General features: G+C 70.7%; 54 protein-coding genes and 2 tRNA genes (2 of these 56 only partly in view). 32 read left to right on the forward strand and 24 right to left on the reverse strand.

Going from position 1 to position 56998, the window contains the following annotated elements; all coding sequences use genetic code 11:
• Positions 1-421 carry the final stretch of an RHS repeat domain-containing protein gene (locus I4Q55_RS08120; RefSeq protein ID WP_206785384.1) on the forward strand. 2687 nt of this gene lie to the left of the window's left edge, so 421 of the gene's 3108 nt are visible here — the last part of the coding sequence; the start codon falls outside the window, past its left edge; its stop codon occupies positions 419-421.
• On the opposite strand, the gene sigJ is transcribed toward I4Q55_RS08120, so the two are convergent.
• Complete coding sequence (gene sigJ / locus I4Q55_RS08125; RefSeq protein WP_206785385.1) at positions 381-1271, reverse strand: RNA polymerase sigma factor SigJ; 891 nt, start codon at positions 1269-1271, stop codon at positions 381-383. The genes I4Q55_RS08120 and sigJ overlap by 41 nt on opposite strands.
• 152 nt (positions 1272-1423) lie before the next feature.
• Here sigJ and I4Q55_RS08130 point away from each other — a divergent pair, with 152 nt between their 5' ends.
• Positions 1424-4201 carry an alpha-L-fucosidase gene (locus I4Q55_RS08130; protein WP_206785386.1) on the forward strand — a complete coding sequence of 926 codons (2778 nt, stop codon included), beginning with the start codon at positions 1424-1426 and terminating at the stop codon, positions 4199-4201.
• Here I4Q55_RS08130 and I4Q55_RS08135 read toward each other — a convergent pair.
• Both I4Q55_RS08135 and I4Q55_RS08140 read right to left on the reverse strand, forming a co-directional pair.
• Positions 4190-4819 (reverse strand): hypothetical protein, encoded by a 630-nt coding sequence (locus I4Q55_RS08135; RefSeq protein ID WP_206785387.1) that lies wholly within the window; start codon positions 4817-4819, stop codon positions 4190-4192. The genes I4Q55_RS08130 and I4Q55_RS08135 overlap by 12 nt on opposite strands.
• A gap of 113 nt (positions 4820-4932) precedes the next feature.
• Complete coding sequence (locus I4Q55_RS08140; protein ID WP_242545486.1) at positions 4933-6066, reverse strand: peptidase S8; 1134 nt, start codon at positions 6064-6066, stop codon at positions 4933-4935.
• A gap of 167 nt (positions 6067-6233) precedes the next feature.
• Between I4Q55_RS08140 and I4Q55_RS08145 the strand changes: the two genes are divergently transcribed.
• The gene (locus I4Q55_RS08145) at positions 6234-8555 is read left to right on the forward strand and encodes a chitobiase/beta-hexosaminidase C-terminal domain-containing protein (RefSeq protein ID WP_206785388.1); all 2322 of its coding nucleotides are present in this window, start codon (positions 6234-6236) and stop codon (positions 8553-8555) included.
• Positions 8556-8560: 5 nt separating this feature from the next.
• Here the strand turns inward: I4Q55_RS08145 and I4Q55_RS08150 are convergent, their stop codons facing one another.
• Complete coding sequence (locus tag I4Q55_RS08150) at positions 8561-9601, reverse strand: erythromycin esterase family protein (RefSeq protein ID WP_206785389.1); 1041 nt, start codon at positions 9599-9601, stop codon at positions 8561-8563.
• Between the two features lie 17 nt (positions 9602-9618).
• Here I4Q55_RS08150 and I4Q55_RS08155 point away from each other — a divergent pair, with 17 nt between their 5' ends.
• Complete coding sequence (locus I4Q55_RS08155) at positions 9619-10320, forward strand: TioE family transcriptional regulator (protein ID WP_242545488.1); 702 nt, start codon at positions 9619-9621, stop codon at positions 10318-10320.
• Here I4Q55_RS08155 and I4Q55_RS08160 read toward each other — a convergent pair.
• Both I4Q55_RS08160 and I4Q55_RS08165 read right to left on the reverse strand, forming a co-directional pair.
• Positions 10309-11151, reverse strand: a complete 843-nt coding sequence (locus I4Q55_RS08160) for an ion transporter (protein ID WP_206785390.1) — start codon at positions 11149-11151, stop codon at positions 10309-10311. The two genes, I4Q55_RS08155 and I4Q55_RS08160, sit on opposite strands and share 12 nt — an antisense overlap.
• Positions 11152-11178: 27 nt before the next feature.
• Positions 11179-12201, reverse strand: a complete 1023-nt coding sequence (locus tag I4Q55_RS08165; protein WP_206785391.1) for a hypothetical protein — start codon at positions 12199-12201, stop codon at positions 11179-11181.
• A 351-nt stretch (positions 12202-12552) separates the two neighbouring features.
• Here I4Q55_RS08165 and I4Q55_RS08170 point away from each other — a divergent pair, with 351 nt between their 5' ends.
• From I4Q55_RS08170 to I4Q55_RS08185, 4 genes are all read left to right on the forward strand, one after another.
• Positions 12553-14751, forward strand: a complete 2199-nt coding sequence (locus tag I4Q55_RS08170; RefSeq protein ID WP_206785392.1) for a helix-turn-helix domain-containing protein — start codon at positions 12553-12555, stop codon at positions 14749-14751.
• 162 nt (positions 14752-14913) lie between these two features.
• Positions 14914-15150 (forward strand): hypothetical protein, encoded by a 237-nt coding sequence (locus tag I4Q55_RS08175; protein WP_206785393.1) that lies wholly within the window; start codon positions 14914-14916, stop codon positions 15148-15150.
• Between the two features lie 29 nt (positions 15151-15179).
• A complete protein-coding gene (locus tag I4Q55_RS08180) occupies positions 15180-15434 on the forward strand; it encodes a hypothetical protein (protein ID WP_206785394.1) in 255 nt (84 codons plus the stop codon).
• 151 nt (positions 15435-15585) lie between these two features.
• Positions 15586-15750 (forward strand): hypothetical protein, encoded by a 165-nt coding sequence (locus tag I4Q55_RS08185; RefSeq protein ID WP_206785395.1) that lies wholly within the window; start codon positions 15586-15588, stop codon positions 15748-15750.
• On the opposite strand, the gene I4Q55_RS50940 is transcribed toward I4Q55_RS08185, so the two are convergent.
• From I4Q55_RS50940 to I4Q55_RS08215, 7 genes are all read right to left on the reverse strand, one after another.
• Positions 15740-16153: a TetR family transcriptional regulator gene (locus I4Q55_RS50940; protein ID WP_374194453.1), complete on the reverse strand. Its 414-nt coding sequence runs from the start codon at positions 16151-16153 to the stop codon at positions 15740-15742. The two genes, I4Q55_RS08185 and I4Q55_RS50940, sit on opposite strands and share 11 nt — an antisense overlap.
• A 60-nt stretch (positions 16154-16213) precedes the next feature.
• Positions 16214-16456, reverse strand: a complete 243-nt coding sequence (locus I4Q55_RS49045; protein ID WP_242545490.1) for a hypothetical protein — start codon at positions 16454-16456, stop codon at positions 16214-16216.
• A gap of 17 nt (positions 16457-16473) precedes the next feature.
• Complete coding sequence (locus I4Q55_RS08195; RefSeq protein WP_242545491.1) at positions 16474-17157, reverse strand: alpha/beta fold hydrolase; 684 nt, start codon at positions 17155-17157, stop codon at positions 16474-16476.
• A gap of 77 nt (positions 17158-17234) precedes the next feature.
• Positions 17235-17306, reverse strand: a tRNA-Glu gene (locus I4Q55_RS08200).
• Between the two features lie 526 nt (positions 17307-17832).
• The gene (locus tag I4Q55_RS08205; protein WP_206785396.1) at positions 17833-22698 is read right to left on the reverse strand and encodes a DNA repair ATPase; all 4866 of its coding nucleotides are present in this window, start codon (positions 22696-22698) and stop codon (positions 17833-17835) included.
• Positions 22695-24704, reverse strand: a complete 2010-nt coding sequence (locus I4Q55_RS08210; RefSeq protein ID WP_206785397.1) for a flotillin family protein — start codon at positions 24702-24704, stop codon at positions 22695-22697. Before I4Q55_RS08210 ends, I4Q55_RS08205 begins: the two co-directional genes overlap by 4 nt.
• 5 nt (positions 24705-24709) lie before the next feature.
• Complete coding sequence (locus tag I4Q55_RS08215) at positions 24710-25267, reverse strand: hypothetical protein (RefSeq protein ID WP_206785398.1); 558 nt, start codon at positions 25265-25267, stop codon at positions 24710-24712.
• A gap of 213 nt (positions 25268-25480) precedes the next feature.
• Here I4Q55_RS08215 and I4Q55_RS08220 point away from each other — a divergent pair, with 213 nt between their 5' ends.
• Positions 25481-26647, forward strand: a complete 1167-nt coding sequence (locus I4Q55_RS08220) for a Fic family protein (RefSeq protein WP_206785399.1) — start codon at positions 25481-25483, stop codon at positions 26645-26647.
• A gap of 29 nt (positions 26648-26676) precedes the next feature.
• Here I4Q55_RS08220 and I4Q55_RS08225 read toward each other — a convergent pair.
• From I4Q55_RS08225 to I4Q55_RS08240, 4 genes are all read right to left on the reverse strand, one after another.
• Positions 26677-26749 (reverse strand) — tRNA-Thr (locus tag I4Q55_RS08225).
• 43 nt (positions 26750-26792) lie between these two features.
• A complete protein-coding gene (locus tag I4Q55_RS08230; RefSeq protein ID WP_206785400.1) occupies positions 26793-27683 on the reverse strand; it encodes an ABC transporter permease in 891 nt (296 codons plus the stop codon).
• A complete protein-coding gene (locus tag I4Q55_RS08235) occupies positions 27680-28510 on the reverse strand; it encodes an ABC transporter ATP-binding protein (RefSeq protein WP_307793155.1) in 831 nt (276 codons plus the stop codon). The genes I4Q55_RS08230 and I4Q55_RS08235 overlap by 4 nt, the downstream gene beginning before the upstream one ends.
• Positions 28511-28520: 10 nt before the next feature.
• Positions 28521-28898 (reverse strand): GntR family transcriptional regulator, encoded by a 378-nt coding sequence (locus I4Q55_RS08240; RefSeq protein ID WP_206785401.1) that lies wholly within the window; start codon positions 28896-28898, stop codon positions 28521-28523.
• 201 nt (positions 28899-29099) lie between these two features.
• On the opposite strand from I4Q55_RS08240, the gene I4Q55_RS08245 reads away from it, so the two are divergent.
• From I4Q55_RS08245 to I4Q55_RS08270, 6 genes are all read left to right on the forward strand, one after another.
• The gene (locus I4Q55_RS08245; protein WP_206785506.1) at positions 29100-30599 is read left to right on the forward strand and encodes a threonine/serine exporter ThrE family protein; all 1500 of its coding nucleotides are present in this window, start codon (positions 29100-29102) and stop codon (positions 30597-30599) included.
• Between the two features lie 82 nt (positions 30600-30681).
• A complete protein-coding gene (locus I4Q55_RS08250; protein WP_206785402.1) occupies positions 30682-32124 on the forward strand; it encodes a trehalose-6-phosphate synthase in 1443 nt (480 codons plus the stop codon).
• A gap of 123 nt (positions 32125-32247) precedes the next feature.
• Entirely contained in the window at positions 32248-34782 is a 2535-nt protein-coding gene (gene otsB / locus I4Q55_RS08255) for a trehalose-phosphatase (protein WP_206785403.1), read from the forward strand.
• An 87-nt stretch (positions 34783-34869) separates the two neighbouring features.
• Positions 34870-35397 carry a hypothetical protein gene (locus I4Q55_RS08260; protein ID WP_206785404.1) on the forward strand — a complete coding sequence of 176 codons (528 nt, stop codon included), beginning with the start codon at positions 34870-34872 and terminating at the stop codon, positions 35395-35397.
• A gap of 90 nt (positions 35398-35487) precedes the next feature.
• A complete protein-coding gene (locus I4Q55_RS08265; RefSeq protein ID WP_206785405.1) occupies positions 35488-36060 on the forward strand; it encodes a helix-turn-helix transcriptional regulator in 573 nt (190 codons plus the stop codon).
• Between the two features lie 40 nt (positions 36061-36100).
• A complete protein-coding gene (locus tag I4Q55_RS08270) occupies positions 36101-37363 on the forward strand; it encodes a S9 family peptidase (protein WP_206785507.1) in 1263 nt (420 codons plus the stop codon).
• A 20-nt stretch (positions 37364-37383) separates the two neighbouring features.
• Here I4Q55_RS08270 and I4Q55_RS08275 read toward each other — a convergent pair whose 3' ends face one another.
• Entirely contained in the window at positions 37384-37872 is a 489-nt protein-coding gene (locus I4Q55_RS08275) for a GNAT family N-acetyltransferase (protein ID WP_206785406.1), read from the reverse strand.
• Between the two features lie 136 nt (positions 37873-38008).
• On the opposite strand from I4Q55_RS08275, the gene I4Q55_RS08280 reads away from it, so the two are divergent.
• Positions 38009-38398 carry a YafY family protein gene (locus tag I4Q55_RS08280; RefSeq protein WP_206785407.1) on the forward strand — a complete coding sequence of 130 codons (390 nt, stop codon included), beginning with the start codon at positions 38009-38011 and terminating at the stop codon, positions 38396-38398.
• Here the strand turns inward: I4Q55_RS08280 and I4Q55_RS08285 are convergent.
• Positions 38395-38988, reverse strand: a complete 594-nt coding sequence (locus I4Q55_RS08285) for a C39 family peptidase (protein WP_206785408.1) — start codon at positions 38986-38988, stop codon at positions 38395-38397. The two genes, I4Q55_RS08280 and I4Q55_RS08285, sit on opposite strands and share 4 nt — an antisense overlap.
• Positions 38989-39205: 217 nt before the next feature.
• Between I4Q55_RS08285 and I4Q55_RS08290 the strand changes: the two genes are divergently transcribed.
• Positions 39206-39799 carry an RNA polymerase sigma factor gene (locus I4Q55_RS08290; RefSeq protein WP_206785409.1) on the forward strand — a complete coding sequence of 198 codons (594 nt, stop codon included), beginning with the start codon at positions 39206-39208 and terminating at the stop codon, positions 39797-39799.
• Positions 39792-40898, forward strand: a complete 1107-nt coding sequence (locus tag I4Q55_RS08295; protein ID WP_206785410.1) for a hypothetical protein — start codon at positions 39792-39794, stop codon at positions 40896-40898. The genes I4Q55_RS08290 and I4Q55_RS08295 overlap by 8 nt, the downstream gene beginning before the upstream one ends.
• On the opposite strand, the gene radA is transcribed toward I4Q55_RS08295, so the two are convergent.
• Together radA and I4Q55_RS08305 are read right to left on the reverse strand one after the other, a co-directional pair.
• Positions 40899-42257 (reverse strand): DNA repair protein RadA, encoded by a 1359-nt coding sequence (gene radA / locus I4Q55_RS08300; protein WP_206785411.1) that lies wholly within the window; start codon positions 42255-42257, stop codon positions 40899-40901.
• Positions 42258-42296: 39 nt separating this feature from the next.
• Complete coding sequence (locus tag I4Q55_RS08305; protein WP_206785412.1) at positions 42297-42986, reverse strand: hypothetical protein; 690 nt, start codon at positions 42984-42986, stop codon at positions 42297-42299.
• A gap of 286 nt (positions 42987-43272) precedes the next feature.
• Here I4Q55_RS08305 and I4Q55_RS08310 point away from each other — a divergent pair, with 286 nt between their 5' ends.
• The 14 genes from I4Q55_RS08310 (at position 43273) to I4Q55_RS08375 (ending at position 54753) form a co-directional block, all read left to right on the forward strand.
• On the forward strand, positions 43273-43764 hold the full coding sequence (locus I4Q55_RS08310; RefSeq protein WP_004559016.1) for a CarD family transcriptional regulator: 492 nt from the start codon (positions 43273-43275) through the stop codon (positions 43762-43764).
• A 58-nt stretch (positions 43765-43822) separates the two neighbouring features.
• Positions 43823-44449, forward strand: coding sequence for a 2-C-methyl-D-erythritol 4-phosphate cytidylyltransferase (locus I4Q55_RS08315; RefSeq protein ID WP_206785413.1), 627 nt, complete (start codon positions 43823-43825; stop codon positions 44447-44449).
• Complete coding sequence (gene ispF, locus I4Q55_RS08320; RefSeq protein ID WP_206785414.1) at positions 44446-44913, forward strand: 2-C-methyl-D-erythritol 2,4-cyclodiphosphate synthase; 468 nt, start codon at positions 44446-44448, stop codon at positions 44911-44913. The genes I4Q55_RS08315 and ispF overlap by 4 nt, the downstream gene beginning before the upstream one ends.
• Positions 44914-45076: 163 nt before the next feature.
• Positions 45077-45472, forward strand: a complete 396-nt coding sequence (locus I4Q55_RS08325) for a PPOX class F420-dependent oxidoreductase (protein WP_206785415.1) — start codon at positions 45077-45079, stop codon at positions 45470-45472.
• A 9-nt stretch (positions 45473-45481) separates the two neighbouring features.
• Positions 45482-45877 carry a PPOX class F420-dependent oxidoreductase gene (locus I4Q55_RS08330; protein ID WP_206785416.1) on the forward strand — a complete coding sequence of 132 codons (396 nt, stop codon included), beginning with the start codon at positions 45482-45484 and terminating at the stop codon, positions 45875-45877.
• 56 nt (positions 45878-45933) lie between these two features.
• Complete coding sequence (locus I4Q55_RS08335; protein ID WP_206785417.1) at positions 45934-46620, forward strand: HAD family hydrolase; 687 nt, start codon at positions 45934-45936, stop codon at positions 46618-46620.
• Positions 46621-46662: 42 nt separating this feature from the next.
• The gene (cysS, locus tag I4Q55_RS08340) at positions 46663-48051 is read left to right on the forward strand and encodes a cysteine--tRNA ligase (RefSeq protein WP_206785418.1); all 1389 of its coding nucleotides are present in this window, start codon (positions 46663-46665) and stop codon (positions 48049-48051) included.
• Between the two features lie 29 nt (positions 48052-48080).
• Positions 48081-49037 (forward strand): 23S rRNA (guanosine(2251)-2'-O)-methyltransferase RlmB, encoded by a 957-nt coding sequence (gene rlmB, locus I4Q55_RS08345; RefSeq protein WP_206785419.1) that lies wholly within the window; start codon positions 48081-48083, stop codon positions 49035-49037.
• A 53-nt stretch (positions 49038-49090) separates the two neighbouring features.
• Positions 49091-50524: an MBOAT family protein gene (locus tag I4Q55_RS08350; protein ID WP_206785420.1), complete on the forward strand. Its 1434-nt coding sequence runs from the start codon at positions 49091-49093 to the stop codon at positions 50522-50524.
• 384 nt (positions 50525-50908) lie between these two features.
• Positions 50909-51514: a histidine phosphatase family protein gene (locus I4Q55_RS08355; protein WP_206785421.1), complete on the forward strand. Its 606-nt coding sequence runs from the start codon at positions 50909-50911 to the stop codon at positions 51512-51514.
• 74 nt (positions 51515-51588) lie between these two features.
• A complete protein-coding gene (locus I4Q55_RS08360) occupies positions 51589-52170 on the forward strand; it encodes a transglutaminase family protein (RefSeq protein ID WP_206785422.1) in 582 nt (193 codons plus the stop codon).
• A 183-nt stretch (positions 52171-52353) separates the two neighbouring features.
• A complete protein-coding gene (locus I4Q55_RS08365; protein WP_206785423.1) occupies positions 52354-53367 on the forward strand; it encodes a hypothetical protein in 1014 nt (337 codons plus the stop codon).
• Positions 53368-53369: 2 nt separating this feature from the next.
• Positions 53370-54008, forward strand: a complete 639-nt coding sequence (locus tag I4Q55_RS08370; protein ID WP_206785424.1) for a hypothetical protein — start codon at positions 53370-53372, stop codon at positions 54006-54008.
• A gap of 73 nt (positions 54009-54081) precedes the next feature.
• Positions 54082-54753, forward strand: a complete 672-nt coding sequence (locus tag I4Q55_RS08375; protein WP_206785425.1) for an HD domain-containing protein — start codon at positions 54082-54084, stop codon at positions 54751-54753.
• A gap of 28 nt (positions 54754-54781) precedes the next feature.
• On the opposite strand, the gene I4Q55_RS08380 is transcribed toward I4Q55_RS08375, so the two are convergent.
• The 3 genes from I4Q55_RS08380 to I4Q55_RS08390 form a co-directional block, all read right to left on the reverse strand.
• Positions 54782-55270: a DUF4265 domain-containing protein gene (locus tag I4Q55_RS08380; protein ID WP_206785426.1), complete on the reverse strand. Its 489-nt coding sequence runs from the start codon at positions 55268-55270 to the stop codon at positions 54782-54784.
• An 86-nt stretch (positions 55271-55356) separates the two neighbouring features.
• Positions 55357-56007: a class II aldolase/adducin family protein gene (locus I4Q55_RS08385; protein WP_206785427.1), complete on the reverse strand. Its 651-nt coding sequence runs from the start codon at positions 56005-56007 to the stop codon at positions 55357-55359.
• A gap of 109 nt (positions 56008-56116) precedes the next feature.
• Positions 56117-56998, reverse strand: the 3' portion of a protein-coding gene (locus I4Q55_RS08390; protein WP_206785428.1) for a hypothetical protein. It continues 15 nt past the right edge of the window; 882 of the gene's 897 nt are visible here — the last part of the coding sequence; the start codon falls outside the window, past its right edge; the stop codon is at positions 56117-56119.

A 56998-nucleotide genomic window follows, 5' to 3' on the forward strand; every position in this document is an offset into this window, starting at 1 on the left:
GGCCGACGGGCGGCACGTGCTCACCGGGCCGGGCGGGCTGGTGCGCGACATCGAGCCCGGGCCGGCGCCGGAGACGTTGTCCGGCAGCGAGATCCGGGACGCGTTCGGCCGGCTGCGCGGGGTGCACGGCGACGGTGTCAACGCGCTGTACAGCTACGACCACACCGGCCGCCGCGTCCGCACCCTGGTCACCAACGGCTCGCGCATCCGCGAGGTGCTGTCCCCGGACGACCGGTACGCCATCGAGGACGGCGAGCTGGTGGTCGTGATCGCGGACGCGGTGCGGCGGTACGCGGACGGCCGCACCCGCTACCTGCACTTCGCCGACACGGGCGGGCTCGCCCTGGTGACGGACGAGTCCGGCGCGGTCGTCGACGACGTCAGTCTTGCCGGTCCAGCACGGCCAGGTCCAGCCGGCTGAGGCGGTCCGGGTCGGCGACGATGTCGATCTCGACGATCCGGCCGCCCGCGACCGTGAAGCCCAGCACCGAAAACGGACGGCCCTCGCGGGTGGCCACCACGCCCGCCGCGCCGTTGACCAGGGCGCGGTGGACCACGCCGCCGCCGGCGTTGAGGCGCGAGAACGTGAGCGCCTGGTTCGCCACCGCCGCCGCGCCGCGGACCTCGACCGAGCCGCCCCGGGCCGAGCCGTGGTCGGCGCGCAGCACGACGTCGGAGTCCAGCACCGAGACCAGCGCGTCGAAGTCACCACGGCGGGCGGCCGCCAGGAAGGCGTCGACGACTTCGCGCTGGCGGGCGCGATCGGGGTCCGGCGCGACCGGGGCGCCCTGGACCCGCCGCCGGGCGCGGCTGGCCAGCTGCCGGGTCGCCGGCTCGGACCGGCCGACGATCGCGGCGATCTCGTCGAACGGCATCGCGAACATGTCCCGCAGCACGAAGGCCAGCCGCTCGGCCGGGATGAGCGTGTCGAGCACGACCAGTAGCGCGAGGCCGACGGAGTCCGCGATCAGCGCCTCGTGCTCGGGGCCACCGTCCTCGCGGCTGACGATCGGGTCGGGCACCAGGGTTTCCCACGGCTCTTCGCGCCGGGCCTTGCGGGAGCGCAGCATGTCGAGGCAGACCCGGCCGACGACGGTGGTGAGCCACCCACCGAGGTTCTCGACGGCCGCGGAGTCGCTGCGGCTGAGCTTCAGCCACGCCTCCTGGACGGCGTCCTCGGCCTCGGCCAGCGAACCCAGCATCCGGTAGGCGACGGACCGCAGGTGGTCGCGGTGGGTTTCGAAGCTGCGGGCCAGCAGGTCCTCGTTCACTGTTCGTCCTTTCGCGGTGCGATCACCACCTTGACGGACGCGGGCGCAGGTTTGTGATAGATCAGACGATTGTGTGCCGATGAGCGGCATCATCCCTTGACGTACGATATATGACCAACCAATCATCGGATCTCTCCGAACGAGGAGGTCCCTTGAGAATCCGACTGCCTGCCTGCCTCGCCGCCGCCGTCGCGCTGGTGGCGAGCCTGGTCAGCCCCGCGTACGCCGAGCTGTACCACCCGCGCCAGGACTGGCTGCGGGCCTCGACGGCCGGGCTTTTCCTGCACTGGGGCATGTTCACCGCGCCGCGGCACACCGACTGCGCTGCCTGGGAACGCGACGTCACCGGCGGCGGCTGGACGCCGGGCTACTGGATCGACGAGGCGAAGAAGCTGGGCGCGTCCTACGTCGTCCTCACCACCTTCCACAGCCGGCTGGGCTACGCGCGGCCGTGGCCGTCGACGATCCCCGGCAGCTGCTCGACGCAGCGCGACTTCCTCGGCGAGCTGATCGCCGCCGGCCGGGCCGAGGGCGTGCGGGTCATGCTCTACATGACCGACGATCCGCAGTGGCACAACGAAACCGGGCACGAGTCCCTCGACTCGGCCGCCTACTCGGCGTACAAGGGCAAGCCGGTCGACCTGACCACCCGCCCGGGCTTCGGCGAGTACAGCTACGACCTGTTCGACGAGGTCATGGACCGCTACGCCGGCCTCGCCGGGTTCTGGATCGACAACGACAACGAATACTGGGAGCAGCACGGGCTCTACGAGCGCGTCCGCGAGAAGCGGCCGTCCTGGTTGCTGAGCAACAACAACGAGGACACGCCGATCATGGACACGGTCAGCAACGAGCAGAAGACCGGCATGACGCCGTCGTACGACTACCCGCAGGCGGTCTACACGCCGATGCCGCGGCTCACCGAGGCGGACTACAAGCTGCCGACCAGCGGCGACTGGTGGTACAGCGGCGGCGACCAGGCCGTCGACTTCCGGCTCTCCACCGGCCGCTACATCACGAACGCGGGCTCGTCGATCAAGTCGCTGATGGCCGAAACCGCGATGCTCAACGGCAGGTTCCCGCCGCAGCAGGAGGCGTTCAACAACTTCATGGCGTCCTGGCGGCAGCCGATCCGGGAATCGCTCGAAGGCACCGAGGGCGGCGGGTACATGTACGGCGGGCTGCAGCCGGGCTTCTGGAACGACGGCGCGCACGGCGTGATCACCGTGAAACCGGGGGCGCAGTACGTGCACGTCCTGACGCGGCCGTCGACGAACCTGGTCCGCCTGCGGGACAACGGCTACCGCGTCACCGGCGTGTCCGACCTGCGGACCGGCAAGCCGATGCGGTTCGCCCAGTCCGGCGGCTATCTGTCCATCCTGGACATCCGCGACTGGGACGCCTACGACACGGTGTTCAAAGTGGACACGGCTGGACAGCAGTACTTCTACGACAAGAGCACCATCAAAGCTTCGGCACCAAGCCTCGTCGACGGCAGTTACCTGACCTACTGGGACGCGGGTGGGCAGCTGCCGGTGTCCGTGACGCTGGACCTGGGCCGGAAGCGGCCGGCGGCCTACCTGGCGGTGCACGAACGCGAGTCGTCCCCGACGTACGCGCGGGAGTCCTTCGGCCGCGCGGAGGACTCCGCACGCATCAAGGACTACCGCGTCCACGCCGGCGACGACGGCAAGACCTGGCGCACGGTCCGCACCGGCGCCCTGCCCAGCGCCCGCGGCGTCCAGTTCATCGACGTCGGCGAGGTGCACGCGCGGTACCTGAAGCTCGAGGTGCTGAACACGTGGTCCGGCCCGCAGGCCAAGCCGTACTACCGGCAGCTCGCGCTCGACGAGATCGACGTCGCCTACGGCTACCCCGACCCGCGCGGCGAAGTGCCGCTGGAAGCCGAGTCGTGGCGCAACGGCTTCGAAGGCAAGGCGACGCCGGTGTGGTGCGAGGCGTGCTCGGGCACGAACGCGGTGACCGGCCTCGACCGCGGCGCGGTCGTCTTCCGCGACGTCCAGGCCACGGGTCCCGCGCGGCTGCAGCTGGACACGACGGGACCGGGCACGCTCTCGGTGAGTGTCAACGGTGCGGCCCCGATCACGGTCGCCGCGCCGGGGGCGATCCCGGTACCGCTGAACGCCGGCGCCAACACGATCAGGGTCTCCGGGACGGCGGACCTCGACCGGATCGCCGTGGCGCCGATGCCACCCGAGTCGTACACCCCGAAGACGACGTTGACCGTGCAACCCGCCGGCATCCAATGGGTTTCGCCCGGTCAGCAGTCTCTGCAGATCATCGCGTCGCTGCGGCTGGACGTCGACGACCCGATCGACCAGGTGTCGCTGGCGCCGGTGGTCCCGGCGGGCTGGACGCTCACCGGCGGCGCCGTCACCGCGTCCCGTCTGGGGCTCGGGCAGGTCCTGAACGGCTCCTGGACGGTGACCGCGCCGGCGGCCCAGGACGTGAGCATCCCGGTGACGGCCTCCTTCCGGACGCTCGGGCGCGCGAAGTCCGTCAGCAAGCCGGTGCCGGTCCGGCTCCGGCCGGCGGACCGGGTGTTCATGCGCGAGGCGGAGGACTCGGCGAACGACGTCGGCGACGCCGGCGTCACGAACTGCTCGCCGTGCTCGGGCGGCCAGAAGGTGCGCAACATCGGGCCGGGCGCGGCGGTGACCTTCCCCGGTGTGGTTGTTCCCGCGGCCGGGCAGTACACGCTGTACCTGGACTTCACCGTCAACGGCGACCGGTCGTACTTCGTGTCGGTGAACGGCGGCGCGCCGGTGGAGGTGAAGGTCAGCGGCGCCGGGAACAACACCCCGTACACCACTTCGGTCCCGGTGACGCTGACCGCGGGCGCCAATACGCTCCGGATCGGCAACGACCGGGCGGGCGCCCCGGATCTGGACCGGGTTTCACTGTGTTAGCTCCCGCAGCACCCGGGCCGGGTCGAGCTCGACGGCCGGCCACGTGCCCGGGTGCCGGCCCGGCTCGCTCCACGCCACGGCGACCCAGAGGTCGGCGTAGTCACCACGCGCGACGCGGGGCAGCCGCCAGGTGAGCCGGCCGCCGGTCCGTTCGACGGCGTCCCCGCCGAGCAGCCGCGACCAGTACGGCGGCACGTGCTGCCCGGCCCGCGAGTACCGCCGCAGCAGTTCGGCGCCGGGACCGCCGACGCTCACGACGGCGTCGGCGGTCTCGGCGCTGAAGGCGCTTTCCCAGGTGCGGTCCTCTTCGGGCGCCCCCGCCAGCTCGGCCTCGACGACGAACTCGCCGACGTCCTCCCTGGCCAGCACCCGGAAGAGGACGGCTTCCCGGGTGACCCCGCCCGGCCCGGACGCGGTGCGGCCGGACAGCACGTCGAGCCGCGCGGACTCGGACCGCCACCGGCACAGCCGCGCCCCGGAGCGGAGCCCCCAGGTCAGCTCTGGTCTCGCGGGCACGACCCAGCCCGCGAGGTGGACGGCGAACCGCACGTCCCCGAGCGGGGTGCCGACGTCGAGCGCGCGCGGAGCCGTCCGCACCAGGACTTCGGTGTCCAACATGGACACATCCTCACCCCGGGCGCGGACCGGCGAAAACGCGCCGCCCGAACGTCACCCGACCGGGGCCCCGGCCCGCGAGGGGACACTTTCACGTGGAAGTACCCCCTCGGGGGTCAGAAGGCGAAGGTGGCGTCGGGGGTGCCCAGTCCGGTCGGCCCGTCGTACCCGGTGCCTGCCGTGCAGAGGTACGCCCCGCCGCAGCTGCCGTTCGAGCCCGACGTCACGTCGTTGAGCCCGCCGGCGTGCGCGTACGGGTACGAGCCCGACGTCACCGAGTTCCCGGCCAGCGCGTACACGCTCGCGACCACCGGCGACGACAGGCTCGTGCCGCCGACCTGCACCCAGCCGTCCGCGCCCTGGGCGAGCCCCAGCGACAGCAGGGTGTCGCACCACGAGGAGCTGCCGCAGCTGTTGCAGGTGTCGTACACCCCGAGGCCGGTGGCCGGGTCCGCGACCGCCGAGACGTCCGCCACCGTCCGCTTCGCGCACGCGGTGTCGTGCTGCCAGGACGGCTTCGCCTCCAGCGTGGAACACCCGCTGCCGCTGCCCTTCCACGCCGTTTCGGTCCAGCCGCGGGTGGTGGTCGTGGCCTTCTTCAACGTCGTCCCGCCGACCGCCGTGACGTACGGCGACGACGCCGGCCAGCTGACACCGTAGCCGGAGTCGCCCGAGGACGCCGTGACCGCGACGCCCGGGTGGTTGAGGTGCGCGTCCGCGGCGAGGACCGTCGAGTCCTCGGCGCCGCCGTAGCTGTTGGAGATCGCCACCACGCCCGGCGTCGCCGCGGCCGTGTCGACCGCCGTCATCAGCGGATCCGTGTCCGGGCAGGTCGCCGACACCGCGTCGAGGTCGAGGCCGATCTCCATCGCCCAGCCGTAGCCGGGCGCGGGCAGCGGGCTCGCCGCGCCGTTCTGGTTGACCTTCTTGAAGCAGCCGTTGGCCGTCGTGCACGGCGAAAGCCCGCGCGCGGTCCGGAACCGCGCCAGGTCGGCCTCGGCGGTGGGCGCGTCCTGAGCGTCCACAATGGCCACTGTCCGGCCGTTCGCGTGCAGCCCGCCGAGGTGGTAGGCGGCCTGGAGCTCGGCCGGCCCGTAGCCGACCGGGGTCGAGACGACCAGCGGGCCCGCCCCCTTGGGCGACCGGATCGCCTTGCCGAGGCAGTGGAACTTGCCGGAGGTGGCACAGCCGCGGAGACACCATGGCCTACTCCTCGGCAGGAGAAGAGGTGTGACAGCGGATCGTCGCATGTCACCCGGCCGTGGTCACCCATCGACGGCGGAATGAGTGCCAACCTGCCGACATTGGTCCAGACAAAAGTTACCAAAAAGTGACTGTGGACCTCGCTGGACGGGAGCTACTTTGTTGTGACTCGCAACAAATGCTCGTGGATCCCCAACGGCGGAGGTGTCACGGCGTGAACCGGACCTTGGACAAGCTTCGACGACGCGGCCCGGCGCTCGCGCTCGTCGCCTCGGCGGTGCTGGTGGCGGCCGGGCTGAGTGCCCCGGCCGCGCTGGCCGCGGACGACTACACCCAGAGCGTCAGCCAGCCCAGCGCCAGTCAGGTGCAGATCAGCTTCACCCCGGCCACCCCGGCGCTGTACGTGGACGTCCACTACACCGGCGTCCCGGGCCTCGGCCAGCAGAACGTCCGGATGACCAACGGCTCGGGCACCTGGCGGACCACCGTCAACGGCCTGAGCAGCGGAAACGTCCTCGACTACTGGTTCACCTACGAGAAGAACGGCCCGCAGTACGACACTCCGCACTTCAGCTACACGGTCGGCGGTGGCACGACGACGGTCGCCGCGCCGACGTTCAGCCCACCCGGCGGCACCTACGCCAGCGCGCAGACGGTGACGATCGGCAGCGCCACCTCCGGCGCGACCATCCGGTACACAGTGGACGGCTCGACGCCCACCGCGTCCTCGCCGCTCTACAGTGGACCGATCAGCGTCCCGAACTCCCGCACGGTCAACGCGATCGCGCTCAAGGCCGGCATGACGACGTCGGCGGTGTCGAGCGCGATCTACACGATCGGCACCCAGGCGGGCTGCCCGGCGCAATCCGACAGCCCCAACTTCGGGCCGAACGTGCGGATCTTCGACCCGAGCATGTCCGCGGCGACCATCCAGGCGCAGCTGGACACCGACTTCAACAACCAGAAGGACACGCTCACCGCGCAGTTCGCCGAGCGCCGCGTCGCCCACCTCTTCAAGCCGGGCACCTACGGCGTGCACGACAACGTCGGCTTCTACACCTCGGTGGCGGGCCTCGGCCAGAACCCGGGTGACGTCGTCATCAACGGCGACATCACCGTGGACGCCTTCAACGCCTCCGACAACGGCGTCGCGCTGCAGAACTTCTGGCGCTCGGCGGAGAACATGGCCGTCAACCCCTCCAGCGGCAACGACCGCTGGGCGGTGGCCCAGGCGGCGCCGTTCCGCCGGATGGACATCCGCGGCGGGCTGCAGCTGTACCCGGCGAGCTACGGCTTCGCCAGCGGCGGCTACATCGCCGACACGAAGGTGTCCGGCCAGGCCGCGTCGGTGTCGCAGCAGCAGTGGTACACCCGCGACTCCGCCCTCGGCAGCTGGAACGGCGGCGTCTGGAACATGGTCTTCTCCGGCACCAGCGGCGCGCCGGCGACCACGTTCCCGAACCCGCCCGAGACCACGCTGGCCACCACGCCGGTCTCCCGCGACGTTCCCTACCTCTACGTCGACGGCACCGGCAAGTACCGCGTGTTCCTGCCGTCCCTGCGCACGAACGCGTCCGGCCCGAGCTGGGCGAACGGCAGCACGCCGGGTTCGTCGCTGCCGATGAGCCAGTTCTACGTCGTCAAGGCCGGCGACACGGCCGCGTCGATCAACAACGCCCTTTCCGCCGGCTGCAACCTGTTCTTCACCCCGGGCATCTATCACCTGAACCAGACGCTCAACGTGACCCGCGCCAACACGACCATCCTCGGCATCGGCTACCCGACACTGGTGCCCGACAACGGCGTCAACGCCATGCAGGTGTCCGATGTGGACGGCGTCCGGCTCAAGGGCCTGCTCTTCGACGCCGGCACGACGAACTCGCAGGCGCTGCTCACGGTCGGCCAGGCCGGCTCGTCGGCGAACCACGCGGCGAACCCGACGACGGTCCAGGACGTCTTCTTCCGGATCGGCGGCCAGATCGCGGGCAAGGCGACGAACAGCCTGATCGTCAACAGCGCCGACACGATCATCGACCACATCTGGGCGTGGCGGGCCGACCACGGCAACGCGGGCACCTACGGCTGGAATGTCAACACGGCCGACACCGGGCTCGTCGTCAACGGCGCGAACGTACTGGCCACCGGCCTGTTCGTCGAGCACTACCAGAAGTACCAGGTGATCTGGAACGGCCAGGGCGGCCGGACGATCTTCTTCCAGAACGAGATGCCCTACGACGTGCCGGACCAGGCGTCGTGGAACGCGCCGTCGGGTGTCGCCGGGTATGCCGCGTACAAGGTCGGGGCGAACGTGACGTCCCATGAGGCCTGGGGCCTGGGGAGTTACTGCTTCTTCGACACGAACCCGGCGGTGTCCAGCTACCACGCGTTCGAGGTGCCGGACACCAGCGGCGTCCGGTTCCACAGCCTGCTGACGGTGTCGCTCAACTACCGCGGCACGATCACGCACGTCATCAACGACACCGGCGGCGTCACGCCGTCGGGCACAGTGCCGGTCAACGTGGTCAGCTACCCGTAAGCCGGCTACCCGGCAGCTCCCGCACCCGGCTCGGTGCGGGGGCTGCCGGACCCTATGGCTATGTGCCACACTGCTGTGGCACTTTCGCATAGGGTGTCGTCGAGGCCGAAATAACCGCGGTCCGGCCTGGTGTCGGCGCGCTTGCGACCGGCCGGGACGCCGGCCAGTCTCCACGTCTTCGTCCCGCGCTGCAGCACGCCTTCGTAGGTGTCCGGCGCCGGCTCGCCGAGGCCGATGGCCTCGCTGCGGCCGAGGCTCCCGGCGATGAAGGCGTACCGGTCGCCGAGCAGGGCGCCGACGATCGCGCCCGCGCCGGACCCCGTGCGTTGCAAGTGGACGTTGTGCGAGAACACCAGCGTCGGACCGCGGCGAGCCTCGATGGCGCGGATGTCCAGGAGGTTCTCGGCCATGAGCACCGCGCGTACGCCCGCGAGGCGGGAAATCCGCGTGTCCCGGTCGCCGGGTTGCGCCGAAGCCGCGTGGTAGCGCAGCAGGCCGCGTCCGGCCATGGCGTGCACTTTGGCCCGCTCCCAGGCCGCGTCCAGGCGGGGTGCGGCGGCATGGAGGGCGACGAGCAGGTCGTCGGCGAGCACCCGCAGCTCGCGGGCCTCGGGTGACGCGCCGGGCGACTGCGCCGGGTCGAGGATCGCCTCGGACCGGCTCCACCGCTCGTCGTCGCCGGCCAGTGCCGCGATGTCGACGTCGAGACCCAGGTAGTCGCGGGCGTGTTCGAGGTAGGTGCGCGGGCTGGGCGCGCTGAAGATCTCCGTCGGGGCATCGAAGCCGTGGAAGGCCAGCGGCTCGTCGGCGGTCTCGTTGTACTCGCGCAGCCACTTCAGCAGCTGCTGGTTGGCCGCCACTTCGCCCAGGTTGTGCGAGAAGCCGCCGTCGAGCGCGGCCACGCGGTCGGTCTCCAGCGCGATCGACCGGAAGCCGTGCTCGGCGAGCCGGGCGAAGAGGTCGTTGCGGAGCCACGCGCAGGCCGGTTCGAAGTGGGTGGGCTCGCCCAGCCCGAGCAGTTCGGCGGTGAAGTCGGTGATGTCCATGTGGTTGAATCGTATCCTTGAAGACCCGATTGAGACCTGCCGATCTCGCGCGCGAGCACGGCCTCTCCACCCAGGCGGTCCGCAACTACGAGCAGGAAGGCTTCCTGCCGCCGGCCGCACGCACCCCGAGCGGCTACCGGATCTACACGGAAACCCACGCGGCAGCACTCCGGGCGTTCCTCGCACTGGCCCGGGCCTACGGGCACGCGACAGCGGGCGGGATCATGCACGCCGTCAACGCCGGCGACGTCGACCGCGCGCTGACCCTCGTCGACCGCGGACACGAGCAGCTGCTCCGCGACCGCGAAACCCTCAACACGGTCCGCAGGGCGATCGGGTCGCTGACGACCGGGCGGGCATCCGAGCCGGCCACGACCGGCTGGTCGATCGGCGAGCTCGCGCGCCGCCTCGGCGTCACCGCGGCGACCGTGCGGGCGTGGGAACGCGCGGGCGTCCTGGTGCCCGCGCGGAACCGGGCGACCGGCCACCGGGTCTTCCAGGCGGCCGACATCCGGGACGCGGAACTGGCCCACCTACTCCGCCGCGGCGGCTACCCGCTGGCCCACATCGCGACGGTGGTCGAGCAGGTCCGCACCGCGGGCGGCACCGAGTCGCTGGTCCAGGCGCTCGCGACGTGGCAGCGGCGGCTCACCGACCGCGGCTTGGCGATGCTCGACGCGGCCGCCCGGCTCGGCGCGTACCTGGCGTCACGGCCGTGAACCCGGGTGCAGCCGGTCGAACTCGTGCGCGGCCGAGCGCTGGGTGCGCACCCGCAGCAGCTTCTCCTCGGCTTCGTCGTCGACCTCGTTGAGCCCGAGCTGCACGGCCAGCCGGATCTGCTCCCGGTTTTCCCGGACCACGGCGGAGAAGAAGTCGTCGATCCGCGGGTCGAGGAGCACTTCGAGCAGCACGCGGAACGAGGTGTCGACGCAGGCGCGCACGATCTCGTCGTGGAACGGCAGCCGCTTGAGCTTCCCCAGCTGCGGGTCCGCGGCGATCTTCTCGGCGATGATCCCGCGCAGCTCGTCCTTGTGGGCCCCGAGCGACTTGGCGAGGTTCTCCGGGTAGTTGCCGGTTTCCAGGACCTTGACGACCTCGTCGAGCACCGCGATGGTCACCGGCTTCTTGATCGCCTTCACGATCGGCTCGGACAGCTTGTCGACGAGCCGGTAGGTGAACTGCTCGCCGACGGCCCGGTCCGCGGCCCGCCCGATCCGCACGAGCAGCAGCACGACGCTGACGAACTTGTGCGCGGTCATGGCGGGGTGCGCGACCGGGATCATGGCGAACAGCTCGTACCAGTTGCGCACGAGGAACTTCCGCGCCCACCGCCGTTTCCGCCAGCGCCACAGGAATTCGAGGAGGAAGACCCCGCAGATCCCGCAGTCGACGAAGAAGATGACGAGCCCGACGTCCCGCGCGGGCGGGCTGAGCACCATGAACCCGAGCAACCCGACCGAGCCGGCGGCGAGCACCAGCATGATCCAGTCGTCGATGCGCACGTTTCCGGGCAGCACCCCGCTGTTGAGCTCCGGTTCACGGGTGACCATGCCCGATGATGGCACGGACACCGCTGGTCAGCCGGGCGGACCCGAGCCCGGAAGTGTCGCGTTTCCGCACGAAGCGGGCTGCCAGCCCACGCCGTAGGACCGCGCCGGCCGCAGGTCGCGGAAACCGGTGCGCACCTCGCCCGCGTTGTCGAGGAAGAGCGGCTTGCGCGCGGTCAGCGGGTCCTGGGCGTCCTTGGAGAGTTCGCCGTCGATGCGCCAGACGCGCTGCGGTGGCCGCGCCCGGTCGAACCGGACGTTGAGGTCGAAGCTCTCGCACGGGAATTCCGGGGTGCAGCAGTAGAACGGCGCCGGCAGCTCGTCGACCCGGATCCGGAAGAAGAACTCGTGCTCGTCGCCGGCGTCCAGCGGCTGCGGCGGGCGCAGGCTGAAGGCGACCCGGGTGGTGCTGACCAGCCGCACGGAATGCACCTCACCACCGGCGACGACGTCTATGCCGAGGCGCGAGAGGTCCAGCGGGTCGGTGGTGCTGGCCGGCCGGGCGAGGGAGACGGCGTGCTCGACGTCGGCGAGGCCGGCGACGTGGCTGACCACCCGCCGGGTCTCGAAGACCTCGGCGGCGGCCGCCCCGGTCATGGTCAGCCGCACCGCCAGCGCCGACGTGTGCCAGGGACCGTCCTGGCTGATCGCCGCGCCTCCGTACGGCCACGGTGCCCCGTACGCGGCTTCGGCGATCAGGTAGACGACGTCGTCGGCGCGGCGCTGCATCGTGCGCACGTTGCGGTCGGCCCCCGTGCCCAGCAACTGGAGACGCTGCGTGTAGCGCTCGTTCGGGCCGGTACCGAAACCGAGGACGATCCGCGCCGTTTCCCGATGCGATTCGGACAGCGTCTCGATCAACCGGCGAAGCGTTTCGACCACCTTGCCGCGAACGGTTCCCGGGCTGTCGTCTTCGTGGACACCGCACACTTCGCGCAACTGTTCACCGACGGTCGAAGGCAGGCTCTTGGCTTGGATGCCCAGCCCCTTGCGAAGCAGTTTAAGCTCCGCCGAGAGAGCGTTGATCTTCGCTTCGGCCGCGTCCTGAGCCAAGCCGTCACCTCCGTCCTGGTCGCCCGCGGGGAAGTCTACCGTGTTTCCCGCCGTTTCCGGATCCGGGAAACAACGCAGGTCAGCGGTTTCCCGGGAGAGGCAACGGGAAACGTCTGTCGCCGGGTAATTCGCCGGGTCAAGCTTACGTCGTCGAAATCCTTCGGCAACCGAGGAAGTCGCCGCACGAAAACCGCGGCGACGGCGATCCGGAAAGGGGAACGCGATGCACACGCACCTCGTCATCGTGCTCGGCCAGCTGGTCTCCCTGCTGGGCTGACCAGGTACGCCGCCGACGGGCCCGGGCCGCCGGCGGACCTTCCCCCCGTTCGCCGATTACAGGATGATCGATCCATGCCGGACTTTGGAGCGGAATTGAAGCGTCGACGGATGTCGGTCGGCATGTCACTGACCGGGCTCGCGGCGTCCGTGCATTTCACCAAGGGCTACCTCAGCAAGGTGGAGAACGGCAAGGTCCGGGTGAACCGCGACCTGGCCAAGGCCTGCGACCAGGCACTGGGCGCCGGCGGTGAACTGCTCGCCCTGGTCTCGGATTCCGTGCTGCCCGCCCGCCGCAGCGCCGGCGGCATCGTCGGGCTGCCGGACAGCGGGCGGTACTTCGTCGGCCGCGAAACCGAGCTCGAAGCGCTTTCCGCGCGGCTGCTCGACCCGGACCACGCCCGGGTCGGCGTGGTGCACGGGATGGCGGGGGCCGGCAAGACGGCACTCGCCGTCGCCGCCGCCCGGCGGGTCGCGGCCACCTTCCCCGACGGCTGTCTCTTCTTCGACCTCCGCGGCCACACGCCCGGAGCCGTCGAGCTGTCCCCCGGCGAGGCCCTGCACCGGCTGCTGCGGCTGCTGGACGTCTCGGCGGACCAGCTGCCCGCCGACGAGGACGGCCTGGCCAACCTGGTCCGCGACCAGCTGCGCGGGCGGCGGATGATCCTCGTGCTCGACAACGTCCGGTCCGCCGAGCAGATCCGGGCCATCGTGGACGGCGAGACGTCGTCCCGCATCCTGGTGACCAGCCGCGGCCGGCTGCCCGCGCTCGACGACGCCTGGCACTTCCCGGTCGAGGTGCTGCCGCTCGGCGACGCCGTGCGGCTGCTGCGGTCGGTCGCCGGCGACCACGCACCCGGCGACGACGAGGTGGCGACCGAGATCGTCCGGCACTGCGGCCGCCTGCCGCTCGCGGTGCGCATCGTGGCCGCCCGGTTCGTCGCCGGCGGCTGGACGGCGGCGAAGCTGCGCGACCGGCTGGCCGACGAGACCACCCGGCTCGGCGCGCTGGAGGACGGCGAGCGCAGCGTCGCGACGGCGTTCGCCGTCTCGTACGAAGCACTGCCCGGCGACCAGCGGCGGCTGCTGGGCCTGCTCGCCCTGCACCCCGCGGCGGCCGCGGAAACCACCGCGGTCGAAGCGCTCGCCGGGCTCGCCGCGGGCGAAGCGGACCGCCTGGTGGACCGGCTGCACGACGCGCACCTGGTCGTCCGCGACGAACGCGGGTACGTCGAGCTCCACGACCTGATGCGCACGTTCGCGGCGAAGCACGCGTTGCCCCAGGTGGCTCCGGACGACCGCAAAGTAGCGGTGCGCAGGTTGGTCGAGCACCTGGTCGCGCTGACACTGGCAGCCGACGAGCTCGCCGAGCCGTACCGGTTCCGCCCGCCGACCGGCCTGCCGAGCCCGGCCGAGCTGCCGTTTTCGGAGGCCGAAGGCGCACTCGCCTGGCTCGCCGCGCAGTGGCCGGCACTCGCCGACATCGTCGATTCCGCGGCCCGGCACGGGTTGTACGACCGCTGCTGGCAGCTGGCGTTCGTGCTCCGCGCGTTCTTCTTCCGCGAGAAGCTGTTCGAGCCGTGGATCCGCACGCACGAACGCGCCCTGGAGGCGGCGCGGGCGGCAGCCGACCCCAGCGCGACGGGCATGATCCTCAACAACCTGGGCATGGCGCACATCGAGTCGGGCCGCCCCGACGACGCGGTCCGCTACCACCGCCAGGCCCAGGAGCAGTTCGCACTGGCCCGCGACGACCGCGGCGCGACGGACGCGCTGTCCAGCTTGGCGTGGGCCCGCCTGTACCGCGGCGAGGCCGAGCCGGCCCTGGCGGACTTGACGACGGTGCTGGCCGTGTACCGCCGGACGGGCCGGACCCGCAATGTGGTGATCGCGTTGCGCGGGATAGCGCTCGCTTCGGTGGCCCTGGAACGGTTTCCCGAGGCACTGGCTGCCGCGGAGGAGGCGAGTGGGCTCGCGCAGCTGCCGGTCGACCGCGCGATGTCGGCGAACTGTGAGGCCTGGGTGCAGTTCCGCGCGGGCCGCTGGGAGGAGGCGTCGCGTTGTTACCGGCGGGCGGCCGACCTGGCGGACGACGCGGGAAGCGAGTACGAAAGGGCCCGCGCGTTGACGGGGCTGGGCAACACGGCGGCGGAGCGCGGCTCGCGGAGGGAGGCAGAGCGCTGGTGGGCGGAGGCGGCCGCGTACCGGGTGACCCTCAACCCGGCGGTGCTCGGCGAGGCGGAGTACCGGAACCGGCCGGCATTCGCGGAGTGAGGAAAGGGCGGCCGATGGTGTGCGCCGAGCACGGTGAGTGATCCGCCTCGAAGCCGGTGTGCGCCGAACACGCGGCGACCCCCAATCCCGCAGTCGCCGTTCGCCCGATGAAGCTTGTCCGGCCACCCGTTTTTGCCGGGCCCCGTCGGCAATCTCCGCGGCATGACCTCTGAGGATCCCGAATTCGGCGAAATCGCGAGGGGCATGGCTGCGGCCCTGCGCCCGAGCGCGGGCACCGCGTCCTCCGCCACCCTGCAGTGGCACCGTTACATGCCGCCCCTGGAACACGTGGCCGCGATTCCCGGACGTGAGCTGGTCCAGGAGCTCTACCTCAACGACGCCGGTGACGTCGGCCTGGCGGTGTTCGAACCCTTGGCGTCGCTTGGGACCTCCCGCTGACGGGCGTCGAATCGCCGCTCGACCTCACGGTGCTGCGCACACTGCCGCGCCTGACCCAGCTCGGCCTCCGGGGGCCGAGCTGCGACCTGCCCGCCCTGCGGGTGCTGAAACTGGACATGGACCAGGTACGCGGCCTGCTCGCCGCGGGCCGCCCGCTGCCCCGGCTCGCCGCGTTGTTCGTCACCGGCAGAACGACCCTGCCGGAGATGGACGAATTGCGCTTGGCCTTCGGCCGGCACGATCCCGAAGGGACGGTGACCGAGATTTCCGGTGCCCTGACCTGACCGGTGTTTCCCGCGGGCAAGCCGTTTCCGGCAACGGGAAACGGCTTGTCGCGCCCCGCTCCCGGCGCGCACCATCGAGGCAGACCGAATTTCGCGGACACCGCGAAATCAACCGAACCCCGGTCGCCGGGGAAATCGCGAGGAGCCTGCCATGGTGGTCGTCTGTTCCGTTTCCGCCCTCGTCCGCGCGGCGCTGTTCATCGTCGTGCTCGCGCTGGTCGCCGGGCTGGCTCTCGCGGGATCCGCCGCGCGCGCGACCACGCCCGCCCCGGACCCGGCGGTGGCCACCGCCGCCGCGGACCCCGTCACGCACTGAACGTCCGGGCTTTTCCAGCCCCAGGTGCTCGATCAGCCCGGGCCAGCTGGTCGGCGTACCGCCGGGCGAACCCGGGCGAGTCGCCGTCGGGGCCGTCGCGATCTGCTCGGCCGTTCCCGCCAGGAGCCGCGTGCGCGGCGCGTGGCCGGGGTCGGTGTCCGGGCTTGCGTACTCCAGGCCCGACCAGGCCGGCAGCCGGACGCCGTCGCGGCTCTCGAGCGCTTCCAACGCCATCCGCCGCACCTGCTCGGACAGCGGCAGGTCCGGGGTCATCAGCTCGCTCTGGCACTCCCCACGCCTCCGACATCGCCCGGTAGAGGCCTTCCTTGCCGTCGAAGTAGTACGAAATCAGCTGCTGGTTGACCCCGGCCCGCGCGGCGATCCGCGGCTGTACGTCAACCAACCGGACGACTCTGTCAACCCGACGTTTGATTGAGTCCGGCAGGCGGTGGAGAGGTGTGGGTCAGCCTTCAAGCACCTCCCGCAGCTTCTTGGCGAAGGCCTCCGGCTGGCCCGCGTAACCGAACTCGCCGCCCAGGAAACCGCCGTGGTGGCTCGGGAACACGGTCACCTCCTGACCGAGCCGCTCGGCCGTGCCCACCGCGGCTCGCCCGGTGAAGACCTCGCGGGACTCCTCACCCACCGCGACGACGATCCGGGTCGGCACCGCCGCCAGCGCCTCGACGTCGAGCCGGTACGTGCTCACCGCGAGGGAGCGCTCGCTCAGCAGCGGGTCGTCGCGGCGGCCGTCGTCTTCGGCCGGCAGGCCGAAGACGGCCGGGTCCGCCGATGGCAGCGCGGCGGAGGAGTCGGTGTGCGGGGCGTGGCACGACCGCCCCCCCCCCCCCCCCCCACGGCCGGGTCCGCCGATGGCAGCGCGAAGTAGGCGTCGGTGAGCGGGCCTTGCCACGACGTCATCGCGATGAACGCCGCCATCCCCGCTCCGAAGCCCTTGGCCTGGTAGGCGTCTCGCATCGCTTGGCTGGCCCGCTCGACCGCGGCGGCGTCCGGCAGCGATTCGACGAGTGGCGGCTCGTGGGCGACGAAGGTGCTCACGACCTCCGGGTGCGCCGTGACCAGCGCGAACCCGGCCACCGCGCCGCCGCTGCTCCCGAACACCTCGACGGCGCCTGCCCCCAGCGCCTGGATGACGGCGTGGATGTCCTCCGCCTGGAGCGCCGGCACGTGGTCCACCCGCCCGTCCTTGCGGACACTGCGCCCGAGCCCGCGCGGGTCGTAGGTGACCACGGTGCGGTCGGCGAAGTGCGACGCCAACGTGCCGAACCCCTCGGCGGTCATCGGCTGCCCGATCATGAGCAGCGGTGGCCGCGAGCTCTCGGCGGGCGCCGGGCCGTGGACGTCGTAGACGATGTCGGCAGCGGGTGTTTCCAGTGTGTGCGTGGTCATGGGGCCTCTCTGATCTGGACTCATCGAGAGACTAGACCGGGGCACCGACAGTTTCCGTCGCCGCGCCCCGGGGCGGGTAGCGCGTCCGGGAGTCGAACCCGGGTCTCCCGGGTGAAAGCCGGGAATCCGTTCCACTGGACCAACGCGCCGAGCACTCGCGTCCGTGCACTGATTTGCGACGAAGACGAGCGCGGGGAAAATGAGCACCGGCGGAAGGAGTCGAACCCTCTGGCCGCGGTTTTGGAGGCCGCGCCGCTTCCCAAGCTCGCCGATGAGAAAAGCCGCCCGGACCGGTTTCCCGGTGGGCGGCTCCTCGCCATGACGAACACTACGTCACGGCGAGGAACCCGGAAGGCCGTGCCACCGCGAGAAGACGCTCGCGGCGGCGGTCCGCCGCCACGCTTCCCGCATCTCCGTGCGCGTCATGATCACTCCCGAGCTTCTTCCGTGTGGCACCATCCTCCGGCACCCGCCCGTGCGGGGTCAAAACCTTTTCCCGGCCGTCCCGCGAGGACGGTCAGCGTGGGCTGCCTGTCACTTGAGGAAGTTCATGATTTCTCCCCTGAAGCAGGACCGACGACCGGTAGCACGCCCAGCGCACCGGTCCGGTTGATGCCCGCCGGTCCACGTCACCCGAGCAGCCCACGCCGGGCGGAAATCCGCCCGGCAACGCAATCAAGCGTCCTCTCGCGCCAGCCGCTGGGCCGCGCGACCGATGGCCGACTCGATCGCGCCGACCCGGTCGGCCAGCAGGCCCACCGCGCCGACCGCGCGGCTCATCGGGTCCTCGCCGTCCCCGCCGAGCGCCTGTTCCCGCAGGTACGCGGCCTTGACGTCGGCCCACCGCCGAGCTTGCGAAGGGGAGAGCCGTCCCCGCAGCTCGGCCAGCTTGAGCAGGTTGGCCTCGGCGTCCGAGGTCAACGTCTGCGCCTCGCCGGCGTAGTGGTCGTCGATCAGGGCCTCGAGCTCCGCGTCGTTCATCGCGGGCACGATCCGCTCGGCGAGCTTGTTCATGTTCCGGTACGAACCCTGCAGCCGGAACGGCGGTTCGGTGCGCGACGCGTCCGCCTGCGCCGCCGAGGCGATGTAGGCCTTGTTGTTCGCCAGCACGGTCCGCTGCACCCGCAGGAGCTTCCGCAGCACGGCCAGTACCTGCTCGAGCTCCGCCGCCGAATACGCGTGCGAAAGCTGGTCGGCCCGCACGGAACCGTCGCCGCGCGCCAGCCGGACCAGGGTGTCCACATCGGACCGCTCGCGTGACACGAGCGGCGCCAGCACGGCGTTCGACGTCAGCGCGTTCTCGACGTAGCTCAGCGCGAAGAGCTCTTCCTTGCCGGACAGCACGTCGCCGAGGTTCCACACGTCCGCGCGGTTGGCGAGCATGTCGGGGATGCGGAACCGCTTGCCCTGCTCGGTGTACGGGTTGCCCGCCATGCACACCGCGAACCGCTTGCCACGCAGGTCGTACGTCCGCGTACGGCCCTCCCAGACCCCTTCCATCCGCCGCTGCGCGTCGCACAGGGAGATGAACTTCTGCAGCAGCTCCGGCGACGTGTGCTGGATGTCGTCGAGGTACAGCAGCACGTTGTTGCCCTGCTCCAGCGCGAACGAGATCTTCTCGACCTCCTGCCGCGCGGTCGCGTTCGGCGCGTCGGCCGGGTCGACCGAGGTGACGTCGTGGCCGAGCGCCGGGCCGTTGACCTTGACGAAGACCAGCCCGAGGCGGCTGGCGACGTACTCCATGAGGGTCGTCTTGCCGTACCCCGGTGGCGAGATGAGCAGCAGCAGGCCGGACTGGTCGGTGCGCTTGGCGTCGCCGGCCGCGCCGAGCTGCTTGGCCAGGTTGTCCCCGATCAGGGGCAGGTAGACCTCGTCGAGCAGCCGGTTCCGCACGAAGGCGCTCATCACCTTCGGCTTGTACTCGTCGAGCCGGAGCCGGTCGCGTTCGGCCGCCACCAGCTCGTTGCGCTGACGCTGGTACGCGCGGAACCCCGGCACGCGGTCACGCCGGAAGCGGTGCGTCCTGGCGAGCGTCTCGTCGAGCCGCACCGCCACCGACCGCCCGGTGAGCCGCGGGTGCGCGCCGAGCAGACCGTCCACGGTGGCAGTCAGCGTCGCCGACGAGTCGTACCGCGGCAGGTCGCACAGCTCGATCACGACGGCTTCGGGCAGCTCGTCGGCCGGCAGCCCCGAAACGTCCGCAAAGGACCTCAGCCAGGCGTCGGCGAGCTGGTACCGGTCCGCCAGCGCGTCGAGGGAACGCAGGTCCTCGGCGAAGCTGCGCCGGTCGAGCCGGAACTTGTCCAGCACCGCCCGCGCGCCGCCGCTGGTGACGAACCCGGCCGGCGCGACGGCCAGCTCTTCCACCAGGTATTCCCCCGAAAACTCGGTCTCGAGCCCAAGCCCGCCGGTGAACGCCGTGATCGCCTCGGTGAGCTCCCGCGCCAGCTCGTCGAGCGCCCGGGTGGGGCCGAACGCCTCGCGCACCCGCGCGAGCGACGCGGCCCGCGTCGTCCACGCGGCCTTGGCCCGCTCCTCGGCGCCGAACGCCCAGAACAGCTGGGCCGCCGCCCGGTCCGCGGGCGGGAAGCGCAGCAGCCCGGCGGCGGACCGCAGCCGCAGCAGGGCCGCCAGGATCGCGGCGGCGTCGTGGTCGTGCACCCCGCGCGCGTACCCCTCGTCGTACCGCTCGCCTGCCACGCTCCGCACGACGTCGAGCAGGTCGGCTTCGACCAGCTCGGCCACCGGCCGTTCGGCGAGGATCGACGTCGCCAGGTACTCGGCCCGGTAGACCTCCGGCGACTCCGAGACCAGCAGCTGATCCCAGTACGGCCGGGTCGCCTCGAACGCGGCGTCGCGCACCGGCGCCCGGTAGTCGGTGCCGGTGATCGCGAACTTCATCGAGCCGTCGTGCGGCACCAGCGTCAGGTCGATGTCCTGGGTGTTGACGGCGAAGGTGTTGCGGCCGAGGCGGATCGTCTCGCCACCCTCGCCGTAGAGGTCGAGCCGGTCGCGCAGGGCCCGGCCGGCCTCCTGGCGGGCGGCCTTCACGCGGCCGTCGAGTTCCTCGGCCCGCACCTGGTCGCCGAGCGCCCGCAGGTCTTCGACGACGCTGCGCAGCTTCGACACCATCGGATCGGCCGCGAAGTAGGTGTTGATCTCTTCGACCGAGCCGAGCGAACCGACCCGGCGCGTCACGCTGCCGAGGATGCGTTCGGCCGACTCGACCAGCCTGTCCGCCCGCCGCGCCCGTTCGTCGAGCAACGCCTGCTTGCGTGAGGAGAACGCCTCGTAGACGTCGGTGCGCTTCTCCCCGAGCGAGGTCAGGAAGTCGTCGAACTCCCCGAACCGCGATTCGAGGTTCTCCAGTTGCAGCAGCAGCCGGCCCAGCTGCTCGTCGCAGCGTTCCGGGGTGTCCGCGACCGCGAGCCCGCCGGTGATGGCCTGCGCGAGCAGCGCGAACTCGGCGGCGAACTCGGCCCGGCCCTCGGTCTCCAGGAGTTCCTTGCGGCGCCCGTCGAGCGTGGCCCTGGCCCGGTTGACGGCCCCGATCACCTCGCCGACGCGCTCCAGGATCTTCGTCCGGACGACGGCGTCGGCGATGTCCAGCCCGCCCACGACGTCGGTGAGGATCGCCAGGCCGGCGGACTGCTCGTCGAGCCGCTCGGCGACCGGGCCGGCCTCGGCGACGGTCGTGAGCGCGCCCGCCGCCGCGATCAGCCCGTCGACCTCGGCGTGGTAGCCGGTGAACGCCTCTTCGCCCTGCAGGAACCGCACGGCACGCTGCGCGGCCTCGGAAAACTCCGTGTCCAGCTCGGCGATGAGCGTGTCGACGCGGGCGGTGTCGGCGTAGCGCAGCTCCCGCACGGTGACCAGCCGCCCGCGCGCCCGGTGCAGCTCGGCGAGGCGGCGCACCCACGCGTCCGCCGCGTTCAGCGCCTCGCCCCGCACCCGCCGCACGAGCGACGCCGTGTCGGCCGCCGCGGTTTCGACGGCCTCGGCCGCCTGCGCGGTGAGCGAGGTGACCGTCTCGAACTCGTCCAGCACCTGCTCGGCGGTGACGCGGACGTCGGACAGCGGCGAGCGCAGGTCGCCCAGCTCGGTCTCGCCGAGCCAGTGGTAGTGGTCGAAGACCCGGGCGCACGCGGCGATCAGCGCCTCGAAGACCGCCGCCGACGGGGCCATGTCCCCGACCATCCTGGTGATCGACAGGCAGTCGGAGATCCCGCGGACGAGGTCGGCGTTCCCGACCCGCTCCAGCGGCCCGGTGCCGGCCGGCTGCGCCGCGGCGTAGGTGTCGGACTGGAACGGCGTCCGCCAGACCTGCATCGGGTGCACCCGGCTCGGTTCGTCGGACAGCGCGCGGAACAGGATCATCGTGCCGTCGTCGAACAGCGAGTACCCGTGGCACGGGATCGGGTTGGCGACCTCCTTGCGGATCACGTTGTACGGCAGCAGGAGCGAGCGCCCCTCGGCCCGCGCGTGGAAGACGTACAGCACGTCCTCGCCGTTGGGCGAGCGGATCACGCGCTCGAACTCGAGACCGTCCACAGTGGTGTCGAACGTCTTGCTGACGCCGGTGTCGAGATAGTAGCCGCCGGGGAAGATGATGCCGTGGTCCTCGGGGAGCCGCTGGCAGGCCTGCCCGATGCCGTCGAGCCGCACGACGTCCTGGGTGCGCGTGTTGAACACCAGGTAGCGGTGGGTGGTTTCCTTGTACGGCAGCACGCGCAGCAGGATCAGCGGGCCGATCCGGGCGTAGGCGACCTCGGCGTCGGCGAGGCTCTGCAGCGGCTCGTCCACCGGTTCGGCGTACACGCCCGCGCCGGTCTCGGTGTTGTTCTCGACCTTGACCGTCAGGTTGCCGCCGACGGTCTCGACGAACACCTCGTTCTCGATCGAGATGTGCGGGTGCCTGCCGAGGACGTGGTCCTCGCGCGTGGTCTCGATCCACTCGAAGTCGTGCGACGGCGGGAAGACGTGGTCGCGCTCGCCGCGGCTGTCCAGGTAGGACACCGTGCCGTCGGCCGCGACCGCCCACCGCAGCACCCGGATGTCCTCGGTGCGCGGGCCGATCTGGAACACCGCGAGCAGCTTCCCGTCCAGCCGGCGCAGCTGCAGCAGCTTCGCCTGGCGGTAGTACCGGTACAGCTCGCCGAAGTCCCGCCCGAACTGCTCGTCACGCAGCAGTTCGGGCAGCTCGTCGGCGCTGACGTCGTCGAAGCGGAACGCGTCTTCGTCGTGGCTGAAGCGCTGCAGCGAGAAGACGTCGTCGATCGCCGTCTCGGGCTTCAGCCCGATGAAGACGTTGTAGCCGAACAACATCCGGCCGTCGACGGCGACGATGTCCCGGGGCACGCAGTTGTTGGCGGTGCGGATGCGTTCGGTGCCGACCAGCGCGAGCTGCGCGCTGCCGAACACCTCCAGCCGCCGCGCGTTGAGCTGCTCGGCGCGGTTCGCCAGCTCCGCGGCCTGGGCGGCCAGCCGGCCGCGGAGCACGTCATACGTGCCCGCGTCCAGCTCCGTTTCGGCCGCCGTCACTGCTTCGCGGCGACGACGGTGGCGACCGACGTCTCGGCGAGGCCGAGCCGCTGCGCCGTGGTCATCAGCTCACGGAGCTTGGCGCTGTCCGGGCCGCCGGCCTGCAGCTGCTTCGCCAGGAAGGCCGACAGCGTCAGGTTCTTCACGTCTTCGGTGCTGACCGCGCCGATCAGCTTGGCGAGGTCGTCGGTGAAGCTGGCCGACCCGTCGAGGTAGGGCCGCGCAAGCGACTGGACGACGTCGGAGTGCTCCACGAAGCCGTCGACGCTCTTGCCGAGGCCGATCGAGCCGACGACCCGGTCGAAGAACATGGTCTCGCCGCCGACGATGTCGATGTCGGCCTTCTCCAGGCCGACGCTGAGCACGGTCGCCTGCGCTTCGGCGACGTCACGCTGCACCTCGAGCGCGGCCAGCCGGATCTCCTTCTCGGCGTCCAGCCGCAGCCGGTACTCCTCGTGCTCCCGGCTGGCGCTGTCGAGCGCGGCCATCGCGGCGGCCTTCTCGGTGAGGCCCTCGGCCTCGCCCTTCAGCTTCTCGCGCAGCGCTTCGGCGATCACGACGGCCTTCTCGCGCTCGACGACGGCCTCGGCGCGGCCGACCTTCTCGAGCGCGACGGCGTCGCGTTCGCGGACCTGCGCGGCGGCGAGACCGGCGGCGGCCTCCTCGGCCTGGATGCCTTCGGCGAGCCGGATCTTGGCCCGCGTCTCCAGCTCGGCGGCCTGCTGGCGCGCCTCGGCGAGGGTCAGCTCCTCGCGGGCCTTGTGCTTGGCGGCCTGCTCCGCGGCCTCGGCGGCCTTGATGCCCTTGACCAGGTTCTCCTGGGCTTCGGCCTCGGCGCGGATGACGACCGCCTCGCGGGTGCGCTGGGCCTCCTCGACCACGCGCAGCTTCTTGATGTTCTCTTCCTGCTCGGCGACGGTCTTCTCGACGGCGATCCGCTCGCGGATCACCTCGGCGATCGACCGCTTTTCGGTTTCGAGCTCCTTGTCCTTGGCGATCCGGGACAGCTCGGTCTCGCGCTCGCGGCCGATCACCTCGAGCAGGCGGTCCTTTTCGATCCGCTCGGACTCGATGGCGATGACGCGTTCGCGGTTCTTGCCGGCGACCTCGATCTCACGCTGCTGGTTCTGCTGCTGGATGCCGAGCTGCTCGTCGGTGCGCAGCTGCGCGGCCTGCGACTTGAGCCGCTCCTCGGCCTGCACCTTGGTGATCTCCGCCTCTTCGCGCGCCCGCATGGTCTCGATTTCGCGGCGCTGCTTGATTTCGGCGTCGGCCTGGCGGCGTTCCAGTTCGAGGATCGCCTCACGCGCGTCGACGTTCTGGCGCGTGATCTCCTTTTCTTCGTGACGGCGGAACTCGTTGGTGCGCACGTGCTCGATGGCCGTCAGCTCGGTGATCTTGCGGATGCCCTGCGCGTCGAGGATGTTCGCCGCGTCGAGCGACGCCATCGGGGTCTGCTCGAGGTAGTCGATCGCCGCGTCCTCCAGGCTGTAGCCGTTGAGGTCGGTGCCGATGACGCGAATGATCTGGTCGCGGAACTCGTTGCGCTTGGTGTAGAGGTCGACGAAGTCGAGCTGCTTGCCGACGGTTTTCAGGGCTTCGGAGAACTTCGCGTTGAATAATTCCTGCAGGGTCCCCTGGTCGCTGGCGCGTTCGGTGCCGATCGCCTGCGCGACCTTGACGACGTCCTCGACGGTTTTGTTGACGCGGACGAAGAACGAGATCCGGATGTCGGCGCGGATGTTGTCGCGGCAGATCAGGCCTTCCTGGCCGGTGCGCTCGATGTCGATCGTCTTCACCGAGATGTCCATGACCTCGGACTTGTGCAGCACGGGCAGCACGACCGCGCCGGTGAAGGTGACGTCGACCTTGCGCACCTTGGAGATGATCAGCGCCTTGCCCTGCGGCACCTTGCGGAACAGCCGGCTCACGACGAACAGCAGCACGAGGACGATCAGGACCACGACGGCGATCAACACGCCGGCCCCCAGGCCGATGGCATCCATTCAGTTCAGTCCTTTTCTGCTTCGAGTTCCATGGGGCTGACCCAGAAGAACTCACCCGCGGAGTCGTAGTCGTAGATGACAACGCGGCTGCCCACGCCGAGGTTGCCTTCGCCGGCCAGTCGGATTTGGACGATCGCCGAAGACCCGTCGGCGGCGGTGGCTTCGGCCTGCCCGAAGTCCTCGGTGACGGTCGACGTCCGCACGACGGCAACCCGCCCGACGAAGTCCGCCCGCGTCGGCTCGGCGCCCTCGAAGACGCGCCGCAAGGGCACGATGACGAGCCGGGTCCCGAGCGCCCCACCGACGAGCGCGACCAGGAGAACCACAACCCGCAGCGGCGCGCCTTCGATGAGAACCGTGCCGACGAGGCTGAGGAACCAGCTGAAGGCGACGAACAGCGACAGCGAGATGGCCAGCGGGACGCCGCCGAAGAACCCGATGTCGCCGTCGTCGACGTCGAGGACGCCGAGCAGGATCAGCCCCCAGTAGCCGATCACGACGACCAGCAGGAAGCTGAAGAGTACGGCGGGAAAACCCAGCGCCGCGGTGACGAACCCGCTCATCGGTTCCTTCCCCCAAGGAAGGGCCTCGGCAGCGCCGGGGCCCTGGCCAGCGACTATAGCTGTCGCGGCGGGGAGGGGACGAACGTTTCGGACACGAGCTCATCTCGCCGCGGTGTCGTCCGGGACGTCGGTTAAGTCACTGCTTTTCAAATCAAACCGTCAGGATGATGGTATAGTATCCGACATGGAGGCGGTTAGCTAACCATCACACTGATGGTGACTATCCGAGTTACAGACATGTTGTTCGTGGCACCGGAACTCGACATACGCGAGCGCGAGGTCCTGGCACAGGTCGAGGACCTCAAATCGGCCCTGCGCTTCCAGCTGACCGAGCCCCGCCGCTGGGCGGGCTCCCTGCGCCGGGTGTCCCTCGCCCGGGCCATCCAGGGCTCGAACAGCATCGAAGGTTACGAAGCCGGTCTCGACGACGCGGTCGACGTCGCCGCGGGCGAGGAACCGCTCGAAGTCGACGAAGAAACCCGCCTGGCGCTGCGTGGCTACCGCGAAGCCATGACATATGTGTTGCAGCTGGCCGAAGACGACGGATTCCAGTACAGCGACCAGCTGCTGAAAAGTCTTCACTACATGATGACGAACTACGCGCTGAAGAACCGTCCTGGCCGATGGCGGGCCGGGAGCATCTACGTCCGGAACGACACGACGGGCGAGATCGTCCACGAAGGCGCGGACCTGGACCTGGTGCCGGCATTGATGCGGGAACTGGCCACGAGCCTGAATGCCGAAAGCGAGTGCCCGGACGTCGTCCGCGCCGCCATGGCGCACCTGAACCTGGTCATGGTGCACCCGTTCCGCGACGGAAACGGGCGCATGGCCCGCTGCCTGCAGAGTCTGGTGCTGGCCAGGAGCGGGGTGCTGAGCCCGGTGTTCATGAGCATCGAGGAGTACCTCGGACAGAACACACAGGCCTACTACGACGTACTCGGCGAAGTGGGCGGGGGTTCTTGGCAACCTCGGCGCGACGCGCGCCCTTGGCTCCGGTTCACGCTGACCGCGCACCTCCACCAGGCACGCACGATGCTCCGGCGCGTCAAGGAAAGCGAACGCATGTGGGCGGAGCTGGAAACGCTCGTCCGCGGCCTCAGCCTTCCCGAGCGGAGCTCCATGGCGCTGTTCGACGCGATGATCGGCCTTCGCGTGCGCAATGCCACTTACCGTTCCTACTTCGAAGACAGCCCCGACGAAATCACCGAAGCCACCGCGAGCCGCGACCTGCGCGCCCTCGTGGCGGCCGGCCTTCTCGAGGCCAAAGGCGAAAAGCGAGGGCGCCACTACGTCGCCAAGCCGCCCCTGGTCGAGATCAGGGAGCGGGCGCGGGCAGCACGTGACCCGGAAGACACGGTCGACCCGTTCGCGATCTGACGGTCTTGGCGGCTGACGGACTTTCGAGGAGCCGGCAAGGGGGCTCGAACCCCTGACCTTCTGTTTACAAGACAGATGCTCTACCAGCTGAGCTATACCGGCCTGGCCCCAAGCAGGGGCCAGGCCGGAGTCTACCCGGCCCCCTTCAGGTGAGCCGACGCCGGGCGGCCCGGGCGCCCGCCGCCAGGACTCCGCCCGTCAGGACCAGGAGTACCGCCAGCTCGGTGAACTGGAAGCGCCAGAACTGCGACGGCAGGTGCACCGCCGAGTACTGGGCCGCGATGCCCTTCGCGCGCATGCACGCCACCTGGTCGCCCTCCTGGCGCGCGCAGTCCAGGTAGGAGTACGGCACCTCCTTGCCGCTCGCGTCCTGGTAGCCGTACTCCGTCACCCAGGACTGCGGGTCGATCGCCACGTGGCCGCCGACCGGGGCCGTGTAGCGGACCGGCTCGGCGTAGTGCGGCCGGACCTCGTTCGCCACCGTGAACACCAGTGCCACGTACGCCACGAGCGTCACCACCATCGCCGCCAGCGTGTTGCGCAGGAACAGGCCCGCGACCGCGCCGATGGCGAACGCCACGAGCGCGTAACCGCCCACCGCCAGGCCCTGGGTTTCGAAGTTCGTCTCGTTGAGCCGGCCCGACAGCACGAAGCCCGCCGGTTCCAGCGCCCAGGCCGCGACCAGGCCTAGTGCGAACATCGGCAGGGCCAGCGAGCCGCCCGCCACCGCCAGCTTCGTGACCACCCAGCGGGTGCGGCTGATCGACTGGCTCAGCCCGAAGACGTGCGTGCCCTGCTCGATCTCCCTCGCGAACAGCGGCGCGCCGGTGAACATGCCGAGCAGCACCGGCAGCACCAGCATCACGAACACGTAGTACTGCAGGAAGTCGCCGTACTTCTCGTTCACGGCGGTGCGGTCCGGCAGGAGCGACACCACGTCGGCGTGGACGAACACCAGCACGACCGCCGCCACGACCGCCAGCACAGCCGTCGTCAGGATCTGCACGCGCTGCTGGCGCCAGGTCACCCAGATCATGCCGCTTTCCCCTTCGCCGCCCGCAGGTACGCCAGCGTGAGCTCCTCCAGCGTCGGCTCGGCCGCTTCCCAGCCCGCCTCCGCCGCGACCGTCCGGGCGAGCACCGTCGCCTGGCGAGCCGTCGTCCTGCTGTCCACGACGGACTCCGCGGGCACGGTCAGGCCGGCCGGCCCGGTCAGGATCCGGTGCTGCGCCAGCAGGTCCTCGACCGGCCCGGCCAGCCGGACGCCGCCGTCGGCGAGCAGCAGCAGGTGGTCGCACGTCTCCTCGAGGTCGGTGAGCACGTGCGACGACAGCACGACCGTCATGCCCGTGTCCGCCGCCTCCGCGAGCAGCGCCCGCATGACTTCGTCGCGTGCCAGCGGGTCCAGGTCCGCGAGCGGCTCGTCCAGCATGATCAGCTCGGGACGGCGGCCCAGCGCGATGGCCAGCGCGACCCGGGTGCGCTGCCCGCCGGACAGCGTGCCGATCCGGGCGCCGAGCGGGACGCCGGCCGCCTCGACCAGCTGCTTCGCGTAGGTGTTGTCCCAGTCCGGGTTCATCGACGCGCCCGCGCGCAGCATCTCGGCGACGGTGAACTTGCGGTACAGCGGCTTGTCCTGGGCCAGGAACGCGACCTTCTGGTTGACGCGCACCTCGCCCTCGGTCGGCGTGATCAACCCGGTGACCAGCCGCATCAACGTGCTCTTGCCGGCACCGTTCGGCCCGACCAGCGCGCAGATGCTGCCCATCGGCAGTTCGAACGCGCAGTCCCGCAGCGCCCAGCCGCGGCGGTACCGTTTGCCGAGGCCGGTGGCGGCCAGGGCGATTCCTGCTTGCGTGCTCACGAAACCCCTTCTAGAAATTCTCGTCCAGTGCGGCCTTCATCAACGCGGCGACGTCCTCGCGGGCCAGGCCGGCCTGCCCGGCCCGGCGCACCCAGTCCGCGATCTCGTCCCGCAGCGGTCCTTCGACGGCGTCGCGCGGCATCGCCAGCGAGCGCGCCACGAACGTGCCCAGCCCGCGCTTGGCTTCGACCAGCCCGTTCCGCTCCAGCTCGCGGTACGCCTTCAGCACGGTGTTGGGGTTGATCGCGGTGGCCGCGACGACCTCCTTGGCCGTGGGCAGCCGGTCGCCCGGGTGCAGCAGACCCAGCCGCAACGCGTGCTCGACCTGGTCGACGAGCTGCTGGTAGGTGGCCACACCGGACCGGCGGTCGATCCGGAACTCGATCACCACAACACCCTTTCACTAATTGACTAGTGGAAGGGTGTCACGGCGGGCGCGGATCGTCAACGGTTGATCCACTCGGAAGGCAGGAACCGCAGGTCCAGGCCACTATGGAGCAACGTGGTGGACGCCACTCCATGATCCGTGCAACGGTCGGCGGGTAGCCGTCGATGGTCATCGGGGAACGAGCGAGGAGGTGGATGGATCATCAAGATCAACGAGCGCGCCAACGGGGGCCGGGCGACCAGATGGCCCCTCCTCGAACCCCCCGCCTCACGACCCCGCGCCCACCGCCCCAACCTGCTCAAGAGGCGGCCGTGGCACGTCCTCGAAGCGCCGACCGGGGAGTTCCCCGCCGTCGAGGCCGAAGAGGCCATGGGGCCGCAGCTGCCCGACGAAGCCACCGTCAACTTCGTGCTCGACCTCTCCCTGCGCATCGGCGAGGTCCAGATGGCCAGCGGCGCCGGCGCGTCGGACGTCACCGCGACCATCATCGCCATCGCCGGGGCCCTCGGGCTGCCGCACTGCGAGGTCGACGTCATCTTCACGTCGATCACCGTCACCTGCCACCGCGGCACCGACCTGACGCCCATCACCGCGCTGCGCGTCGTGCGCAGCCGGAGCCTCGACTACACCCGGCTGACCGAGACCGAGAAGCTCGTCCGCAAGATCGTCCGCGGGCACATGGGTGCCGAGCAGGCGCAGACCGAGCTGGAGCGGATCACCTCCGCGCCGCACCCGTACCCGCGCTGGGTCGCCACGCTGTCCTGGGGTGGCGTGGCCGCGTTCGTCACCATCCTGCTCGGCGGCGGGTTCGACATCGCGCTCGTCGCGTTCGTCATCAGCGGCGTCATCGACCGGGTCGGCCGGGTCGTGAACCGCTACGGCCTGCCGTTCTTCTTCCAGCAGGTGGTCGGCGGCCTGGTCGCCACGCTGTCGGCGATGGCCATCGTCAGCAGTGACATCCTGACCACCGACAAGCCGACGCTGGTCGTCGCGGCCGCGGTCACCGTGCTCCTGTCCGGGTTGTCCACCGTCTCGGCCGTGCAGGACGCCATCACCGGCTACAACGTCACCGCCGCCGGCCGGACCATGGAGACGGCGCTGATGTCGGCGGGCCTGATCGCCGGCGTCGTGCTCGCCCTGCGGATCGCCGTCATGCTCGGCCTGCCGCGCACCCCGCTGCCCGAAGTGACCGGTTCGACGCCGCAGCAGCTGCCGCTCGTCGTGCTCGGCGGGGCCGGCGCGGCCGCCTGCTTCGCCCTCGCGAGCTACTCCAAGATGCGCGCCATGCTGGTCGCCGCCGCCGCGGGCGGCATCGGCGCCGCCGTCTACGGCTCGCTGATGCTGGCCAAGCTCGACGGCGTCAGCTCGTCCGCGGTGGCCGCGACGCTGGTCGGGTTCTGCGGCGGCGTGCTCGCGCGGCGGCTCGGCGTTACTCCACTGGTGGTCGCCGTGTCCGGGATCACTCCCCTGCTTCCCGGCCTGTCGACCTACCGTGGTCTGTACCAGATCGGGGTCGAGCCGAGCGGCAACATCTCGACCCTCATGACGGCCGTCGCAATCGGGCTTGCGCTGGCAGCGGGCGTGGTACTCGGCGAGTGGCTGGCCCAGCCGGTGCGCACCGGACTCGGCCGGCTCGAGCGGCGGTTCGCCGGACCGCGCATGGCTGGTCCGCTCGAACCGACCGAACGGAGCTTGGAGTAACAACGCGGTCACCGAACGTTCATCGCTCACGCGATAGGGTTTCACCCTGGGGCCGCGACCCAGAACGCGAGGAGCAGGCGACGTGAGTGACCAGAAGGAGAACGGGAACCAGGCCGATTTCGTCGTGGTGGCGAACCGGCTACCGGTGGACCTCGAACGCACCTCCGAAGGCGAACGCCGGTGGACGGCCAGCCCGGGCGGGCTGGTGTCGGCGCTCGAGCCGTTCCTGCGGTCGAGGAAGGGCGCCTGGGTGGGCTGGCCGGGCGTGCCCGACGTCGACGTCGAAGAATTCGACGACGACGGTCTCGTGCTGCACCCGGTTTCGTTGAGCGCCGACGAAGTCCGCGACTACTACGAAGGTTTCTCCAACGCGACGCTCTGGCCGCTCTACCACGACGTCGTCGAGCGCCCGGTGTTCGACCGCGCGTGGTGGAACAGCTACGTCAAGGTCAACCGCCGGTTCGCGCAGGCCAGCGCCGACGTCGCCGCCACCGGCGCGACCGTGTGGATCCAGGACTACCAGCTGCAGCTGGTGCCGGCGATGCTGCGCGAGCTGAGACCAGACCTGCGCATCGGCTTCTTCCTGCACATCCCGTTCCCGCCGGTCGAGCTGTTCATGCAGATGCCGTGGCGCGCCGCGATCATCCGCGGCCTGACCGGCGCCGACCTCGTCGGCTTCCACCGCCCGGGTGGCGCGCAGAACTTCCTCTGGCTGTGCCGCCAGCTGATCGGCCTCGAGTCGACGCGCGGCGCGGTCGGCGTCCGGTCGCGGCCGGGCACCATGCAGGTCGGCGACCGGACCGTGCGGGTCGGCGCCTTCCCCATCTCCATCGACGCCGCGGGCCTCGACAGCCTCGCCCGCACCAAGGGCGTCCAGGAGCGGGCCGCGCAGCTGCGGCGCGACCTCGGCAACCCCAAGACGGTCCTGCTCGGCGTCGACCGGCTCGACTACACCAAGGGCATCGACCTGCGCCTGCAGGCGCTGCACGAGCTCCTGCACGAGGGCAGGCTGCAGCCGGACGACGTCACGTTCGTCCAGCTCGCCACGCCGAGCCGCGAGCGCGTCGAGCACTACCAGCGGATGCGCGGCGAGATCGAGCAGATGGTCGGCCGGATCAACGGCGAGTTCTCCCGCGTCGGCCACCCCGTCGTGCACTACTTGCACCAGTCCGTGGACCGCACCGAGCTGGCCGGTTTCTTCTCCGCTGCCGATGTCATGGTGGTGACGCCCCTGCGGGACGGCATGAACCTGGTGTGCAAGGAGTACGTCGCCGCACGGCACGATCTGGGCGGTGCGCTGGTGCTTTCCGAGTTCGCGGGCGCGGCCGCGGAGCTCTCTAGCGCATTCCTCGTGAACCCCCACGACCTGGACGGGGTGAAGGACGCACTAGTGGCTGCCATTACCCTCGACCCGGCAGAGGGCCGTCGCCGGATGCGCGCCATGCGTCGTCAGGTCCTCACGCACGATGTCGATCGTTGGGCACGCTCATTCCTACAGGCGTTGGGTGCCGAGGGGGTCGACTGAAGGCTATTCGGGCTAGGCCGCCGCAACGGGCCGCAGGGGAGAGATCCGCTGCAGCTGGCGGCGGACGACGGTTGAATAGTCTTCACCTAACCCGAACGACCACGCACGAGCTCCTGAGGAGGAGTGTTGACTGCCGAGGCCCTGCCCGCCGAGCTGCGGCGCGCGATCGTCCAGATCGCCCGTACGCCGCGTCTGCTGGTTGCCTGCGACTACGACGGCACGCTGGCACCCATCACGCTCAACCCGGACGAGGCACGCCCGCTGCCCGAGTCCGTCGGGGCCCTCAGATCGCTCGCCGGTCTGCACGAGACCACCACGGCGGTCATCTCCGGCCGTGCGCTGCGTGACCTGGCCACGCTCTCGCGGCTGCCCTCCGAGGTGAACCTCGTCGGCAGCCACGGCTCCGAGTTCGACATCGGCTTCATCCACGCCCTCGACGAGAAGGCGCGCGACCTGCACCGGCGGCTGGAGTCCGAGCTCGAACAGCTCGTGCTGGACGTCCCGGGCGTGTCCCTGGAGGTCAAGCCGGCGAGCATCGCGGTGCACGTGCGCCGGGCCGAGCACGAGGCGGGCCGCCGCGTGCTCGCCTCCGTCCACTCCGGACCGTCCACGTGGGAGGGCGTCTCGACCACCGACGGCAAGGAGGTGGTCGAGCTGGCGGTCGTCCAAACGGACAAAGGCCGCGCGCTCGACATCCTGCGCCACCAGGTCGGCGCGACGGCGGCGATCTTCCTCGGCGACGACGTCACCGACGAGAAGGCCTTCGCCCGGCTGTCCGGTCCCGACCTGGGCATCAAGGTCGGCGACGGCGAGACGCTCGCCGCGTTCCGCGTGCCCGACACCGTGGACGTCGCGCTGGTGCTCGGCTTCCTCCTGGAGGAGCGCCGCAACTGGCTCTACGGCGAGTCGGCCCCGCCGATCGAGCGGCTGTCGATGCTGGCCAACGAGCGCTCGGTCGCGCTGCTGACGCCGGACGCCAAGCTGACCTGGCTCTGCCACCCCGGGCCGGACGCGCCCGCGGTGTTCGCCGACCTGCTCGGCGGCGAAGGAGCAGGCCACTTCTCCATCAAGCCGCACCGCAACGGCCTCCCGCTCGGCCAGCGTTACCTGCCGAACACGATGACGGTCGAGACGCGCTGGTCGCGCCTGCTCGTCACCGACTACCTCGAGCCGGAAAGCGCTCCGCACCGGACGGACCTCGTGCGCGTGATCTCGGGCGAGGCGGCGGCGAGCGTCAAGTTCGCGCCGCGGCCCGAGTTCGGCGGCGTGCCGGTGAAGCTGGAGGTCGTCGAAGGCGGCGTGCGGGTGCTCGGCACGTCGGAGCCGTTCGTGCTGTACTCGCCGGGCGTCGAGTGGACCATCACCTCCGACGGCCTGCACGACACCGCGTCCGCGCTGGTGCAGCCCACGCCGACCCAGCCGGTCGTGCTGGAGCTGCGCTGCGGCACCACCGACCTCGGCCCGCACGAACTGTCCGAAGTGGAACGCCGCGACCGCGCGGGCCGCTACTGGAGCGAGTGGACGTCGAAGCTGCAGCTCCCGACCGTGCAGACCGACCTGGTGCTGCGCTCGGCGCTGACGCTGCGCGGCCTGGTCAACACCGACACCGGCGGCGTGCTGGCGGCGGCGACGTCGTCGCTGCCGGAGGAGATCGGCGGCGTCCGCAACTGGGACTACCGCTACTGCTGGATCCGCGACGCCGCGATGACCGTGCGGGAGCTCGTGCACCTGGGCTCGATCGAGGAGGCCGAGGGCTACCTGCGGTGGCTGCACGGCGTGCTCGCCACGCTGGCCGGCCCGGAGCGGCTGCACCCGCTGTACACCCTCGCCGGCAGCGTCATCGGCGCCGAAGCGGTGATCGAGTCGCTGCCCGGTTATGCCGGTTCCCGCCCGGTTCGCGTCGGCAACCTGGCGAACCACCAGGTGCAGCTGGACGTCTTCGGCCCGGTCGTCGAGCTCGTGCAGACGCTCGCCGAGGCGCGTCACGAGCTGCGCGACGAGGACTGGCAGATGGTGCGCGCGATGGCGGAAGCCGTGACCCGGCGCTGGAACGAGCCGGACCACGGGATCTGGGAGGAGCGGCACGTGCCGCGCCACCGGGTCTACTCCCGGGTCATGTGCTGGGTGACCATCGACCGCGCGATCAAGCTGGGCGAGCAGTACGGCCGCGAGATCCCGGGCAACTGGCACGGCCTGCGCGAGGAGATCAAGCACGACGTCCTCACGCACGGCTGGAACGACGAGGTCCAGGCCTTCACCACGGCCTACGACGGCACGGACCTGGACGCGGCGTCGCTGTTCGTCGGGCTCACCGGGCTGATCGACCCGGCCGACGAGCGGTTCCAGCAGACGGTGACCGCGATCGAGGCGGAGCTGCGCAGCGGGTCCACTGTGTACCGCTACCGCCGCGACGACGGCCTCCCGGGCGGCGAGGGCGGCTTCCACATCTGCGCGGCGTGGCTGATCGAGGCGTACCTGCTCACCGGCCGGCGCACCGAGGCGCAGGAGCTGTTCGACCAGATCGTCGCGGCGGCCGGCCCGACCGGCCTGCTGCCGGAGCAGTACGACCCGATCGCGGAACGCTCGCTGGGCAACCACCCGCAGGCCTATTCCCACATCGGGCTCATCCGCTGCGCCAACTTGCTGGCGGGGAATTAGCCCTTTCGGTCCGAAAGTCCGTGAAGGCCACATTGAGGGACGGTTAGTCCCTTACTGTGGCCTTCACGGCTTTCGGAGGTGAGGCGGGTGCAGGGGACCTTCGGGCAGGTCGAGTTCGTGCCGCTGCCTCCGCGGTTCGCCGACCGGGTGCGCTGGGGCTCGGTGGTGGTCGGCTGCTCGATGATCATCGGCATGGTGCTGCTCTTCGGGCTCACGACGTTCCTCCAGGGCATCGTGCACGGCCACGCCTTCCCGGACACGCTGCTCGGCAAGGCCGCGGCGGTGCTGCCACCGCTGGGCGTGCTGGCGATCGCGGCGCTGGTGCTGACGTGCCGCCGCTGCCTCCGCGGCGACTACCTGGTGGTGGCCAGCGCGCGAGCGACCCGGAGCGCGCTGCTGTTCACGTATGTGCTGACGCTGGTGCTGATCCTCGGCTCCTTCGCGGTGCCGATCGTGTTCCGGGTCTGGAACGACACACCGGAGCTGCAGGCGCCCGACCTGCTGACGACGTTCTCGACGCTCGCCTTCGCGACCATGGGGTTCCTGGCCGGGGTCTGCTACGTGCGGCCGTCCGTGCAGACGTTGCGGAAGTACAGCGACCACCCGATCTGGTGAGTCCACTTTAGACAGCTCCGGTCCCGGAGGCCTGCGCAAGCTTGCAAAGATTTCTTTGCACAATCTTCTTTGCACGGCTACAGTGAGGCCATGACCAGCGCTCCACCACCGGAAGAGCTCGACCCGGACGCCCTCAAGGCCGTCACGCACCCGCTGCGCCGCCGGATTCTCGGCGTGCTGTCCGCCGGGCCGGCGACGGCCACGAAGCTCGCCCAAGCCCTGGGCGAGAACACCGGCGCGACCAGCTACCACCTGCGGGAGCTGGCCCGGTTCGGGTTCGTCGAGGACGTCCCGGAGCTCGCGCGGGGCAAGGAACGGTGGTGGCGGACGCGGCGGCGGGACATCCGCTGGCCGCGCCGCAGCGAGCAGAGCGCCGAATCCCGGACGCTGTTCGACGACATGCAGCGGCAGGGGTTCGAGGAAGACCTCGAGAAGCTCAACCGGTTCGCGGAAAAGCGCGACGAGCTGCCCGGTGATTGGCCGGACGCGTTGCTCTTCTCGCGCGGCGCCACCTGGCTCACCGAGCAGGAACTGCAGCAGCTCTGGCAGGACTACATGGAGCTGTTCCGCCGGTACTGGCGCACCGAGGACGACCGGTCACCGGAAGCGCGGCGCGTGCTCGTGCGCTGGCTCGCGTTCCCGGATCCAGGGGAACAGCCATGACAGGGGATTTCACATGCGAAGAGGGGCTCTACTGGCCGGGGTGATCCTGGCGGTCACGGCGCTGGCGCCACCGGCGTCGGCAGCGGACGGCGAAGTGACTTTCACCAACGGCGGGGTGACCTTGCACGGCACCGTCGTCGCTCCACCGGGCGGCACGAAACTGCCGGGCCTGGTGATGGTCCACGGCTCGGGGGCACACAGCCGGGACGACTACCGCGAGCAAGCGGAAGCCTTTGCACGGCAAGGCATCGCGACACTCATCTACGACAAGCGCACCGAAGGCTATTCGCAGTTCGAACGCTCGTACTCGACGCTGGCGGACGACGCGCTCGCCGCCGTCGAGGTACTGCGCAAGCGCTCCGACGTCGATCCGGCACGGGTCGGCATCTGGGGGCTGAGCGAGGGCGGCTGGGTGGCGCCGCTGGCGGCTTCGCGGTCGTCGGACGTCGCTTTCGTCGTGACACTGGGCGCGAACGGCGTCGAGCCGTCACGGCAGCAGGCGTGGGCGGTCGAGAACCAGCTGCGGCGGCTGGGGATGGACGGCTCGATCGTGGGAACGGCGTCGACGATGCTGCGTCAGCTCGTCGGCGGCGGGGTGTTCCCGGAGGCGCACTACGACCCGGTGCCGGTGCTGAAGAGCCTGCGTCAGCCGGTGCTCGGGATCTGGGGTGCGAAGGACATCCTGACGCCGCCGGGTGAGGCGGTCGAGATCTTCCGGGAATCGTTGGCGCGCCACACGTTGCGGGTCTTCCCGGACGCGCAGCACCAGCTGCGGCGGACGACGGACGGCTTCGACAAGCTGCCCGGCTACGCGCCGGGCTACCTGGAACTGGTGGGCAGCTGGGTGCACAACACGCCGAGCGTGTCGACCGCCGACGCGCCGCCGGCACAGGACCGGCCGAGCACCGCCGTGGCACCGCTCGCCTGGTACGAGTCGACGTGGCTGCAGCTCGCCGTGCTGGCGTTCCTGCTGGTGGCGTTCGCCTGGTACCCGCTGTTCCGGCGGGGTCCGGCGGCGCGGCCGGCCCGCTGGCTGACGGCGACCGGGCTGCTCGCCGTGCTCGGGTTCCTGGTCATCGACGTGGTGCTCCAGCTGACGATGGGCAAGGGAGCGGGCCCGGTCGTGGCCGGCCGCCCGCTGCCGTGGCTGGCACTGCAGCTGCTGTCGCTGGGCGCGGTGGCGGCCACGATCGGCACGGCGCTGGCGTGGCGACGCGACCGCGGCATCCGGCTCGGCCTCCCGCTGGCCGGCGGCGTGGTGTTCGTCCCGTGGGCGGTCTATTGGGGACTGCTGGGCGTCTAGCCCTCCGGCGGGATCTTCGGTCAGCGGAGATCCCGCCGCATCAGCCAGCGGACCCGGCGGTCGGCCCGCGCCTCGGTCGGCCGGATCCGCTCGAACCCCGCCGCTTCGAACAGGGACGTCGTGCCGACGTGGGCGGCGCTCGAGCTGATGCGCGCGCCCTCCGGATCGACCGGGTAGCCCTCCACCGCCGGGGCGCCGCACAAACGCGCGTAGTCGACGGCCCCGGCCAGCAGCGCCGCGGACACGCCTTTGCGCCGGTGCGACGAGCGCACCACGAAACAGACCACGCTCCACACCGGCAGGTCGTCGAGCGGCGGCATCGTCCGGGAGCGCCTCAACCGCTCCATGCTCGACCGCGGCGACACCCCGCACCAGCCGACCGGGGTGGCCCCGTCGTAGGCGAGCACGCCCGGCGCGGGCTCGGCCGCGCACAGGCCGCGGACCCGCGCCGCGCGGGCTTCCCCGCGCAGCCGCTGTACTCGGCCGACGTGACGCGGTAAGCGAGGCACCAGCAGGCACGCTCGTTCCCGCTCGGGTTGAGGATCGAAGCGACGTCTTCGAACTGCGAAGCGGGGCGAACCGTGACCATGGAATCACCGTAGGATCCGATTCCCGACAAGGCGATGTCGGTTGAGGGGATCGCGGATGGATCGACTGGTCGGCTCCGGCCGCTACCCGGGGATGACCCAGCTGCACCAGGCCGTGCCGCTGGTCGAACGGCAGCACGCCCTGATCGAGGAGATGCGCGCGCGGGCACCCCGGTTCGTCACCGGCCGGGTGCTGGCCGAGCGCACCGGGACGACCGTGCGGACGGTCGAACGCGACGTCACGCGCCTGCGCCAGGCGGGCGTCCCGGTCGAGGTCAAGCGCGGCGCGGGCGGCGGCTACCGGCTCACGATGCCGGCCGTCGTCCCGCCGGTGAGCTTCAGCCCGGGCGAAGTCGCCGCCCTCGTCGCGTCCCTCGTGGCCCTCGGCCCCTACACCTCCGCCACCGCCGCCGCCGCGCTGGGCAAGCTCCTCACCGCCTTCCGCTAGGCCGAGTAGCCCTTCGGCGGGACCAGCGTCGCGAGCTGGTCGAACGTCAGCCAGTAGATCTGGTTCCCGCCGAAGTTCGCCGGGTCGGCGATCTTGACCGTCATGTCGGAGCTGTCGTAGCCGATGACGGTGAAGTAGTGGTAGATCGTGTAGTTCGGGTAGCCCGGCGGGTGGTTGTTCGCGGGCGCGACGATGTTGGCGACGATCGGGTAGCCGTTGTTGATGTCCAGCACGATGTCGCGCCAGAGCAGATCGCGCTGGGCCTGGGTGGGCGGGTCGTTCGGCATCTCCTTGGTCTCGTACCAGGACGTGCCGAGGTCGGCGTTGAGGACGCCGGTGACCTGCCCGATCCAGTCGGTGCCGTTGGTGGTGGTGCCGAGCTGGGCGGCCAGCGTGGCCTGGCTCGGCAGGTTCGACGTCCGCGCGGACATGGCGATCCGCGTGGCGGCCGGGCCGCACCAGTAGCCGGTCTCCTGCACCTGGTACTGGATGGTGAGCACGGCTTCGGTGGTGGCTTGCGCCACGGCGGGCAGGGCGACGAGCCCCATGGCGGCCACGAGCGTGACGAAGCCCAGGCGGAATCTGCGCATGACAATCCTTCCCCAGTTGTGACGCCGGTTGGCCAGCGCCTCACTTGGTGATGATCACGGCGGAGTTCGCCGGTTGTCTCTCACCCGCCCCCGGACGGACCACGACGAACGTAGGTCTTGCGGGGGCTCCGGGTGGCGGAGCCCCCGGCCCGGGGCGAAGCCACGGCATGGCACTGTTCGCCGTGAACGCTCGCGGACGTTGCGGGCAACTGGGGGCATGCAGGTGATCCACGAGGGCTCCGAGCTCTGGGGGCACGATCGCCCGGACCTGGGCGGACCCGAGCCCGGGCCGGCGTTCGGGCGGCTCTTCGACGCCCACGCCGCGCAGCTGCGGCGGTACCTGGCCCGGCGGGTGGGCGCCGAACCGGCGAACGACCTCGTCGCCGAGACGTTCCTGGTCGCGCTGCGGCGTCGGGAGACCTACCGGCCCGAGCTGGGCACCGCCCGGTCGTGGCTCTACGGCATCGCCACCAACCTGCTGCGCCACCACGTGCGGTCCGAGATGCGCGGGCTGCAGGCCACCGCGCGGCTGGCGCGGACCGGCGAAGCCAGCCACGCGGGCCACGACGGCCGGGTCGCCGAGCGGGTCGACGCCCAGGTGCGCGCGGCGCAGCTGGCCGGCGCGCTGGCCCGGCTCAGCCCGGCCGACCGGGACACGCTGCTGCTCGTCTCGTGGGCCGGGCTGGAGCCGGCCGAGGTCGCCGAGGCCCTCGGCATCCCGCCGGGTACCGTCCGGTCCCGGCTGCACCGGATCAGACGCTGGCTCAGGACGAACGCCCCGGCCCCCGAGGAGGTGCAGGACCTTGCGTGAAGACAACGTCCGGAAGATCTGGTCCGAAGCCGAGCTCGACGCGGCACTCGAGGACCTGAACAGCGACGTCGGCGAGGACGACGGGCTCGCCTTCGCCCGCGCGTCCCTGCTGGCCGCGGCCGGCGTCGAGGAAGCTCCTCCCGCCGGTCCGCGGCGGTCGGGGACGTGGCGGTGGCTCGCGGTGGCCGCGGCCGTCGTCACGCTGGTCGGCGGGCTCGGCGTCGCCGCCGCCCTGTGGACGCCGGGCCCGCCCGAGACGGCGCAGCCCGCCGTGCTCCCCGATCTCGACCGCCCGCTCGCGCCCGGCGAGTTCCGCTACGCGCAGAAGCTCGGCTGGGAGCCCCAGATCATGTACGGGCGCCCGGCCTGGGTCCAGCAGAAGGTGGAGCTGTGGATCCCGGCGGACCCCGCCGGCGTCTGGCACCGGCGGACGATGTGGACGGGCGTCGTGCACGGCCTCGGCCCGGAGAAGAGCAAGGACGTCCAGGTGAACCTGACGCCCAAGGACGAGTACGGCCCGGGTGGCGTGTTCCCCGGCGACATGCCGACGGCCGGGGAGGTCAAGCCGCACTGGAACACGCCGCTGCAGAAGTGGCTACTGCCCGACGCCGCCTTCGTCGCCTCGCTGGTCCCGGACCGGGGGAAGCTGGCCAAACGGCTGGCGCTCGACACCATCACCCCCACCGACGACGGCCGGGTGCACACCGCCACCGAGTCGCTCAAGATGGTGCGCAGCGTGCTGGAGCTGGGGCTGGTGCCCAAGGATGTCCGGTTCGCGCTCGCCGGCGCCTTCAGCGACGTCAACGGCGGGTTCGTGGAGTCCGGCCACGCCCCGGACGGCCGGCCCGCCACGGTCCTCGGCACCAAGGACTCGGACCAGCGGCTGTACCTCGACCCGGCGACGGCTCAGCTGCTCGCCTGGGACGCGGCCCGGCCCACGCCGGGGATCACCCGCTCCGCCGATGTGCCGGTGTCCACCAGCAAGGCGCCGCCGAGCGCCACGACGTCACGGGCGTCCGCGGAGAAGCCGCCACCACCGGAGAAGCTCGACGAGCCGGCGACGGTGTACTCGTTCGCCATCACGAAGTCGTCGGGGTGATCAGCGCGCGTGGCCGGCGGCGTTCAGCGCGTCCGCGACGTTCGCCACCTCCAGCACGCGGATCCCCGCCGGCGGCTTGCCCGAGTCCGGCGGCACCAGCGCGTGCGTGAACCCCAGCCGCGCCGCCTCCGCCAGCCGGCGGCCCACGCTCGGCACCCGCCGGATCTCGCCCGCCAGCCCGACCTCGCCCACCGAGACCAGCCGCGGCGACAAAGCGACGTCTCCGAACGACGACGTCAGGGCCAGCACCAGCGCCAGGTCTATGCCCGGCTCGGTGATCTTCATGCCGCCGACCGTGGCCGCGTAGACGTCCTTGTCGCCGAGCTTGAGGCCGCCGCGCTTCTCCAGCACCGCCAGCACCATCGCCACCCGCGCGGAGTCGAGGCCGCTGACCGCGCGGCGCGGTTGCGGTGCCGCCGTCGCCGACACCAGGGCCTGGACCTCGCCCAGCAGCGGCCGCTTGCCCTCCAGCGAGACCGTGATCGCCGTGCCGGACACCGGCTCGGCCGTGCGGCTCATGAACAGCCCCGACGGGTCGGGCACCCCGACGATGCCCTCTTCCTGCAGCTCGAAGCAGCCGATCTCGTCGGCCGCGCCGAACCGGTTCTTGATGCCGCGGACCATCCGCAGGGTCGAGTGCTTGTCGCCCTCGAACTGCAGCACCACGTCCACCAGGTGCTCCAGCACGCGCGGCCCGGCCACCGAACCGTCCTTCGTGACGTGCCCCACCAGCACCACCGGCAGCCCGCGCTCCTTGGCCAGCGCGACCAGCCCGGACGTCACCGCGCGGACCTGCGTCACGCCGCCGGGCGAGCCGTCGACCTGCGGGGACGCCATGGTCTGCACCGAGTCGACGATCAGCACCCCCGGCTTGACGTCGTCGACGTGCCCGAGGATGGCCGAAAGGTCGCTCTCGGCGGCCAGGTACATCCGCTCGTGGACGTTGCCCGTTCGCTCCGCGCGCAACCGGACCTGGCCCGCGGACTCCTCGCCGGTGACGTAGAGGGACCGGTCGACCGTCTTCGCCCACTGGTAGGCGACCTCGAGCAGCAGGGTCGACTTGCCGACGCCCGGCTCACCCGCGAGCAGCACCACCGCGCCGGGCACCAGGCCGCCGCCGAGCACCCGGTCGAGCTCCGGTACGCCGGTGCGCCGGGCCCTCGCCGCTTCGACGTCGACCTCGCCGATCGGCCGGGCGGGCGCGCTCGGCGCCCCGGCCGCGACGCGCTGGATGGCGGGCTTGGCCGGCGCGCCGCGCTCCTCGAAGGAGCCCCATTCCTGGCACTCCGGACACCGGCCCAGCCACTTGGCCGCTTCGTACCCGCAGCTTCCGCAGCGGTAGGTGGTCCCCTTCTTCACCCCGCGAGGCTAGCGGCGACCACCGACAAAACCGCGGACCTACTCCTTGACGTGCGCCGGCGCCGCGACCGGCAGGTCGACGGTCACCGGTCCGGCGTTCTGGAAGACGAACGTGACCTTGATGACCTGACCCGGCCACAGCGGCTGCTTCAGCGCGGGCAGCGTCACGGTGGCCTGGCCCACCTTCTCCGGCGCGGTCGGCGTCGCGGCCGGGCCGGACGACGGGACCTCGGAGGTGGGCGACGCGGTCAGGTTGTTGCCCGGGCTGTTGGTCGCCGAACTGCTGGCGGTCGGCGTGCCCGAAGACGTCGGAGCGCTCGAGGACGAGGTCGGCGCGCCCGTGGACTGCACCTCGTTCGTGGACTCGACGGCGTCGTCCGGGCCGATGACCAGCGAGTGCATGGCGACGACGGTCCTGGACCCGTCGATGGTCGCCTGGCCGCCGTCTTCGGTGGTCACCGAGACGAGCGAGTCGTCCTGCGCGCCCCGGTTCACGATCGTCAGGGTCAGCGCCGGGGTCGCGCCGGCCGCGTAGCCCGGACCCGACGTCGGGTACTGGACCGCGGCGTTGCGCAGGTCGATGGTCTTGACCTGGGCGTGCGTGCCGTTGACCGCGGGCTGCTGCGAGTCGGTCTGGGTGATCTGGCCGGCCCCGCACCCGGCGAGCACGAGCGCGGCACCGAGCGCCAGCACGCCCGCGCCGAGCACGCGACGATTCTGCAGCCTCACGTCGCAGTCCTTCCCTTTTCACGGCCTCGTCACCGCGAAGACTAGCCGGGGTCGATCTCCCGCGCGGAACCGGTGTGCGTTGCCGGGGCGCCGCGACCAAGATCAACCGTCCACAAAGGAATTCCCGGCCTGTGACGAAACGCTTCCCCGCTACCTGCGTGAGCACGGGGGTCCGACGTTTGTCAACCCCCGCCCAGGCCGCTGACCTGCGAGGACGAGTCCGGCCCGCTAGGTGGGCGCTGGCGGCCCGTGCTAGGATGGAGTCAGCGAAAGGGGCAGAGGACACATGGTTTTCAAGGTCGGAGAGACCGTCGTCTACCCGCACCACGGTGCCGCACTCATCGAAGCCATCGAGACCCGTGTGATCAAGGGCGAGGAAAAGAAGTACCTCGTCCTCAAGGTCGCGCAAGGGGATCTCACGGTTCGCGTGCCCGCAGACAACGCCGAAATCGTCGGCGTTCGCGATGTCGTCGGGCAAGAAGGACTGGACAAGGTCTTCGACGTTCTGCGTGCTCCGCACACCGAGGAGCCCACCAACTGGTCTCGTCGGTACAAGGCCAACCTCGAGAAGCTCGCCTCCGGCGATGTGAACAAGGTGGCCGAAGTGGTGCGCGACCTCTGGCGGCGAGAGAAGGACCGCGGACTTTCAGCCGGCGAGAAGCGCATGCTGGCGAAGGCGCGGCAAATTCTGGTCAGCGAGCTCGCGCTCGCGGAGGGCACCGACGAGGACAAGGCTGAGGTCCTCCTCGACGAAGTTCTGGAAACCGCGACGGTCTGATCCAAGCCCGGGGCATCCCGCTCGACGGGCGGGCGGGTGCCTCTACGATCGCGTACCGATGAACGTCGTCGCGATCGTGACCGTCGCACATCATGCCTCCGACGGGGAGTCAGCTCTCACGCCGGTCCATGGTGAAGCGCTACTCACGCACACCGTGCGGGGGCTGCTCGACGTACCGGAGATCGATCTGGTACTCGTGGTGGCCCCCCAGCGGTGTGCGTCGTCGTATTCCGATGTCGTTCGCGGCCTCGGCTGCCGGGTCGTCCCCGGCCCGCTCCGGCAGGCCTTCGCCGCCGTCGAGCCGGAACTTTCCCGCCACTCAGTTGTACTCCTCCACGACGCTCTGCGTGCCTTTATTCCTGCGCAAACAGTCCGTGACGTCATCAACGCGGTCCGTGAGGGCGCTCCGGTGGTCGTTCCGGTGCTGCCGATGGCCGACACGGTGAAGGTGACCGACGCGGCTTCGCGGGTCGTCGGCACGGAGGACCGGACGCGGCTGCGCACCCTCCAGACGCCGGTCGGCTACACGCTCGACGCGTTCCTCGGGGCCGACCTCACGGCGGCGGTCCCCGCCGGCGCGGCGACGGTCCCGGGCCACGCCGACGCGATGCGCGTCACGAGCGAGTTCGACCTGTCACTGGCCGAGGCGATCGCGGCGGCACCGAAGAACGAGGAGGCGCTGTGAGGATCGGCAGCGGGGTGGACGTCCACCCGATCGAAGCGGGCCGCGAGTGCTGGATCGCGGGCCTCCGCTGGCCGGACGTGGACGGCTGCGCGGGTCATTCCGACGGCGACGTCGCGGCCCACGCGCTGTGCGACGCCCTGCTGTCGGCGGCGGGCCTCGGCGACCTGGGCGCGGTGTTCGGCACGGGCGACCCCCGGATGGACGGCGCGCACGGCACCGACATGCTCGCCGAGGTCCGTGGCCTGATCGAGGCGGCGGGCTGGCGCGTGGGCAACGCCACAGTGCAGATCGTGGGCAACGCACCGCGGGTCGGGAAGCGCCGGGAGGAGGCGCAGGAGGTCCTCTCGAAGGCGGTGGGCGGCCCGGTGAGCGTCTCCGGGACGACGTCCGACGGGCTGGGCCTGACCGGGCGCGGCGAGGGCATCGCGGCCTTCGCGACGGCGTTGCTGCTCGCCGCGGAATAGGCTCGCGCCACCGGTCTCGGCTCCCAAGCGCCCCAATGTGGCCTTCGGTGCGTTCAACGCACCCAATGTGGCCTTCGGTGCGTTGAACGCAACCAAGGCCACATTGGGGCGGATCGGGTGAGGCGGGCGGAATAGGCTCGCGCCGGCCCGGGTTCGGCGTGATATGGCCCTCACTCTCCCGGACGCCGTCCGCGCCCTGGTCGACGGCAGGAACTTCGCCACGGTCGCCACCGTCGACCCGGACGGCGGCCCGCAGACGTCCGTCGTCTGGGTCGGCCTCGACGACGGCGACCTCGTCTTCAGCGCGACCGAGGATCGCCGGAAGGTCCGCAACCTGCGGCGCGACCCCCGCCTCAGCGTCTCGATCACCGACGCGGAGAACCCGTACCGGCACACGCAGCTGCGCGGCACCGTCACCATCAGCCCCGATCCGGGCAAGGAGCTGGCCCGGGCGCTGAGCCACAAGTACCTCGGCCAGGACCCGCCGCACGAGAGCGCCGACGTCCAGCGGGTGGTCGTGCGCCTGAAAACCGAAAAAATCGCCGGCAACGTGAAATAGGGTCCGATCATGGGTGTGACTTTCAACGAAGCCACGAAGGCGCTCTTCGACGGCAAGAACTTCCCGGTGCTCGCCACCATCAACGCCGACGGCTCGGTCCAGACCTCCGTCGTCTGGGCCAAGCGGGACGGGGACGCCGTCCTCTTCGCGACCGTGCGCGGCCGTCTCAAGGAGCGGAACATGCGGCGCGACCCGCGGGTCTCGCTGTCCGTCTTCGACCTCGCCGACCCGCTCAAGTACGTCGAGGTCCGCGGCCGCGCCGAGATCACCGAGGAAGGCGGCCGGGAGCTCATCAACGAGCTCTCGCACAAGTACGACGGCAAGGACTTCCGCACCGAGCCGCCGGAGGTCGTCCGCGTGGTGGTCCGCGTCGTCCCGGACAAGATCACCGGTTACGCGGCGTGACGTGACGCAGGTCGCGGGCGCCGCTGCGGCGCCCGCGTCCTCGCTAGGCTGAACACATGACGATCAGGGCGGTGTTGTTCGACTTCTCCGGCACGCTGTTCCGGCTCGAGCAGGACGAGTCCTGGCTCACCGAGCTGACCGACCACCGCGGTGACCCGCTCGACATCGAGGCGCAGGCCGAGCTGATGCGCCGGATGACCGCCCCGGTCGGGCAGGTCGTCGAGCTGGACGCCGAGCACCTGCACGCCTGGCACCACCGGGACCGCGACCCGCGGCTGCACCGGAAGGTCTACCTCGAGGTGCTCAAGAAGTCCGGCGTCCCGCGCGCCGAACAGGCGAAGGCGCTGTACGACCGGCTGATCGATCCCAGCCAGTGGACGCCCTACCCGGACACCGAAGCCGCGCTGAAAGCCGCCGCCGAGCGGGGCCTCAAGGTCGGCGTGCTCAGCAACATCGCGTTCGACATCCGGCCCGCCTTCACCGCCCGCGGGTGGGACGCCTACGTCGACGAGTTCGTGCTGTCCTTCGAGGTCGGCGCGGTGAAGCCGGAGCTGGAGATCTTCCGCAAGGCCGTCGGCGCCCTCGGCGTCCCGGCCACCGAGACGCTGATGGTCGGCGACAGCGAAGAGGCCGACGGCGGCGCCCGCGCGCTCGGCTGCGAGTTCGCGCTGGTCGACCCGCTGCCCACGGCCGAGCGGCCGGACGCCCTGCTCACGGCGTTGCGCGGCTTCGGCGTCGGCTGACCGCCTGCGACGCGGCTCACGCCTACCCCGTACCCTTCGAGGGTGGCCCTTCACCTTTTCGACACAGCGACCCGGAGCGTACGGGAGTTCCACCCCGTCCGTAGCGGAACGGCGTCGATCTACGTGTGTGGGGCCACCGTGCAGGGCGTTCCGCACATCGGGCACGTCCGCGGCGTCCTGAACTACGACGTCCTGCGCCGCTGGCTCGTCCACAGTGGACTGGACGTGCTGCTGGTCCGCAACGTCACGGACATCGACGACAAGATCCTGACCAAGGCCGCCGAGCACGAGCGGCCGTGGTGGGAGTGGGGCGCCACGCACGAGCGCGCCTTCGAGACCGCGTACGAGCAGCTGGGCTGCCTGCCGCCGTCGATCAACCCGCGCGCGACCGGGCACGTCACCCAGATGGTCGAGCTGATGGAACGCCTCATCGAGGCCGGCCACGGCTACGTGGCGGACGGCGACGTCTACTTCTCGGTGAAGTCGTTCGACGACTACGGCAAGCTCTCCGGCCAGGTCCTGGAGGACGTCCAGCAGGGCGAGACGCCGACCCGCGGCAAGCGCGACCCGCGCGACTTCACCATGTGGAAGAGCGCCAAGCCGGGCGAGCCGTCGTGGCCGACGCCGTGGGGGCACGGCCGGCCGGGCTGGCACCTCGAGTGCTCGGCGATGGCGACGGCGTACCTCGGCGCGGAGTTCGACATCCACGGCGGCGGCATCGATCTGGTCTTCCCGCACCACGAAAACGAGCGCGCCCAGTCCAACGCGGCGGGTGACGCCTTCGCGCGGTTCTGGCTGCACAACGCGTGGGTGACCATGTCGGGCGAGAAGATGTCGAAGTCGCTCGGCAACACCGTGGCGATCCCGGCGATGCTGGAGCGCTACCGGGCGCCGGAGCTGCGCTACTACCTGGTCCAGCCGCACTACCGGTCGACGATCGAGTACTCCGACGCCGCGGTCTCCGAGGCCGCGCAGGGCTACCGGCGGATCGAGACGTTCCTGCGCCGCGCCGCCGCGTCCGGCCCGGTCGGCGTCGGCACGATCCCCGAGGCGTTCGCGAACGCCCTCGACGACGATCTCGCCACCCCGCAGGCGTTCGCCGTGGTCCACACCACGGTGCGGGACGGTAACGCCGCCCTCGACGCGGGCGACACCTCCAAGGCACTCGAATTCGCCGCGGCCGTCCGCGCGATGACCGACGTGCTCGGCCTCGACCCGCTGTCCGCGCGCTGGTCCGAGGCGGGCGGTTCCGAAACGCCCACCAAAGAAGCGCTGTCCCGGATCGTCGAAGGGCTGCTGGCCGAGCGCCAGCAGGCCCGGGCCGAGAAGGACTTCGCCCGCGCGGACGCCGCCCGTGACCGCCTCTCGCAGGCGGGCATCGTGGTGGAGGACACCCCCAACGGTCCTCAGTGGACTGTGAAGTCCGACTGATCTCGTTACAAAGCAAGGAAACTTTCACCATGGCAGGCAACTCGCGGCGCCAGGGCGCGATCCGCAAGGCGGGCACCAAGAAGGGTGCCGTCGTCGGCTCGGGCGGTCAGCGCCGCAAGGCCCTCGAAGGCAAGGGCCCCACCCCGAAGGCGGAGGACCGTCCCGGGCACAAGGCCTACCGCCAGGCGAACGCCCAGACCAAGCGCGACCAGGCCCGGCAGAAGAAGGCCGACAAGCCGGAGCTGATCGCCGGGCGCAACCCGGTGGTCGAGGCGCTGCGCGCGGACGTCCCGGGCACGGCGCTGTACGTCGCGCTGAACATCGACATCGACGAGCGCGTCAACGAGGCCGTCCGGCTGGCCGGCGACAAGGGCATCTCGATCCTGGAGATCCCGCGCGAGGAGCTGGACCGCAAGACCAACCGGGCCATGCACCAGGGCCTGGGCCTGCAGGTCCCGCCGTTCGAGTACGCGCACCCGGACGACCTGATGGCAGTGGCCCGCAACTCGGGGCAGACGCCGCTGTTCGTCGCGCTCGACGGCGTCACCGACCCCCGCAACCTGGGCGCGGTGATCCGCTCGGCGGCCGCGTTCGGCGCGCAGGGCGTGCTGCTGCCGGAGCGGCGCAGCGCGGGCATGACGGCGGTGGCGTGGCGCACGAGCGCGGGCACGGCGGCGAAGCTGCCGATCGCGGTGGCGACGAACCTCACGCGCCAGCTCAAGGCGTGGGCGAACGAGGGCCTGATGCTGGTGGGCCTGGACGCCGACGGCTCGGTCGACATCGACGAGCTCGAGCTGGCGGCCGACCCGCTGGTGATCGTGCTGGGCTCGGAGGGCCGCGGCCTGTCCCGCCTGGTCCGCGAGGCGTGCGACGCGACGGTGTCGATCCCGATGGCGGCGGGCGTGGAGTCGTTGAACGCGTCGGTGGCGGCCGGGGTGCTGCTCGCGGAGGTGGCGCGGCGCCGCCGTGCCGCCGGGCGGGTCTGACCCCCGCCACCCAGCCGGGTTAAGGTCACCGTCGGATAAACCGAGGGGACCCGATGTCGTTCGTTTCGCCGCTCTTCCTGTGGTACTTCATGCCGGCGGTGCTCATCGCCGTGCTGGTGTGCCCCCGGAGCTGGCGAAACGGCATCATCGCGGTCGGCAGCCTGCTGTTCTACACGATCGGCGCGGGCGGCTTCGTCTTCCTGCTGCTCGGCTGCATGGTGGTCAACTTCCTGGCCGGCCCCCTCCTGGCCCCGAGCCCCTGGGACGTCCACGGGGTGCGGCGCAGGCGCATCCTCATCGCGGTCGTGTCACTCGACGTCGCGGTGCTGCTGATCTGGAAGTACGCGGGGTTCGCGACGCAGCAGATCGCCGCGGTGGCCCACTGGTTCGGCGGCAGCGTGCCGGTGGCGAGCCTGGTGGTCCCGATCGGGATCTCGTTCTACACGTTCCACCACATCTCCTACGTGGTGGACATCTATCGTGGCGAGCGCCGGCCCCTGCGCAACCCGGTGTCGTTCGCGGCGTACATCGCGATGTTCCCCCAGCTGGTGGCGGGCCCGATCGTGCGGTATCGCGAGATCGCCGACCAGCTCCCGCAGCTGCGTTCGCACCGGCTGGACGACATCGCGGCGGGCTTCCCGAGGTTCGCACTGGGCCTGTGCAAGAAGACGATCATCGCCGACTCATTGGGCCCCCTGGTCGACGCGTGTTTCAAGGTCCCCTCGGACCAGATGACCTTCGCGACGGCCTGGGTCGGCGCGATCGCGTACACGCTCCAGCTGTTCTTCGACTTCTCGGGCTATTCGGACATGGCGATCGGTTTGGGCCGCATGCTGGGCTTCCGGTTGCCGGAGAACTTCGCGAGGCCGTACTCGGCGGTGACGATCACGGAGTTCTGGCGCCGCTGGCACATGAGCTTGAGCCGCTGGTTCCGCGACTACGTGTACATCCCCCTGGGCGGCAACCGCCACGGAGCGGCGAAGACGTACCGCAACCTGTGCATAGTGTTCGTGCTGACGGGCTTCTGGCACGGAGCCCAGTGGACGTTCCTGGTGTGGGGCTGTTACCACGGAGCACTGCTGGTGATCGAGCGCCGTTTCGCACTGGACCTGGACCCGGCAACACGCTGGAAGCGCTATCTCCGCAGGGCCCTGACAATGGTGCTGGTGGTGATCGGCTGGGTGTTCTTCAGGTCCCCGGACCTGGGCCACGCCCTGTCGATGCTGGGCCACATGCTGATCCCGGACTTCAACGGTCTGGGCGCGGGGGTGGAGCAGGCATTCACGAACCAGCGCCTGGTGTTGCTGCTGGCGGCAATGGCGGTGTTCGTCCTGCCGGCCCACCCGGTGACGGGACCGCTCCTGGAGTCGTCCCGAAGCCGCCCGGCAACGGCGTTGCGCATCGGAGTGATGACGGTCGGGCTCCTGTACGCGGCAATCCTGATCGCGACGGGAACATTCAGCCCCTTCTTGTACTACCAGTTCTGAAAGCCCACAGCGCACCCACCCAACCAGCCAGCGCCCCGGCCACACCCCCCTGCCGACCCGATACGCAGCCACATCAGCGGCCGCCAGGCCGGGTCAAGGCACGCTTTCCCGCCTTGACGCGGTCTGGCGGCCGTTGAACAATCCGGCGTCGGGTCGGTGAAAGCGCGGAACACGAAGGAACGAATGACAGAACTGGCAAAACCCCAGGCGTAATGCCACGACCTCACGATCACCCCGTTCGCCTCGATGGTCCTCTCCCCGCACCCGGCCCCGATCCGCCTGAGCGCCCAGTTCGCCCCCAGCCAGCGCCCCGAAGGCACCCTCGTCCCGATCGGGTGACCCACCCGGCTCACCCGAACGGAGGAAGCGTGAAAGCCTGACCCCGTGCTGACCACGCGGTACCTCTTCCTCACCCGCCACGCGGAAGCAGGCCCGGGCGGAAGACTCACCGAAGCCGGCCAACGCCAAGCCGTCCTCCTCGGCCGGCGCCTCCGCGACGTCCCGGTCACGGCCATCCACCACGGTCCCCTCCGGAGAACCACCGAGACCGCCCACCTCATCGCCGCCCAGCTCCCCGAGGTACCCCTTTACGTCGAGAAGGCAGCCGGCGACTTCGTCCCGTACACGCCGAAGCGCGAGGAACTCCCCGAAACCTCCGGCGACCTCCTCCTCGCCTTCGCCCGCCAGTTCCCAGCCGCCGACGAAGAGCTCGCCATCGACGCCGAACGCCGGTTCACCGGACCGGTGCCGGGCAGCGAACCGAGGTACGAAGTGCTCGTCACGCACAACTTCCTCGTCGGCTGGCTCATCCGCGCCGCCCAGGACGCACCGAAGTGGCGCTGGCTCACCCTCACCCACGCCAACGCCGGCCTGACGGTCATCCGGTACTCCCCGGGCCGGCCCGCGTCACTGCTGACCTACAACGACCTGAGTCACCTGCCCGCGGAACTGCGCTGGACCGGCTTCCCGCCCGACTTTTACATTCCGTAGCTAACAACCGCGGAGTGTAACCAGCCGGCGAAAACCGTTCTCGCCCGAATGGCCGAGCCTGTCAGGATGCGTGGATGCCCCTCGCCCCAACGCCCACGTCCGATCGGCTGAGCGACTACCTCGCCGCCGATGCCGTCGTCGATCACGCGCACCCGTCGATCCGCGCGCTGGCCGACGCGATGCGTCCTCGCGGCGACGATCCCGCCGAAGCCGCGAAAACCGCCTTCCTGTTCGTGCGCGACGAGGTCGAACACGTCATCGACGCCGGCGATCCGCGGGTCACCTGGCGGGCGTCGGACGTCCTGCGCGAACGCGTCGGGATCTGCCACGCGAAGGCACACCTGCTCGCCGCTTTGCTGCGGGCGCAAGGGATTCCGGCCGGCTTCTGCTACCAGGAGCTCTCCGCGCTGCACGGGCTGAACGCCGTGTACTTGCACGGCAGGTGGGCGCGGCTCGACGCCCGCGGGAACCGCACGGGCGCCGGCGGCGAGTTTTCGCTCGACGAGGAAAAACTGGCCTGGCCGGTGGACACCGCCCGCGGCGAACGCGACCACCCGGAGATCCACCCGGCACCCGCACCGGTCGTCGTGGATTTCCTGATGACCGCCGCACCCGGCCCCGGCTGGTACGAAAAGGGGCTGCCACGCAGTCTTTGATCATGGTTTTCCGCGATTTTCGGAAAACCGGCCGGACCGGTTAATTATTGCCGAGAGTGACGTCTGTCCGTCAGTCCTGTCCCCCGAACTTCTTATTTCGCACACCTCTCGAGGCGCGTAAAGTGACTCCCCGCGCTCGAACAGACACTTTACGCATACGTCCGTTCGGGTGGCTCGAGGGAGGTGAAGCACGTGGCCGCGGCTGGCGGACGCCTCCGCCGTACCCCACTGCAAGAGATCTTCTGGACCAGGACGAGCCTGCTCCTCACGGTGCTCGTCGTGGTCGCCGGCCTGAGCCTGTGGCTCGCCGGCCTGATGGAACCCGGCACCGGGAAGAACCTGGTGACGTCGCTGGGCACCGGCACCCTGATCTCCGCGATCGTCGGGTTCGGCACCACCCTGATCACCGCGAGCGCGTCGCAGAAGGCGCTCGTGACACCGGTGATCGAGGAGAGCCGGCGTGCCCTCGAAGACCTCAGCGCCGAATACCGGGCGCTGAACAAGGAGTTCTTCCCCACCGACGTGTTCGAGCCGACCACCGATCCGGACCCCGCGTTCAACCGCAGGCTGATGGCCGACCTCGACGCGACGCGGCAGTACTTCTTCCGCGGCTTCTCCGGGCGGCACGCGGCCGCCCGCCTGTTGCTTTCCCGCACCGAGCGGGAACTGCGCGCGGTCATCGCCGATCCGCGCGACGCGAGCTCGATCAGCGGGCGCGCCCGGTACCTGTTGCGCCGCGAGGAGGCGGACGTCGACTACGAGCGCATCCAGACCCGGCTCGACGAAGAGATCCGGATCGGGCTCGTCGGCCTCTTCCTGGCGCGCAGCCGGTGCGCGTCGGTCGACATCACCGTGGTCGCCGACCCGCCGCTGGACCGGCTCGAGATGTTCGACGACAGCGTGTGGGTGTCGCTCTACAGCGACGTCCGCGGCGCCACGAAGCTGTACCCGCGGTCCCTGCGGTTCACCGAAGGTTCCTTCCTCTACAACATGGAACGCGCCGAATTCGTGCGCGTCTCGCAGTCCCGGACCGGCCGCCACTTCCGCATCACGTCCGCGACGACGCGGACGGATTTCCTGGCGCTGTTCGAGAAGATCACCGGATCCCCGTTGTCCGAGGAGCAGTTCCGCGAGCTGGAGGGCAAGTTCCACGCCTTCCGCGCGGAGTTCTCCGCAGTCGCCGAGCTAGGGAGCTGACCTTGCTCACCCGCCTGTCCCCCCTTTCCGAACTGGCCACGCGCCTGCGCACGGCCGGGTTCCCGCTCGCCGCGGACTGGCGCGTGGTCGACGGCTGGTTCCGGCCGTGGGCCGGCCAGGCCGGGCTGCGGGACGAGCTGCGCACGCAGCTCCGCGCGCTGTCCGCCGCGCAGGCCACCAAGGTCCTGCGCTCGTCCCGGGAAACGACCACGCACTTCGCCTGGTGCCTGCTCGATTCGCCGTCCGACCCGTTTTCCTTCTGGCTGCACGAATACAAGGCGCAGCAGGACTGGCGGGAGGGGTACGCGGATTCCGTGCACAACCACAGGTACCACTTCTGCACCACGATCCTCCGTGGTGACTACCTGCACGAAAGGTACGAAACGACGATCGACGGCGGCACCGGGCTGATCGCGGCCGCGCGGTTGCGCCGCCGGACGCGGTGCGCGGCCGGGTCCTGCGCCACCATGCTGGCCGACGAATTCCACCGGATCCCGGAGGCGGCCACCGGAACGATGACTTTCCTCGTGAAATCACGCCCGGTGAGCAGTTTCAGCTTGTCTTTCGACCCGGCCAGCGGAATCGGTCATCGTCACGTTCCGGTCGAGGTCCGATTGGGGGAATTGGCCGACCGCATCTAGCTACACACCGGCGTCAGCGGCGCTTACCATTACTCCACCCGTCTGAACACCACGGCCGGGATGGGAGAGGTGTATGCGCACGCAGGAAAGCACGATCGACCACGCCGTCGTCGCTGCTGTCGAAAGGAGTGTCCACCGGCTCTGCCGGCAGTACGCCGACCGGCTGCAGTTCCACGGCTGGCACCACGTGGGTTTCGTCCGCGCGAAGGCCGCCGGTTTCGCCCGCCTCAACGGCGCCGACGTCACGGTGGTGGAAGTGGCCGCGCTGGTGCACGACGTCAACTACCTGGTGCTCCGGAACTCGCCGGCCGCGGCGGGCCGGAGCCTGCGGCGGGAAATCCTCGCCGAATGCGGCGTCCCGCCACGGATCGCGCAGTGGATCGACGAAATCGTCGACGAAGCGGAAATGGCCACCCGCGGCCGGGACATTTCGCTGGAAGCGCAGGCGTTGAGCGACGCGGACACGTTGTTCAAGGCACTGCCGGTGACGCCGGTGGTGCTGGCGCACCGCTACCTGCGCGAGAACGGGCTGAGCCTGCGCGAGCTGGCGCACAAGATCGTCGGCGAGCAGTGCGACGTCCACGAGGAGGGCTACTACTTCTACAACCCGGAGGCGGCGGCGACGTACTCGCGCTGGGCGACGGCGAACCTGCAGCTGTGGCAGTGCATCAAGGAGGCGGTCGACGACCCGACGGTGGTCGAGCTGCTTGACGCGGTGCACGCGGTCGACGCGCTGGCGTCCTAGGGGCCTGCGTGCCGGTCGCGCGCGGCGGTCAGGCGTTCCGCCACTCATCGGTGGCACAGCCGACTTCGTACTGCCACCACCCGTTCTCCTGCCCTTGGGTCAGGAGCGCCTTGATCCCGTGGAAGTCGCCGCCGGCCGGTACGTTGAAGGCCACCATCGGGAAGTCCGCGCTGAAGACTTCGCCACCGAGCCCGAACGTCGAGAGATGCCGATGAACTGCCTGGGGACTGCGTCCCAGCGGACCGGTGGGAACAGGCACCACGCGAACCGTGCAGTTGCCGGAGGCACTGACCCGCCCCACGGCCCAGTGCAGCCCGTCCGGGTCGGTCCGGAACCGCACCACGTCACCCTCGGCCACCCCGTTCTGAAGAAAGGGGACGTTCTCCACGCGAGCCGTGTCAGCGCTGAGCCTCGTAGCCCACAGACCCTCGGTGTCCTGCGGGAACCACCCCTCGCGGGGAACGAACCGGAACCAGACCTTGATCTTCTCGACCGCGCTCTCCATGGCGAGCATCATGCCGGTCGCCCTGACCGGCGTGCGGGCCTGCCTCGCGTTCCCTTCGCGCCGGTGGCCGGGGTGATCATCGTCGCCGGCTCGCCACGTCAACCCTGCCCGTAACCCCGCAGCCGGTCGACGACGTTGGCGACCTCCGGCGGCGGCAGGAGGTTGGGCCGGCCGGCGCTCTGGGCGAGCAGCCACACGCGGCAGGCCCATTCGAGCTGCTGGGCGCGGTGGTAGGCGGCTTCGAGGCCGTCGCCGTAGGTGAGGGTGCCGTGGTTGGCCATCAGGCAGCCACGGCGTCCTTCCAGTGCCTCCAGCACGGCCGCGGCGAGCTCCGGTGTGCCGTAGGTGGCGTAGCGCGCGACGCGCACCGACGGGCCGATGGTGGCGATGATGTAGTGGATCGGCGGAACTTCCCGGACGAGCGTCGAGACGGCGGTGGCGTGCGGCGAGTGCGTGTGGACGACGGCGGTGACGGGCTCACCGTCCGGGTCACGAACGTCCCAGTACACGGACAGGTGCATCGGAAGTTCACTCGTCGGCTTGAACGAGCCGTCGACGACCTGCCCGCCGAGATCGACAACGGGGATGTCGGCGGGGGTCAGGGCCGAGTAGGCGACCCCGGTGGGCGTGACGGCGACGAGGTCACCGGCCCGCACGGAGACGTTGCCGGAGGTACCGACAACCAGGCCGTCACCGACCATCCGGCGCGCATAGGCGCACACGGCGGCCCGCTCGGTCTCGAGGATCATGCACAGGTCCCGTCTCGTGGGTGATCAAGCGGCTGCTGTGCAGACTGCCAGTCACCCACGAGTGTCGGCCACCTCCCCGGCCGGGGGATTTGTGCGCTATGCCGAGCGGCTAGGCCTTCGCCGGAGCCGCGGGAGGAGCGGCCGCCGCCGGAGCCTTTGGGGCCGGCGCCGGCTTCCGGTCCCCATTCGCGGGAGCAGCCTCCTCGACCGGTGCCAGCAGCCGCATGGCCTCCTTGACCGCCACATCCGTCGCCGCGATGCGCTCGGCCACCTTCGACCGCAGGTCCAGTGCCAGCTTCCGGTTCTGGTCCGCCGTCGCCTGGGAGGCCTGGGCCGCGGCCAGCGCCGCCTCCGTCTCGCGCTTCTTCTGCGCGAACTCCTCCTCGAAGGCCTTCTTCCGCGCCGCCAGCTCCTCCGCCGCCTTCCGGTCCGCCTCCTCGCGGACCGCGGCCGCCGCTGCCTCCGCCTTCGCGTCTGCTTCCGTGCGGGCCCGCTCGGCCGCCGCTGCCAGCTCGACCCGCTTCGCTCCCGCCGCCGCGTTCAGCTTCTCGATCTCGGCCCGCGCCTCCGACAGCAGCCGCGCGCGGTCCTCCTCCGCGTCCTTCGCCAGCTTGTCGGCCGTGCGGCGGGTCTCGTGCGCGTACTTGTCCGCCTGGTCGCGGGTCGAGGCCGCGTCGGCCTCCGCTGCCGAACGCAGGTCCGCGATCTCCTCCTCGGCCAGCTGCATCATCATCCGGACGCGCTCGGCCATCGCGCCCGCGCCGGACGGGCTCGAGCTCATCCTCGCCAGCGCGGCCTTCGTCTCGGCCAGCTCCTTCTGCGCGTACGCGAGGGCCTTCGTCAGATCCGCGGACGTCGCGACGGCGTCGTCGCGGTTTCGGGACGTCTCGCGCAGCTCCTTGGTCAGCTCGGCGAGACGCTCGTCGACCTGACGCTGGTTGTAGCCGCGGACACCCACGGCGAACTGGGCGGTCTTCGGGGAGTGGGGCTT

The sequence above is a fragment of the Amycolatopsis sp. MtRt-6 genome, assembly GCF_017308975.1.
Taxonomy (GTDB): domain Bacteria; phylum Actinomycetota; class Actinomycetes; order Mycobacteriales; family Pseudonocardiaceae; genus Amycolatopsis.

Excerpts from the sequence above, each read along its gene's own strand:
- I4Q55_RS08135 (WP_206785387.1), bottom strand. The coding sequence starts at position 4,819 with ATGTTGGACACCGAAGTCCTGGTGCGGACGGCTCCGCGCGCGCTCGAC.
- I4Q55_RS08140 (WP_242545486.1), bottom strand. The coding sequence starts at position 6,066 with ATGCGACGATCCGCTGTCACACCTCTTCTCCTGCCGAGGAGTAGGCCA.
- I4Q55_RS08150 (WP_206785389.1), bottom strand. The coding sequence starts at position 9,601 with ATGGACATCACCGACTTCACCGCCGAACTGCTCGGGCTGGGCGAGCCC.
- I4Q55_RS08160 (WP_206785390.1), bottom strand. The coding sequence starts at position 11,151 with ATGGTCACCCGTGAACCGGAGCTCAACAGCGGGGTGCTGCCCGGAAAC.
- I4Q55_RS08170 (WP_206785392.1), top strand. The coding sequence starts at position 12,553 with ATGCCGGACTTTGGAGCGGAATTGAAGCGTCGACGGATGTCGGTCGGC.
- I4Q55_RS08175 (WP_206785393.1), top strand. The coding sequence starts at position 14,914 with ATGACCTCTGAGGATCCCGAATTCGGCGAAATCGCGAGGGGCATGGCT.
- I4Q55_RS08185 (WP_206785395.1), top strand. The coding sequence starts at position 15,586 with ATGGTGGTCGTCTGTTCCGTTTCCGCCCTCGTCCGCGCGGCGCTGTTC.
- I4Q55_RS08195 (WP_242545491.1), bottom strand. The coding sequence starts at position 17,157 with ATGACCACGCACACACTGGAAACACCCGCTGCCGACATCGTCTACGAC.
- I4Q55_RS08210 (WP_206785397.1), bottom strand. The coding sequence starts at position 24,704 with ATGGATGCCATCGGCCTGGGGGCCGGCGTGTTGATCGCCGTCGTGGTC.
- I4Q55_RS08215 (WP_206785398.1), bottom strand. The coding sequence starts at position 25,267 with ATGAGCGGGTTCGTCACCGCGGCGCTGGGTTTTCCCGCCGTACTCTTC.
- I4Q55_RS08220 (WP_206785399.1), top strand. The coding sequence starts at position 25,481 with ATGGTGACTATCCGAGTTACAGACATGTTGTTCGTGGCACCGGAACTC.
- I4Q55_RS08230 (WP_206785400.1), bottom strand. The coding sequence starts at position 27,683 with ATGATCTGGGTGACCTGGCGCCAGCAGCGCGTGCAGATCCTGACGACG.
- I4Q55_RS08265 (WP_206785405.1), top strand. The coding sequence starts at position 35,488 with ATGACCAGCGCTCCACCACCGGAAGAGCTCGACCCGGACGCCCTCAAG.
- I4Q55_RS08280 (WP_206785407.1), top strand. The coding sequence starts at position 38,009 with ATGGATCGACTGGTCGGCTCCGGCCGCTACCCGGGGATGACCCAGCTG.
- I4Q55_RS08285 (WP_206785408.1), bottom strand. The coding sequence starts at position 38,988 with ATGCGCAGATTCCGCCTGGGCTTCGTCACGCTCGTGGCCGCCATGGGG.
- I4Q55_RS08290 (WP_206785409.1), top strand. The coding sequence starts at position 39,206 with ATGCAGGTGATCCACGAGGGCTCCGAGCTCTGGGGGCACGATCGCCCG.
- I4Q55_RS08310 (WP_004559016.1), top strand. The coding sequence starts at position 43,273 with ATGGTTTTCAAGGTCGGAGAGACCGTCGTCTACCCGCACCACGGTGCC.
- I4Q55_RS08315 (WP_206785413.1), top strand. The coding sequence starts at position 43,823 with ATGAACGTCGTCGCGATCGTGACCGTCGCACATCATGCCTCCGACGGG.
- I4Q55_RS08325 (WP_206785415.1), top strand. The coding sequence starts at position 45,077 with ATGGCCCTCACTCTCCCGGACGCCGTCCGCGCCCTGGTCGACGGCAGG.
- I4Q55_RS08330 (WP_206785416.1), top strand. The coding sequence starts at position 45,482 with ATGGGTGTGACTTTCAACGAAGCCACGAAGGCGCTCTTCGACGGCAAG.
- I4Q55_RS08335 (WP_206785417.1), top strand. The coding sequence starts at position 45,934 with ATGACGATCAGGGCGGTGTTGTTCGACTTCTCCGGCACGCTGTTCCGG.
- rlmB (WP_206785419.1), top strand. The coding sequence starts at position 48,081 with ATGGCAGGCAACTCGCGGCGCCAGGGCGCGATCCGCAAGGCGGGCACC.
- I4Q55_RS08350 (WP_206785420.1), top strand. The coding sequence starts at position 49,091 with ATGTCGTTCGTTTCGCCGCTCTTCCTGTGGTACTTCATGCCGGCGGTG.
- I4Q55_RS08360 (WP_206785422.1), top strand. The coding sequence starts at position 51,589 with ATGCCCCTCGCCCCAACGCCCACGTCCGATCGGCTGAGCGACTACCTC.
- I4Q55_RS08375 (WP_206785425.1), top strand. The coding sequence starts at position 54,082 with ATGCGCACGCAGGAAAGCACGATCGACCACGCCGTCGTCGCTGCTGTC.
- I4Q55_RS08380 (WP_206785426.1), bottom strand. The coding sequence starts at position 55,270 with ATGATGCTCGCCATGGAGAGCGCGGTCGAGAAGATCAAGGTCTGGTTC.
- I4Q55_RS08385 (WP_206785427.1), bottom strand. The coding sequence starts at position 56,007 with ATGATCCTCGAGACCGAGCGGGCCGCCGTGTGCGCCTATGCGCGCCGG.